General features: G+C 72.1%; 51 protein-coding genes (2 of these 51 cut by a window edge). 23 read left to right on the top strand and 28 right to left on the bottom strand.

From position 1 onward, the window contains the following. The 4 genes from AC3CCI_RS01830 to AC3CCI_RS01815 form a co-directional block, all read right to left on the bottom strand. Positions 1-616, bottom strand: partial view of a DEAD/DEAH box helicase gene (locus AC3CCI_RS01830; protein ID WP_488627930.1) — the 5' portion only. It extends 1,946 nt beyond the left edge of the window; the window shows 616 of its 2,562 coding nt (coding positions 1-616); its start codon is at positions 614-616; its stop codon lies off the left edge, out of view. Next, on the bottom strand, positions 597-1,565 hold the full coding sequence (locus AC3CCI_RS01825; RefSeq protein ID WP_488627929.1) for a HamA C-terminal domain-containing protein: 969 nt from the start codon (positions 1,563-1,565) through the stop codon (positions 597-599). Before AC3CCI_RS01825 ends, AC3CCI_RS01830 begins: the two co-directional genes overlap by 20 nt. 74 nt (positions 1,566-1,639) lie before the next feature. After that, positions 1,640-4,177 carry an ATP-dependent DNA ligase gene (locus AC3CCI_RS01820; protein ID WP_488627928.1) on the bottom strand — a complete coding sequence of 846 codons (2,538 nt, stop codon included), beginning with the start codon at positions 4,175-4,177 and terminating at the stop codon, positions 1,640-1,642. Between the two features lie 164 nt (positions 4,178-4,341). Further along, complete coding sequence (locus tag AC3CCI_RS01815; RefSeq protein WP_056262685.1) at positions 4,342-5,229, bottom strand: SDR family oxidoreductase; 888 nt, start codon at positions 5,227-5,229, stop codon at positions 4,342-4,344. Between the two features lie 91 nt (positions 5,230-5,320). On the opposite strand from AC3CCI_RS01815, the gene ku reads away from it, so the two are divergent. Further along, positions 5,321-6,349: a non-homologous end joining protein Ku gene (ku, locus tag AC3CCI_RS01810; protein ID WP_488627927.1), complete on the top strand. Its 1,029-nt coding sequence runs from the start codon at positions 5,321-5,323 to the stop codon at positions 6,347-6,349. Between the two features lie 74 nt (positions 6,350-6,423). Here ku and AC3CCI_RS01805 read toward each other — a convergent pair whose 3' ends face one another. The 3 genes from AC3CCI_RS01805 to AC3CCI_RS01795 are packed head-to-tail and all read right to left on the bottom strand — an operon-like array spanning position 6,424 to position 11,011. Next, the gene (locus AC3CCI_RS01805; RefSeq protein WP_488627926.1) at positions 6,424-6,702 is read right to left on the bottom strand and encodes a DUF7218 family protein; all 279 of its coding nucleotides are present in this window, start codon (positions 6,700-6,702) and stop codon (positions 6,424-6,426) included. A gap of 41 nt (positions 6,703-6,743) precedes the next feature. Then, positions 6,744-9,140, bottom strand: a complete 2,397-nt coding sequence (locus AC3CCI_RS01800; protein WP_488627925.1) for a phosphoketolase family protein — start codon at positions 9,138-9,140, stop codon at positions 6,744-6,746. Beyond that, the gene (locus AC3CCI_RS01795; protein WP_488628645.1) at positions 9,140-11,011 is read right to left on the bottom strand and encodes a glycoside hydrolase family 15 protein; all 1,872 of its coding nucleotides are present in this window, start codon (positions 11,009-11,011) and stop codon (positions 9,140-9,142) included. The genes AC3CCI_RS01800 and AC3CCI_RS01795 overlap by 1 nt, the downstream gene beginning before the upstream one ends. A gap of 188 nt (positions 11,012-11,199) precedes the next feature. On the opposite strand from AC3CCI_RS01795, the gene AC3CCI_RS01790 reads away from it, so the two are divergent. Continuing rightward, positions 11,200-12,072 carry an SMP-30/gluconolactonase/LRE family protein gene (locus AC3CCI_RS01790; protein WP_488627924.1) on the top strand — a complete coding sequence of 291 codons (873 nt, stop codon included), beginning with the start codon at positions 11,200-11,202 and terminating at the stop codon, positions 12,070-12,072. Between the two features lie 113 nt (positions 12,073-12,185). On the opposite strand, the gene AC3CCI_RS01785 is transcribed toward AC3CCI_RS01790, so the two are convergent. Then, on the bottom strand, positions 12,186-13,367 hold the full coding sequence (locus tag AC3CCI_RS01785; RefSeq protein WP_488627923.1) for an NAD(P)/FAD-dependent oxidoreductase: 1,182 nt from the start codon (positions 13,365-13,367) through the stop codon (positions 12,186-12,188). Positions 13,368-13,452: 85 nt separating this feature from the next. Beyond that, entirely contained in the window at positions 13,453-13,992 is a 540-nt protein-coding gene (locus tag AC3CCI_RS01780; RefSeq protein ID WP_488627922.1) for a Dps family protein, read from the bottom strand. Positions 13,993-14,264: 272 nt separating this feature from the next. Between AC3CCI_RS01780 and AC3CCI_RS01775 the strand changes: the two genes are divergently transcribed. Continuing rightward, a complete protein-coding gene (locus AC3CCI_RS01775; protein WP_354593350.1) occupies positions 14,265-14,639 on the top strand; it encodes a hypothetical protein in 375 nt (124 codons plus the stop codon). A 41-nt stretch (positions 14,640-14,680) separates the two neighbouring features. Further along, positions 14,681-15,424 carry an esterase/lipase family protein gene (locus tag AC3CCI_RS01770; protein WP_488627921.1) on the top strand — a complete coding sequence of 248 codons (744 nt, stop codon included), beginning with the start codon at positions 14,681-14,683 and terminating at the stop codon, positions 15,422-15,424. Here the strand turns inward: AC3CCI_RS01770 and AC3CCI_RS01765 are convergent. Both AC3CCI_RS01765 and AC3CCI_RS01760 read right to left on the bottom strand, forming a co-directional pair. After that, positions 15,421-16,353 (bottom strand): alpha/beta fold hydrolase, encoded by a 933-nt coding sequence (locus tag AC3CCI_RS01765; RefSeq protein ID WP_488627920.1) that lies wholly within the window; start codon positions 16,351-16,353, stop codon positions 15,421-15,423. The two genes, AC3CCI_RS01770 and AC3CCI_RS01765, sit on opposite strands and share 4 nt — an antisense overlap. A 33-nt stretch (positions 16,354-16,386) precedes the next feature. Beyond that, positions 16,387-17,460 carry an FUSC family protein gene (locus tag AC3CCI_RS01760; RefSeq protein ID WP_488627919.1) on the bottom strand — a complete coding sequence of 358 codons (1,074 nt, stop codon included), beginning with the start codon at positions 17,458-17,460 and terminating at the stop codon, positions 16,387-16,389. Positions 17,461-17,578: 118 nt separating this feature from the next. Between AC3CCI_RS01760 and AC3CCI_RS01755 the strand changes: the two genes are divergently transcribed. The 3 genes from AC3CCI_RS01755 (at position 17,579) to AC3CCI_RS01745 (ending at position 22,863) form a co-directional block, all read left to right on the top strand. Then, a complete protein-coding gene (locus tag AC3CCI_RS01755; protein ID WP_354593346.1) occupies positions 17,579-18,775 on the top strand; it encodes a phosphotransferase family protein in 1,197 nt (398 codons plus the stop codon). Between the two features lie 101 nt (positions 18,776-18,876). Next, on the top strand, positions 18,877-20,349 hold the full coding sequence (locus AC3CCI_RS01750) for an FAD-dependent oxidoreductase (RefSeq protein WP_354593345.1): 1,473 nt from the start codon (positions 18,877-18,879) through the stop codon (positions 20,347-20,349). 381 nt (positions 20,350-20,730) lie between these two features. After that, on the top strand, positions 20,731-22,863 hold the full coding sequence (locus AC3CCI_RS01745; protein WP_488627918.1) for a DEAD/DEAH box helicase: 2,133 nt from the start codon (positions 20,731-20,733) through the stop codon (positions 22,861-22,863). A gap of 73 nt (positions 22,864-22,936) precedes the next feature. Here the strand turns inward: AC3CCI_RS01745 and AC3CCI_RS01740 are convergent, their stop codons facing one another. Further along, a complete protein-coding gene (locus tag AC3CCI_RS01740) occupies positions 22,937-23,890 on the bottom strand; it encodes a type IV toxin-antitoxin system AbiEi family antitoxin (RefSeq protein WP_488627917.1) in 954 nt (317 codons plus the stop codon). Between the two features lie 153 nt (positions 23,891-24,043). On the opposite strand from AC3CCI_RS01740, the gene AC3CCI_RS01735 reads away from it, so the two are divergent. After that, positions 24,044-24,439: a VOC family protein gene (locus AC3CCI_RS01735; protein WP_056262725.1), complete on the top strand. Its 396-nt coding sequence runs from the start codon at positions 24,044-24,046 to the stop codon at positions 24,437-24,439. Positions 24,440-24,717: 278 nt separating this feature from the next. On the opposite strand, the gene AC3CCI_RS01730 is transcribed toward AC3CCI_RS01735, so the two are convergent. Next, entirely contained in the window at positions 24,718-25,764 is a 1,047-nt protein-coding gene (locus AC3CCI_RS01730) for an NAD-dependent epimerase/dehydratase family protein (protein WP_488627916.1), read from the bottom strand. Between the two features lie 23 nt (positions 25,765-25,787). Further along, the gene (locus AC3CCI_RS01725; RefSeq protein ID WP_354593341.1) at positions 25,788-26,060 is read right to left on the bottom strand and encodes a mycoredoxin; all 273 of its coding nucleotides are present in this window, start codon (positions 26,058-26,060) and stop codon (positions 25,788-25,790) included. A gap of 83 nt (positions 26,061-26,143) precedes the next feature. Between AC3CCI_RS01725 and AC3CCI_RS01720 the strand changes: the two genes are divergently transcribed. Then, positions 26,144-27,901, top strand: a complete 1,758-nt coding sequence (locus AC3CCI_RS01720; protein ID WP_488627915.1) for a pyruvate dehydrogenase — start codon at positions 26,144-26,146, stop codon at positions 27,899-27,901. Between the two features lie 93 nt (positions 27,902-27,994). Here the strand turns inward: AC3CCI_RS01720 and AC3CCI_RS01715 are convergent, their stop codons facing one another. After that, the gene (locus AC3CCI_RS01715; protein WP_488627914.1) at positions 27,995-29,386 is read right to left on the bottom strand and encodes a maltokinase N-terminal cap-like domain-containing protein; all 1,392 of its coding nucleotides are present in this window, start codon (positions 29,384-29,386) and stop codon (positions 27,995-27,997) included. A gap of 75 nt (positions 29,387-29,461) precedes the next feature. On the opposite strand from AC3CCI_RS01715, the gene AC3CCI_RS01710 reads away from it, so the two are divergent. Further along, positions 29,462-31,099 (top strand): CYTH and CHAD domain-containing protein, encoded by a 1,638-nt coding sequence (locus tag AC3CCI_RS01710; protein WP_488627913.1) that lies wholly within the window; start codon positions 29,462-29,464, stop codon positions 31,097-31,099. Between the two features lie 79 nt (positions 31,100-31,178). Here AC3CCI_RS01710 and AC3CCI_RS01705 read toward each other — a convergent pair whose 3' ends face one another. The 5 genes from AC3CCI_RS01705 to AC3CCI_RS01685 form a co-directional block, all read right to left on the bottom strand. Further along, complete coding sequence (locus tag AC3CCI_RS01705; RefSeq protein WP_488627912.1) at positions 31,179-31,718, bottom strand: DUF1697 domain-containing protein; 540 nt, start codon at positions 31,716-31,718, stop codon at positions 31,179-31,181. A gap of 5 nt (positions 31,719-31,723) precedes the next feature. Then, positions 31,724-33,832, bottom strand: a complete 2,109-nt coding sequence (locus AC3CCI_RS01700; protein WP_488627911.1) for a S9 family peptidase — start codon at positions 33,830-33,832, stop codon at positions 31,724-31,726. 20 nt (positions 33,833-33,852) lie between these two features. Next, a complete protein-coding gene (locus AC3CCI_RS01695; protein WP_488627910.1) occupies positions 33,853-34,143 on the bottom strand; it encodes a hypothetical protein in 291 nt (96 codons plus the stop codon). Positions 34,144-34,219: 76 nt separating this feature from the next. After that, positions 34,220-34,750, bottom strand: coding sequence for a hypothetical protein (locus AC3CCI_RS01690; protein ID WP_488627909.1), 531 nt, complete (start codon positions 34,748-34,750; stop codon positions 34,220-34,222). Between the two features lie 54 nt (positions 34,751-34,804). Then, entirely contained in the window at positions 34,805-35,158 is a 354-nt protein-coding gene (locus tag AC3CCI_RS01685; protein WP_354593333.1) for a hypothetical protein, read from the bottom strand. A 52-nt stretch (positions 35,159-35,210) separates the two neighbouring features. Here AC3CCI_RS01685 and AC3CCI_RS01680 point away from each other — a divergent pair, with 52 nt between their 5' ends. Both AC3CCI_RS01680 and AC3CCI_RS01675 read left to right on the top strand, forming a co-directional pair. Next, positions 35,211-35,708, top strand: coding sequence for an 8-oxo-dGTP diphosphatase (locus AC3CCI_RS01680; RefSeq protein WP_488627908.1), 498 nt, complete (start codon positions 35,211-35,213; stop codon positions 35,706-35,708). Between the two features lie 130 nt (positions 35,709-35,838). Continuing rightward, positions 35,839-36,138 carry a hypothetical protein gene (locus tag AC3CCI_RS01675; protein WP_488627907.1) on the top strand — a complete coding sequence of 100 codons (300 nt, stop codon included), beginning with the start codon at positions 35,839-35,841 and terminating at the stop codon, positions 36,136-36,138. A gap of 18 nt (positions 36,139-36,156) precedes the next feature. Here the strand turns inward: AC3CCI_RS01675 and AC3CCI_RS01670 are convergent, their stop codons facing one another. Continuing rightward, positions 36,157-37,602: an ABC transporter permease gene (locus AC3CCI_RS01670; protein ID WP_488627906.1), complete on the bottom strand. Its 1,446-nt coding sequence runs from the start codon at positions 37,600-37,602 to the stop codon at positions 36,157-36,159. Beyond that, positions 37,599-39,347: a cation:proton antiporter gene (locus AC3CCI_RS01665; protein ID WP_354593329.1), complete on the bottom strand. Its 1,749-nt coding sequence runs from the start codon at positions 39,345-39,347 to the stop codon at positions 37,599-37,601. Before AC3CCI_RS01665 ends, AC3CCI_RS01670 begins: the two co-directional genes overlap by 4 nt. 144 nt (positions 39,348-39,491) lie before the next feature. On the opposite strand from AC3CCI_RS01665, the gene AC3CCI_RS01660 reads away from it, so the two are divergent. From AC3CCI_RS01660 to AC3CCI_RS01645, 4 genes are all read left to right on the top strand, one after another. After that, entirely contained in the window at positions 39,492-41,051 is a 1,560-nt protein-coding gene (locus AC3CCI_RS01660) for a carboxylesterase/lipase family protein (protein WP_488627905.1), read from the top strand. Between the two features lie 111 nt (positions 41,052-41,162). Then, complete coding sequence (locus AC3CCI_RS01655; protein ID WP_354593327.1) at positions 41,163-42,443, top strand: inorganic phosphate transporter; 1,281 nt, start codon at positions 41,163-41,165, stop codon at positions 42,441-42,443. Continuing rightward, positions 42,443-42,652 carry a hypothetical protein gene (locus AC3CCI_RS01650; protein WP_056262781.1) on the top strand — a complete coding sequence of 70 codons (210 nt, stop codon included), beginning with the start codon at positions 42,443-42,445 and terminating at the stop codon, positions 42,650-42,652. Before AC3CCI_RS01655 ends, AC3CCI_RS01650 begins: the two co-directional genes overlap by 1 nt. A 160-nt stretch (positions 42,653-42,812) precedes the next feature. Further along, positions 42,813-44,330, top strand: a complete 1,518-nt coding sequence (locus AC3CCI_RS01645; RefSeq protein WP_354593326.1) for an aspartate ammonia-lyase — start codon at positions 42,813-42,815, stop codon at positions 44,328-44,330. 101 nt (positions 44,331-44,431) lie between these two features. Here AC3CCI_RS01645 and AC3CCI_RS01640 read toward each other — a convergent pair whose 3' ends face one another. Beyond that, positions 44,432-45,565 carry a YihY/virulence factor BrkB family protein gene (locus AC3CCI_RS01640; RefSeq protein WP_488627904.1) on the bottom strand — a complete coding sequence of 378 codons (1,134 nt, stop codon included), beginning with the start codon at positions 45,563-45,565 and terminating at the stop codon, positions 44,432-44,434. A gap of 176 nt (positions 45,566-45,741) precedes the next feature. Here AC3CCI_RS01640 and AC3CCI_RS01635 point away from each other — a divergent pair, with 176 nt between their 5' ends. Next, a complete protein-coding gene (locus AC3CCI_RS01635; RefSeq protein ID WP_488627903.1) occupies positions 45,742-47,124 on the top strand; it encodes a PrsW family intramembrane metalloprotease in 1,383 nt (460 codons plus the stop codon). A 13-nt stretch (positions 47,125-47,137) separates the two neighbouring features. Here the strand turns inward: AC3CCI_RS01635 and AC3CCI_RS01630 are convergent, their stop codons facing one another. Further along, a complete protein-coding gene (locus AC3CCI_RS01630; RefSeq protein WP_354593323.1) occupies positions 47,138-48,481 on the bottom strand; it encodes an MFS transporter in 1,344 nt (447 codons plus the stop codon). Between the two features lie 228 nt (positions 48,482-48,709). On the opposite strand from AC3CCI_RS01630, the gene AC3CCI_RS01625 reads away from it, so the two are divergent. From AC3CCI_RS01625 to AC3CCI_RS01615, 3 genes are all read left to right on the top strand, one after another. Continuing rightward, positions 48,710-49,084 (top strand): FKBP-type peptidyl-prolyl cis-trans isomerase, encoded by a 375-nt coding sequence (locus tag AC3CCI_RS01625; RefSeq protein ID WP_354593322.1) that lies wholly within the window; start codon positions 48,710-48,712, stop codon positions 49,082-49,084. Further along, a complete protein-coding gene (locus AC3CCI_RS01620; protein ID WP_488627902.1) occupies positions 49,084-49,917 on the top strand; it encodes an aldo/keto reductase in 834 nt (277 codons plus the stop codon). Before AC3CCI_RS01625 ends, AC3CCI_RS01620 begins: the two co-directional genes overlap by 1 nt. A gap of 116 nt (positions 49,918-50,033) precedes the next feature. Next, a complete protein-coding gene (locus tag AC3CCI_RS01615) occupies positions 50,034-52,355 on the top strand; it encodes a HelD family protein (RefSeq protein WP_354595591.1) in 2,322 nt (773 codons plus the stop codon). 126 nt (positions 52,356-52,481) lie between these two features. Here the strand turns inward: AC3CCI_RS01615 and AC3CCI_RS01610 are convergent, their stop codons facing one another. The 3 genes from AC3CCI_RS01610 to AC3CCI_RS01600 form a co-directional block, all read right to left on the bottom strand. After that, positions 52,482-53,111 (bottom strand): hypothetical protein, encoded by a 630-nt coding sequence (locus AC3CCI_RS01610; RefSeq protein WP_488627901.1) that lies wholly within the window; start codon positions 53,109-53,111, stop codon positions 52,482-52,484. Then, positions 53,108-53,401 (bottom strand): protealysin inhibitor emfourin, encoded by a 294-nt coding sequence (locus tag AC3CCI_RS01605; RefSeq protein WP_488627900.1) that lies wholly within the window; start codon positions 53,399-53,401, stop codon positions 53,108-53,110. Before AC3CCI_RS01605 ends, AC3CCI_RS01610 begins: the two co-directional genes overlap by 4 nt. Before the next feature lie 81 nt (positions 53,402-53,482). Then, a complete protein-coding gene (locus tag AC3CCI_RS01600) occupies positions 53,483-54,520 on the bottom strand; it encodes a M4 family metallopeptidase (RefSeq protein WP_488627899.1) in 1,038 nt (345 codons plus the stop codon). A 162-nt stretch (positions 54,521-54,682) separates the two neighbouring features. Between AC3CCI_RS01600 and AC3CCI_RS01595 the strand changes: the two genes are divergently transcribed. Then, complete coding sequence (locus AC3CCI_RS01595) at positions 54,683-55,222, top strand: adenine phosphoribosyltransferase (RefSeq protein WP_354595588.1); 540 nt, start codon at positions 54,683-54,685, stop codon at positions 55,220-55,222. Between the two features lie 16 nt (positions 55,223-55,238). Here AC3CCI_RS01595 and AC3CCI_RS01590 read toward each other — a convergent pair whose 3' ends face one another. Next, positions 55,239-55,973 (bottom strand): M50 family metallopeptidase, encoded by a 735-nt coding sequence (locus AC3CCI_RS01590; RefSeq protein WP_354595587.1) that lies wholly within the window; start codon positions 55,971-55,973, stop codon positions 55,239-55,241. A 146-nt stretch (positions 55,974-56,119) separates the two neighbouring features. Here AC3CCI_RS01590 and AC3CCI_RS01585 point away from each other — a divergent pair, with 146 nt between their 5' ends. Both AC3CCI_RS01585 and rpsO read left to right on the top strand, forming a co-directional pair. Then, entirely contained in the window at positions 56,120-56,575 is a 456-nt protein-coding gene (locus tag AC3CCI_RS01585) for a VanZ family protein (RefSeq protein ID WP_488627898.1), read from the top strand. A gap of 93 nt (positions 56,576-56,668) precedes the next feature. Continuing rightward, a protein-coding gene (gene rpsO / locus AC3CCI_RS01580; RefSeq protein WP_056262814.1) for a 30S ribosomal protein S15 crosses the window boundary here: on the top strand, positions 56,669-56,730 show its beginning. 208 nt of this gene lie beyond the right edge of the window; only the first 62 of its 270 coding nucleotides appear in the window; the start codon lies at positions 56,669-56,671; its stop codon lies off the right edge, out of view.

Raw genomic sequence — 56,730 nt, 5'->3', positions numbered from 1 at the left:
CTTCCACGAGTGCCCTGGTGGGAACAATGTAAACCCCCAGGAAGGCTCGGCCTGCATCGTGACTTAGGAGGCGCTCGCGAAACCACTGACGGACGATCCTCGATTTCCCTGCGGAGGTTGGCGCGCTAACGGATAGCCATGCTGCGTTGCTTGCCGAAGCCCAGAATGACGTCTGAAATTCATTCGCCTCAAACGAGCTGCCATCGAACTGGTCGATTGTGAGGGCTAGTCTCTTTCGGATCACATCAAGAACAAGTGGACCCTCGCGATGCAGATAATTGTTTGGTCCAAGCAACTGACGACTTATGGCAAGCCGAAGGGCCAATCTGTTCCCGCTACGTTCTAGGAGAATAGCCGCGGCATCAGCCATCGATGGGTTACTGGAAGCATCCATCAAGGCGCTGATAGCGACACGAAGAACGGTGTCTTGACTTGCTTCTGTCTTTTCGCTGGTGAGTCCGCTAGCGCAGAAAAGTAGGTAGGGCCAGTCTGGTTCGAACGATGACGCTGGCGTCAGACCTGCTAGAGCTTGCGCAACGGACCTCACACGGACGTTGCGTATCTCACGAACAAAGCGTTCAGATAGAAGGAGCGAATCAAGCAGGGACAGTAGCACGTTGGACTCCTATCGCCTTAAGCATCTCCGCGCGGAAGTCAGCAACGTCGGGGAATGGAATGCAGAAGAACTCCGTGCTGAAACTACTGAGTGCTGCGGCATGTGTTTCACTTTTCACGTCTTCTCGCCACTCTGCCACTTCTATTTCTATCGCTTTCTTTACGTCGTCCTCGGCAGCCTGCAGGTTAGGGTAGTTCGACTGATCGAAGCCAATGAGTATGGCTGCGCGGACCTCAACATCGGTTGATTTAGGCGACTCGTCGTCGAAGTAATGAAAGAGTTTCTTGGCAAGGAGTCTTCCTCCGACGTCGAGATTGTCTCGAATGAGCAAAACGTCTCTCGACTGGTGGCTTGACAAGGAAGCTGCCAGTAGAGGTTTTACGCTATCAAGGGCCTCGCGAATGGCCGATCGGCGATTCTTGTACAACTTTGCTTCACCCCAGTACAGCGCGAGCCTGCCGCCTTCGAGGCCGATGGCGTGAACGCCATCGGCCCCATGAATGTGCATTCTCTCGTTGGTCTTCAGGCTCATTTTGCAAAGAATCTGAGGTACACCAAGCCACGATTCCATCAGCGCGTAGAGAAGTAATTCTCCGCCCTCGCCGGTCTTGACAAGGTCGGTGAAGGCCTCTCGAGCTTCGGTATTGAGCCTGTTCAGGGCCCGAATCCGTTGCTCCGGAGGCTGGTTTTGAGCCAAACGGATACGGCTGCGCGGAATGCAGTACGACGTGATGTCTTGAGCCAAGTTTCGCGCCAACTTGCCAACCATGGGCATGCCGGAAGCGTCGTGGGCTAGAAAATGGCACCTTACCGTAGTTCTTGTGTCCTCGATATGGACAACAGAGTGTTCTACTAGAAGTTTAGGTAAGCGGCTGTTGGCACGACGGGACTGCTTACTCAGAGCTCGAACGAACCAACGGTCAATACCAGCATCTAGCAGTTCACGCACAAAGGATGACTTCAATACCTTGTCCCCGACCTTGCCTCATAGTTTGAGGGTAAGTCGACAATAGAGGTTATTCCTCACCCCTCGCGGACGACGTCGCCCGGCGACTTGTCGGGGCGCCACCCGCGCCAGCTCGGCTGCCGCAGCCGGCCGGTCGCGGTCCACTCGGCGATCGACACCTCGCCCACCCGCGACGGGGTGACCCAGTGCGCGTCGCGCGCGTCGACCGCGGGCACGCCGACCAGCGGGCTGGTCTTCCGCTCGGCCGCTCGCAACGACGGCAGCAGCTCGTCGAGCTCGCGGTCGGTGAACCCCGTGCCGACCCGGCCCACGTAGCGCAGCCCGTCGTCGCCGGGCACGCCCATCAGCAGCGAGCCGACGCCGTCCGCCCGTCGACCGGCCCCGGGGCGCCAGCCGGCGATCACGACCTCCTGCGTCTGGTGGTGCTTCATCTTGATCCAGGCCCGCGACCGTCGGCCGGCGCTGTAGGTCGCGTCGCGGCGCTTGGCGACCACGCCCTCGAGCCGGAGGCGCTTCGAGGTCGCGACCGCCGCCTCCAGGTCGCCGTCGAACGCCGGGGGCACGTCGATCGCGCCGCCGCTCTCGATGATCCGCTCGAGCACCTCGCGCCGGTCGTCGTACCCGTCCTTCACGAGCGAGCGCCCCTCGGCCCGCATGACGTCGAAGAGCAACAGCTTGACGGGTGCACCCTTGGTGGCCCGGGCCACGTCGCGCGGCCGCGTCAGCCCCATGCGGGTCTGCAGCAACCCGAAGTCGGGGCGACCCTTCTCGTCGACGGCCACGATCTCGCCGTCGAGCACCGCGCCTCCGTCGCCGTCGACCCGCTGGGCCAGCACCTGCAGCTCGGGGTAGGCCGGCGTCAGGTCGTTGCCGTTGCGGCTGGTCAACGTGACCGCGCCGTCGTGGACGACCGCCACCGCGCGGATGCCGTCCCACTTCATCTCGAACGCCCACCCGCCCTCGGCGACGTCGTGCGCGTCGCCCGTCGTCGCCAGCATCGGGGCGACCGGGTCGGGTGCGGGCATCTCCTCCTTCGTGCCACGAGCCGAGGAGGCGCGGCCCGCCTTCCCGGGGGAGCCGTCGGCCGTGCGCGACGTGCGTGAGGACTTGCCGACGTCCGACCTCCCGGCGTGCGCACTCGCGTGGCCGCCACCGTCACCCGACTCGTCCTTCATGCGGTGGATGAGCCAGTTCGACTCGGCCCGTCCGCCGCCGTGCCCGGTGTGGATCAGCGCCACACGTCGCGTGCCCCGCTGCTCGCCGTGCAGCACGACGATGACCTCCTTGCCGTCGCGCCACTTCTCGAGGTCGTACTCGCCCGAGTCCCAGATCGTGACCTCGCCGGCGCCGTACTCGCCCTTCGCGATGGTGCCCTCGAAGGTGCCGTACTCGAGCGGGTGGTCCTCGGTCTGCACGGCGAGGTGGTTGGTGCCGGGATCGTCGGGCTCGCCCTTGGGCAGCGCCCAGCTGACGAGGACGCCGTCGTGCTCGAGCCGGAAGTCCCAGTGCAACGAGCTCGCGTGGTGCTCCTGGATGACGAAGCTCGTGCCGTCGGTCGAGGCGGGTGCGCCGGCCGGCACCGGTTCGGCGGTCTTCGAGGCGTCCCGCTTCGACCGGTAGACCTCGAGGCGGTCCCGGGTCTTCTCGGACGGGTCGTGGTCCGCGGCCTCCGTGTTGCGGAAGTCCTCGCCCAGTTCCCCCGGCGGCACCGGCACGTGCGCGGAGACGTCGGCCAGGGGGTCGCCACGCCGCTTCAGACGCGAGAGCACGTCGGTGTACTCGAGCTGCACGAGCGTCTTCGAGGCGAGCTCGCGCCAGGTGCGCGGCATCGCCACGGTCGGCCGGGTCCGCCCCCGCAGCGAGTACGGCGCGACCGTCGTCTTGGCGCCGTTGTTCTGCGACCAGTCGAGCAGCACCTTGCCCCGGCGGTCGGCCTTGCCCATCGTGCTGAGGACGAGCTCGGGGTGGTCGGCCTCCATCGCACGGGCCAGTTCGTGGGCGACCTCGCCGACCTGGGCGCTCGTCTGCCGCCCGTCGAGCCGCGCGTAGAGGTGGACGCCCTTGCTGCCGCTCGTGACGGGCATCAGCTCGAGCCCCATGCCCTCGACGATCGGGCGCAGCAGCGTCGCCACGGCCACGCACTCGGCGAGGCCGACGCCCTCACCCGGGTCGAGGTCGAGCACCAGCCGGTCGGGGTTGCGTTGCGCCCCCTTCGGGCCGAACCGCCACTGCGGGACGTGCACCTCGAGGGCGGCGACCTGCGCCAGCCAGGTGAGCGTCGCCAGGTCGTTGACCATCGGGTAGACGTTCGCGTGGTCCTTGTGCTCGATGGTGTGCCGGGCGACCCAGTCGGGTGCCGAGTCGGGCAGGTTCTTCTCGAAGAACACCTGGCCGTCGACGCCGTCGACCCAGCGCTTGCGGGTGGCCGGGCGGCCCTCGACGTGCGGCAGCATCCATTCGGCGACGGCGGCGTAGTAGCCCAGCACGTCGGCCTTGGTCGTGCCCGTATCGGGGTAGAGCACCTTGTCGAGGTTCGTCAGCTGCAGCCGGTGCCCGCCCACCTCGACGGTCTCGCCGCGTCCCTTGCCCGCCATCGCGCGCCTCCCTGCCTCGTGTGCTTCTCGTTCTACCCGGGTCTCGTCCTCGCCGGGTCTCGTCACCGCCTCTCGGCCACGGGGACGACCGCGGCCCGCCGCCCCGCGCGAGCCGGACGACGGGCCGGGGTGTCGTCAGGACGACCGAGCCGAGGAGGCGCGGGTCAGACCGCGGGCATCGCTCCGGCGATCGTGATGGTCGCGCCCGAGGTGTAGCTCGACTCGGGGCTCACGAGGTGCACGTAGGCCGCGGCCAGTTCGGCGGGTTGACCGGGACGACCGAACGGCGCCTGGCCGCCGAACTCCGACACCGTCTCGGCGTCGTCGGAGCCGGGCTGCAGGGGAGTCCACACCGGGCCGGGCGAGACCTGGTTGACGCGGATGCCCTTGGGCGCGAGCTGCTGGGCGAGACCCGAGGTGAAGACGCCGATCGCACCCTTGGTGAGGGCGTAGTCGATCTTGTCGGGGCTGGGCTGCGTGCCCTGCACCGACCCGGTCGTCACGATCGACGAACCGGGCTCGAGGTGGGGGATGGCGGCCTGGGTCAGCCAGAAGAGCGAGTAGACGTTGGTCTTGATCGTCGAGTCGATGTCCTCGGTGGTGAGCGTGAGGATGTCGTCGTTGCTCTTCATGCGGCCGGCGACCATGACGAGGGTGTCGAGTCCGCCGAACTCGTCGACGGCCTTCTGCACCAGGTCGTGGCAGTACTGCTCGTCCGAGATGTCGCCGGGGACGAGGACGGCCTTGCGACCCTCGCCCTCGAGCAGGTCGCGCACCTCTTCGGCGTCCTTCTGCTCGCTGGGAAGGTAGCTGAGCACGAGGTCCGCGCCCTCGCGGCTGAGCGCGATCGCGGCGGCACGGCCGATGCCCGAGTCCGCCCCGGTGACGACGCCGCGGAAGCCGGTGAGGCGCTCCTTGCCGACGTAGCTGGTCTCGCCGTGGTCCGGCTTCGGGTCCATCTTCCACGCCTCGCCGGGCAACGACTGCTCCTGCTTCGGGAACGGCGGTGCGGGGTAGAGGTCGACCGGGTTCTTCTTGTCGTATTGGCTCATGCGTCCACGGTGCCCGCACCGCGCCTCCCGCGGTCGGGGCCTGTACCCCGCGAACGGTCATTCGGAGCGCACGCGGAGAAAGATGAGTGTCATGCGATCGATCTGGAAGGGCGCGATCACGTTCGGGCTCGTCAACGTGCCCGTCAAGCTGTACAGCGCCACCGAGGACCACGACGTGTCGCTGCACCAGGTGCACGACGCGGACGGCGGGCGCATCCGCTACCAACGGAAGTGCGAGATCTGCGGCAAGGTCGTCGACTACGAGCACATCGACAAGGCCTACGACGACGGCGACCGCACCGTGGTCATCACGGGCGACGACCTGAAGTCGCTGCCCGAGGAGCGCTCGCGCGAGATCGACGTGCTCGAGTTCGTGCCGAGCGACCAGATCGATCCGATCATGCTCGACCGCAGCTACTTCCTCGAGCCGGACGGCACCTCGCCGAAGGCTTACGTGCTGCTGCGCCGCACCCTCGAGGAGACGGACCGCACGGCGATCGTGCACTTCTCGCTGAGGCAGAAGACCCGGCTCGCCGCCCTGCGCGTGCGGGGCGACGTGCTCATGCTGCAGACGCTGTTGTGGGACGACGAGGTGCGCGAGGCGAGGTTCCCCGCCCTCGAGAAGAAGACCCGCATCACGGACAAGGAGCTCGACATGTCGTCGTCGCTCGTCGACTCGCTGAGCGACGACTTCGAGCCGGCCGACTTCAGCGACGACTACCAGGAGGAGCTGCGGCAGCTCATCGACGCCAAGCTGGAGGAGGGCGAGTCAATCGACACGGACGCCACCTTCGGTGAGAAGCCGGACGACGACGACGGTGAGGGCGGCGAGGTCATCGACCTGATGGATGCGCTGCGTCAGTCGGTCGAGAAGAACCGGTCGGGCGGGCACCGCAAGCCGGCGAAGAAGCCGGCCGCGTCGGGGACGGGCTCTTCCACTGGTGCGAAGGAGCCGGCCGCGAAGAAGCCTGCCGCGAAGAAGCGTGCGGCGAAGAAGCCTGCGGCGAAGTCGTCGACCACGACGTCGTCTCGTTCAGGAGGCGCGGGGACCGCCGCGAAGGAGGAGCCCGCGTCGTCCGCTCGGAAGAAGAGGGCGGCCCCCGAGAAGAAGGCCAGTTGACGGCTCGACGGACGAGTCGCCGCCCGGTCGTCGCCTGAGGCGCGGATACCCACGGCGGACGGCGACCCACACGGTCAGTGCTCGCGGAGCGCCTCGACCAGGTCGGCCTTCTTCAGGTCGGAGTAGCCCGTCAGGCCGAGTTCCTTCGCTCTCGCCTTGAGGTCGTCGACGGTCCAGTCGTCGTACGACCCGGCCTTGCCCCCCTTGGCCGCGACCTTCTTCTCGCTGTTGCCCTTCTGGGCGGCGGCGTTCGAGATGCGCGCTGCCTTCTCTTTGGAGGCGCCCTCGTCGCGGAGCGCCTCGTACATGTCGGGGTTCTTCAGCTGCGGGGGAGTGTCGTCCTTCGGCGTCATGCGCCCGACCGTACGCCCGCGACGGCGACCTGTCGCACGCCTCAGGCCCCGAACTGCCAGCCGGTGACGTCCGGGTGGTCCTCGCCGTGCTCGTAGGCGTACGCCCGGGCGGCCTCGCGTCGCGACTCGACGTCGGCGACCAGCTCGGGGTTCTCGTCGGCCAGCCCGGGCACCCGGTGCAGCACGTCGAGCACCAGGCGGTACCGGTCGATGTCGTTGAGCATGGCCATGTCGAAGGGCGTCGTGGTCGTGCCCTTCTCCTGGAACCCTCGCACGTGCAGGTTGTCGTGGTTCGTGCGCCGGTAGGTCAGTTGGTGCACGAGCGACGGGTAGCCGTGGAAGTCGAAGACGACCGGCTTCGAGGTGGTGAAGAGCGCGTCGAAGTCGTCGCTCGTGAGGCCGTGCGAGTGCTCGGTGACGTCCTGCAGGCGCATCAGGTCGACGACGTTGACCACCCGGGTGGTCAGCGACGGCAGCATCTGGCGCAACAGGTCGGCCGCCGCGACCGTCTCGAGGGTCGGCACGTCGCCGGCGCAGGCCAGCACGACGTCGGGGTCGACGCCGTCGACGGGCGTGCCCTCGGTGCCGGCCCACTCCCAGATGCCGGCGCCGCGCCGGACGTGCTCCTCGGCTTCGGCCAGGGACAGCCAGGCCGGTGACTCCTGCTTGCCGGCGACGATGACGTTGACGGTGTCGGTCGTGCGGAAGGCGTGGTCCGCCACCGCGAGCAGCGTGTTGGCGTCGGGCGCGAGGTAGATGCGCACGAGGTGCGCCTGCTTGTTGACGACGACGTCGAGGAACCCGGGGTCTTGATGGGAGAACCCGTTGTGGTCCTGTCGCCAGACGTGCGACGAGAGCAGATAGGTGAACGACGAGATGGGCGCGCGCCACTCGATCTCGTCGGCGCTCTCGAGCCACTTGGCGTGCTGGTTGAACATCGAGTCGACGATGTGCACGAACGCCTCGTAGGTGTTGAGCAGGCCGTGGCGCCCGGTCAGCAGGTACCCCTCCATCAGGCCCTGCAGGAGGTGTTCGCTGAGGACCTCCATGACGCGACCGCTGCGGGCGACGTGTTCGTCCTCGGGCCAGATGTCGGCCGACCAGACCCGTTCGGTCACGTCGAACACGCCGTCGAGCCGGTTCGACACCGTCTCGTCCGGCCCGAAGAGCCGGAAGGTCGACGGGTTGTCGCGCACGATCTCGGCGAGCCACCGGCCGAGCACGCGGGTGGCCTCGGCCTGCGTGCGCCGGTCGTCCGACGTCTCGACCGCGTGCGCCCGGTAGTCGCTCAGGGACAGGTCGCGTCGGACCAGGCCGCCGTTCGACGCCGGGATCGCGCTCATCCGCTTCGCGCCCCGTGGCCGCAGTCCGTCGAGCCACGCCACGGGTCGACCCGTCTCGTCGAAGAGTTCGTCGGCCCGGTAGGAGCGCATCCAGTCGTTCAGCTGCGTGCGGTGGGCGTCGTCGTCGCGGACGCCGCTGAGCGGCACCTGGTGGGCCCGCCAGGTGCCTTCGATGCGCTCGCCGTCGACGACCTTCGGGCCGGTCCAGCCCTTCGGGGTGCGGAGCACGATCATCGGCCAGCGTGGCCGCTCGGTGCCGTCGCCGGTCCGGGCCGCTCGCTGCAGCTCGTCGATGCGCGCGAACGCGTGGTCGAGGGTCGTCGCCATGCGCTCGTGCACGCGCATCGGGTCTTCGCCGTCGAAGCCTCCCGCCACCACCAGCGGGTCGTAGCCGTAGCCCCGCATGAGGTCGAGCAGCTCGGACTCGGGGATGCGCGAGAGCACCGTCGGGTTGGCGATCTTGTACCCGTTGAGGTTCAGGATGGGCAGGACGGCTCCGTCGTGCCGGGCGTCGAGCAGCTTGTTCGCGTGCCAACTCGTCGCCAGCGGACCGGTCTCGGCCTCACCGTCGCCGATGACGCACACTGCGACCAGGTCGGGGTCGTCGAGCACGGCGCCGTAGGCGTGGCTCAGCGAGTAACCGAGTTCTCCGCCCTCGTTGATCGAGCCCGGGGTCTCGGGAGCGGCGTGCGAGGGGATGCCTCCGGGGAACGAGAACTGCTTGAACAGCTTCTGCATCCCCGCGGCGTCCTGCGACACCTCGGGGAACAGCTCGCTGTAGGTGCCCTCGAGATAGGTGTTGGCGACCATGGCCGGCCCGCCGTGCCCCGGGCCGCAGACGTACAGCAGGTCACGGTCGTCGCGGCGGATCACCCGGTTCAGGTGGGCGTAGACGAAACTCAACGCGGGCGACGTGCCCCAGTGGCCGAGGAGGCGCGGCTTGACGTCGTCGCGTGCCACCGGTCGCGAGAGCAGCGGGTTCTCCATCAGGTAGATCTGCCCGACGGTCAGGTAGTTCGCGGCCCGCCACCAGGCGTCGACGAGGGAGAGGTCGTCGGTCGTCACCGGCGTGGGCGGCGTCGCGTCGCGGTTCATCACTGACCCTCCAGGTCGTCGGTCGTGCCTTCGCGGCCCATCTCGTCGATGGTGATCGCCGCGTTGACGAGCGCGAGGTGGCTGAGGCCCTGAGGCAGGTTGCCGAGGAACTGTCCGTCGTCGGCGCTGATCATCTCGGTCAGCAGGCCGACGTCGTTCGGCTGCCGGACGAGCTCGTCCATCAGCTCGACCGCCTCGTCCTGTCGGCCCACGCAGGCCAGTGCGCTGGCGAGCCAGAAGGCGCAGGCCACGAACGTGCCTTCCTCCTGGTCGACCTCGCTGTAGCGGAACACGAGAGGGCCGGCGCTGAGTTCGCGCCGGATGGCGTCGATGGTTCTCGACATGCGCTCGCCGCGGTCGAAGCCGCTCGGGGCGTGCAACAGCACCGAGGCGTCGAGCTTCTCGCTGCCCGGGTACATGACGTACGAGCCGATCTCGTCGTTCCACCCGTGTTCGGCGACCCAGTCGACGATCAGGTCGCGGTTCTTCTTCCAGAACACGACGTCGTCGGGGTCGGGGTGCATCTGGCCGACCTCGGTGAGGTGCAGGGCGGCGTCGATGGCCTGCCAGCAGCCCATCTTGCTGCTGACGTAGTGCTGCTCGTCGCCGAGCTCCCACATGCCCGAGTCCTTCTCCTGCCAGCGACGGCAGGCGTCGTCGGCGAAGCCGGCCAGCAGGTCGCCGGTCGACTCGTCGAGGATGTTGCCGTCGGCGGCGTACTGGCTCATGATCGCCAGGATGTCGGCGTAGGTGCCGAGCTGCAGCTGCTCGCCCGCCGGGTTGCCCTTGTAGACCGGGCCGATGCCCCGCCAGCCCTCGGAGCCCGTCTCGTGCGTGCCGTCCGGCACCGTCCCGTCGAGGTTCAAGAAGATGTGCATCGTGCGGCCGTTGGCCTTCAGTGCCGACAGCAGCCACGACACGGCCGCCTGAGTCTCTTCGCGCAGGCCGAAGCGGACCAGCGCGTTGACCGTGTAGGCCAGGTCGCGGACCCAGGCGAAGCGGTAGTCCCAGTTCTTGTCGCCCGTGAAGTTCTCGGGCAGGGCGGCGGTCGCCGCCGCGGCGATCGCGCCCGTGGGGCTGAAGATCAGCAGCTTGAGTGCCAGGGCGCTGCGCTGCACGGCGTCGGACCACGGGCCGTCCCAGTTGAACTCGTCCGACCAGGTCTGCCAGTTGCGCACCGTGCGGTCGATGCCCTGGTCGACCACGTGCGGGTCGGGCAGGTGCAGCGGCTCGTCCTCGACGCCGCACAGGCAGATCAGCGAGCGCGACCCCTCGTGCGTCGTGAACTCGCCCCAGAACCGGTGCGGCCCACCGTGCGACTCGCCGTCGCCCGGCTCGATCGAGTCGAGTCGGCCGTGGTCGAAGCCGACGAGCGCGAGGTTGATGTCGGCGGCGCGCAGCACGGGGCCGTGCAGGGTCTCGACCCGGCGGATCGGGTGCGTGCCGAAGGTGTTGCCGGGGATCACGGCCCAGCGCATGTCGACCGAGCCCGTGACGCCCTCGACGCGTCGGGCGAGTTCGGCCCAGGGGAGGCGCCCGGCGATGCCCGTGACCAGGGCGTCGGTGATCTGCACCACGCCCGAGGAGGTGCGGAACCGCGTGACGAGGACGTTCGTGTTCTCGACGTACTCGCGCTGCACCTCGAAGTCGTCGTCGACGGGGCGCAGTTCGATGCGCCCGCCCTTGCCCGCGTCGACGATGCCCGAGAAGACGGGGTCGCTGTCCATGTCGGGCATGGGCAGCCAGTCGATCTGGCCGTCGCGGGCGATGAGGGCCACCGTGCGTCCGTCGCCGATGGCGCCGTACGACCGCAGCGGCACGTACCCGTCGTCGCGCGGGTCGGGCCGGTGCCACTCACCGGCGGCGCCGATCGTCGCGCCGTGGTGGTCGGCCTGGGTGTCGTCTGGGGTCTCGAGGGTGTCCGTCACCCGTCCTACGGTGGCCCGTCGCGCCTCCCGGTGTCCGTCCCTCGCAGTGTTCTGTGTGGCGGGGGAGGTCGCCGTACCCCTGTGGGCGAGGCGTGGAGCCGGTGGACATGCCGGGCGCGTAGACCAGTGCGATGTCCCTACCGACCGGAACCACGTCCGAACCCCGACTCTTCCTCGACGCCAGGGCCACGCTCGGCGAGAGCCCCGTCTGGGACGTCGACGCCCACGAGCTCGTCTGGACCGACATCACGAACGGCCTGCTGCACCGCACCTCGGCCGACGGCACGCGCGACACGACGGTCCTCGTCGACCCGCCCCTGCCGAGCTTCCAGCGACGCCGCGGCGGGGGCCTGATCGCGGCCCTCGACGACACGGTCGTCGTCATGCGCGACGACGGCACCGATCAGCGGACGATCGCCACGGTCGACCACGCCGACGACCGGCTGCGGCTGAACGAGGGCAAGTGCGACCCGTTCGGCGCCTTCGTCGTCGGGGCCACCGACCCCGAGGGCAGCCCGGTCGCCGGCCTCTACCGCGTCGCACCCGACGGCACGCTCACGCAGCTGCGTGACGACTTCGCGACGACGAACGGCTTCGAGTGGAACGACGACGGCAGTGAGATCTACCTGGCCGACACCGGTGACGACACGATCTACCGGGCGTCGTGGGACGCCGAGGGGACCCTGGGCGAGCTCGTCCCGTTCTCGTCGCAGGGCGCCCACGACGGCCTGGCCCGCGACGAGCGCGGCGAGTTCTGGGGGGCCATCTACGGTGAGGGGACGGTCGTGCACCTCGACGCCGAGGGCGGCCTCGTCGACGAGATCGCCTTCCCCGTGCCGAACCTCACCGGCATCGGGTTCGGCGGCGACGACCTGCGGACGCTGTTCGTCCTGTCGGCCCGTGAGGGGCTGAGCGACGAGCAGCTCGAGGAGTTCCCGCTCAGCGGCGGCATCTTCGCCCTCGAGCTCGACCGGGCCGCCCGACCGCCGTTCCTGTTCGGGTGAGGTGACGCCGTCCGGGGCCCACACCCCGGACGACGTCGGCCGACGGCAGACAGGACGACGCCCGCCCGATCTCGTGATCGGACGGGCGTCGTCGCGTCGGTGGCGGAAGGGCCTCAGATGCGCCCGGCCAGCTCGTCACGCGGCACGGCGCCGGCGGCGATGACCTCCCGGGCGGCGTCCCGGGCCTCCTCGACGTTCCAGAGCAGCACGCCCTCGACCGTCCCGCCGTCGCCGAGGTAGTAGGCGACCGCGCGGTCGCCGTCCTTCTCGTCGACGACCGTCTCGAGCGACGCGTCGAGCGTGCCGACGGCCTCGTACGAGATGTCGAACACCTTCGAGTAGTAGTACGGCGTGTGGTCGTAGACCTCGTCGGCGCCGGTCATGTTGCGACCGACGACGGGGCCCTGCGACTTGGCGTTGTCGACGTGCTCGACGCGGCGGCGGCCGAGGATCGCGTCCGGGTACGACGCGACGTCGCCGGCGGCGAACACGTTCGGGTCGCTCGTCCGCAGGTGCTCGTCGACGACGATGCCGTCGTCGGTCGCCAGGCCCGAGTCGGCGGCGAGGTGGTCGTCCACCGAGATGCCGAGGCCGACGACGACCGCGTCGGCGTCCAGGGTCGACCCGTCGTCGAGCCGGAGGTGCACGCCGGCGTCGTCGGCCGTGCCGCCCTCGACGCGACGTCCGCGGGCCAGCTCGACCCGCGCCTCCTCGAAGGCCTTCTCGAACGTCGACGCGATCGACGGCGGGAAGACCGAACCGCCGAGCACGTCGTCGGGGAAGACCAGGGTCACGCGGGTGTCGTTCTGCACGAGCGCCGCGGCGAGCTCGGTGCCGATGTAGCTCCCGCCCACGACGGCGACGTGGCGGCCCGAGCCCGAGAGCGACCGCAGCCGCCGGTAGTCCTCGGCCGTGCGGAAGTACACGACGCGCTCGTCGTCGGGCAGGTCGAGGGCCGTGGGGCTGCCGCCGGTGGCGAGGAGCAGGGCTCCGTAGCCGATGACGTCGCCGTCGCTCGTGGTGACCGTGCGCGCCTCGCGGTCGATCGACTCGACGAGGGTGCGCAGGCGGAGCTCGGCACCCGAGTCGGACACCGTGCCGAGGTCGTTGTCGGCCTCGGTGTACTCGGGGTCGGTCCAGAGCTTCTTCGACAGCGCGGGGCGCGTGTACGGCGCGTCGACGTCGGCACTGACGATCAGCACGGACGCGTCGGGGGTGGTCTCGTGGATCGCCTTCGCGGCGGCGTCGGCGGTCATGCCGCCGCCCACGATGACGTGGTCGAACGATTCGGTCATGGGGTCGTCCCTTCGACGAAAGAGGGCACCGCCCGGGAGGCGCGGATCGCGCGGCCTCGGACGGTGCCCTGCTGAGGTGGTGGGGTCAGTTGGCGACGGCGCCGACGCGGTCGAGGCCCTCGGCCATCGCGTCCTCGTCACGCTGACGCGTGGCGTCCTGGCGGGCGTCCTGCTCGGGGTGGCGGTTCTCGGCACCGGTCATCCAGGCCAGCTGCTCGAGGCGCTCGAGGATGCTGTGCAGGATGTCGGCCGTCGTGGGGTCCTCGTCGTCGACGTCGTCGTGGACGGTGCGCATCGTGCCCGTGACGGCGTACATGCGGTCGACGATCAGGTCGACGACGGCGTTCGTCTCGACCGGGCCCGCGGGGAACTCGGGCAGGCTGGTCTCGCGGGTGACGGTCGAGGTGCGGCCGTCGGGCACGAGGTAGACCGCGCGCATGCGCTCGGCGACCTCGTCCGAGAAGCCGCGGGCGGCGTCGACGATCTCGTCGAGCTGCAGGTGCAGGTCGCGGAAGTTCGAGCCGAGCAGGTTCCAGTGCGCCTGCTTGCCCTGGACGTGCAGTTCGATGAGGTCGACGAGGACCTTCTGCATGTTGTCGCGGAGTTGGTCGGTTCCCTGGAACATGTTGTCTCCCGTTCGTCGTGGGTGTCGTGCGGAGTCGTCGCACCGGAGGGTGCGTCGTGGACGGTAGACCGCGGGCCCGGGCGGCGGCTCAGCCTTCGGGGGACAGGTGGGCCCGAGACGCGTCGTGACGGCCGCCGACCGCCGTGACCGACTCGTGATCGGCGGGCCTGGAGCCCGGACCGTACCGGATGGTATGTTCGCCTGCATCGGCATCGCTGCCGACGCCCGGCCGCGGGTACCCGATCCGTGGCCATGCTCTGAGGGGGGCTGACATGGCACGAGCGGTACCCGGACGCGCCGACCGTCGAGGTTTCGACGCGGCGGAGATCACCCGGCTGCGGCGCGAGATCGAGAGCGCCTGGGGGGCGTTCGACGACATCGAGCAGATGGACTTCGCGCACCGCGTCCGCGTCGTCCACGGGCTCGCCGACACCCTGCCCGACGCGGCCAGCGCGGCGGCTCGAGCGGGCCTCGGCGACCTGGCCACGGCGCTGCTCGACGACGCCGCGGCCTTCCCGCCGCCGTGGGCGTCGATCTGCGGCCGGTGGGACCTCACCCTCGAGATGGCGAGGGCCGCGGTCGAGTCGATCGCCTGGCCCGAGGGCGAGCCCTGGGGCGAGGTGCCCCTCGTCGGCACGGCGGCCTGACGTCGCGGTCGCCGTCGACCCGGTCCGCCTAGCCTGACGGGATGGGTTCCACACCGTCGCGTGGGCGCGGCAGGCGCCGGGTCGGCCTCTGGCGGTTCGTCCGGACGCTCGTGTTCGACTACCGCTACGTCTGGTGGGTCCACCTCGTGACCCGGTCCGGTCGGGTCGTCCCGCGGCGCTACCGCGACGGTGACCGTGAGCCGGTGCTGCTGCTGCCGGGCGTCTACGAGACCTGGCGGTTCCTGCGCCCGGTGGCCGACCGTCTGAACGACCTGGGCCACCCGGTGGTCGTCGTGCCGGGCATGGGCCACAACCGTCGGCCGATCGCCGCCACGGCCGAGGTCGCCCAGCGCATCCTCGACGCGCACGACCTGCGCGACGTCGTCGTCCTCGCGCACAGCAAGGGTGGTCTGGTCGGCAAGACGATGATGGTCTCGACCGACCGCGAGGGCCGCATCGCCCGGATGGTCGCCGTGAACAGCCCCTTCTCGGGCACGCGGTGGTCGACGGTCCTGCCGAACAAGGCGCTCCGGGTCTTCTCGCCGCGCGACGCCGACCTGCTCAGGCTCGCCGGGCAGCGCGACGCGAACCGCACGATCACGACGATGGCGTCGCCCTTCGACGCCCACGTCACCGAGGGCAGCGTGCTGCCCGGGGCGGTCAACCTCGAGTTCCCGGTCGACGGGCACTTCCGGCCGCTCGGCCACCCGCGGTGCGTCGCGATGATCGTCCGCGAGGTCGAGGGCGGGGCGGGGTCCCGACCGCGTGGCGACGGCGGCCGCTAGCCCTCGACCCAGCCCAACGCCCGCAGGGTCTCGTGGGGCCGCTCGACGTGGGCGAAGTGGCCGCAGTCGTCGAGCAGCGTCGTGCGGGCGTGGCGCACCACCGTCGAGAGGAGGTCGAGGTCTGAGGGGCGTGCGAACACGTCGCCGGTCCCGCCCACGGCCGACACGTCGCAGTCGATGCCGCGCCAGCGCGTCGCGTCGTAGTCGCGTCCCGAGCGTGACGCGGCGAGGAATCCCCGGGGTCGCAACTCGGCGACGAACGCCTCGAGCACCGATCGGGGGACGCGCTCGACGTGGCGGAACACCGGCGCGGAGAGCGCGCGCAGCAGACCGATGCGGGCGGCCCCGCGCAGCAGCGTCACGGAGGCGCGGGGCAACAGTCCGAAACCCGCCCGCAGCAGGGTGAAGGCCGGCAACGCGACGAGACCGCGCACCGGGTGCGAGACGGCGTCGATCGCCGAGAACGAGGTGGCCGACACGACCGAGACGCTCAGGACGAGGTCGGGGCGGGTCGCGGCGAGGTGCAGGGCGATGAACGCACCCATCGAGTGGCCCACCAGGTCGAACTCGGTGACCCCGAGCGCCTCGGCGACCTCGACCACGACGGCGGCGGCGGACTCGACGTCGAGGCCGGGGTCGGGCTCGGGTGAGTCCCCCCAGCCGGGCAGGTCGATCAGCACGGGCCGCGAGACGAGGGCGTCGACCTCGCGGGCGGCCTGGAGCAGGGGAGTCCACGTGGTCCACGACCCGGCCGCCCCGTGCAGCATCACGGTGGCCCGGCGTCGCGCGGACGGGTCGGTCGCCGACGCGGCGTGGTGCACGATCGTCCGGCCGTGGGCGGTCTCGACCGTCTCACGGGCGAGCCCGAGGAGGGCCGGTTCGGTGACGAGGTCGAACGGGGCGTAGCCGTCGACGGTCGGTGCGACCACCCCTGTCGCCCGGCCCCGTCGCATCGTCGGATGCTACCCGATGATCTCTTCGCGCACGCGTCTCAGGTCTTCGAGCAGGGAGCCGACCAGCACCCAGTTGTCCGGGTCGGGACGCAGCACGCTGACCGGCGAGGTCAGGGCCGGACCGTCGACGACGCCCGCGCCGGCGTGCCCACCGGGGGCGTCGGTGGCCGAGGAGGCGCGCCCGGCCGGATGCGCCTCCTCGGTCGTCCGCGCCAGCAGGCGCACGTCGTGGGCCGCCCGCCGCAGGTCTTCGGCGATGCGCTGCACCACGGGGTCGTCGGCCAGCCCGGCGTCGTAGTTGTCGTGCACCGACCGGACCATGCCGACCACGCGGTTGACGAGCACCGTCAGTCGGCCGAGCAGGGCCGCGTCGGCCTCGAGCACGCTGCGGTTGCGGCTGGCCCGGGGGTTGAGCTGCAGGCTCTCCTCGCCGGCCGTGATCGCGTCGACCGCCCGGGCCTGGGCGACCCGCAGCTCGCGCGCCCTCGTCAGGCCCGTCGCCAGGCGTGCCTGCTCGACCGGTTCGTCGAGGACGGCGGCGGTCTCGTCGAGCACCGACGCGATGTCGCGGGCGAGGCGCCCCACTGCGAGGTGGGCGGGGGCCAGGGCCACCGGAGGGACGACGAGGGCGTTGATCGCGAGGGCGATCGCGGCGCCGATGACGGTCTCGAGCACCCGGTCGAGGGCGTAGTCGGGGGTCTGCGCACCGATGGCCAGCACGAGCATGGCCGAGATCGGCACCTGGTTCGCCGAGCTCGGCGTCAGCCGGAACGCCCACGCCACGAGCAGGCTCACCACGACGATCGCGAGCACGATCCAGGTCGCGTCGCCGAACACCTGGCCGGCGGCGTAGGCGATGAGGACGCCGGCGATCACGCCGACGCTGCGTTCCAGGCCGCGGACGAACGACTGGTTGACGCTCGGCAGCACCACCAGCAGCGCGGCGATCGCCGCGAAGATCGGCAACGGCTGCTGCAACAGGGCCACCGAGGCGAACCAGGCCGCCATCACGGCGACGCTGGTCTTCACCACCTGCAACAGGGGCGTGCGCTTCGTCTGCCGGATGCGCGAGACGATCTTCACGACACCCAGGGTAGACGGGGAGGCGCGGCGTGCGGGACGCCCCGCCCCAGGTCACGAATCGGTCACCCCGCCCGCGCCTCCCCGCCGATCACGCCGGGTGCTGGTTGACTGCGTCCCCGTGTGGCCCAACTCCGCCGAGGTGCTCCCCGCCGCGTTCGCGGGCACGGGGCTGACCGTCGTCGCCTTCCGACCCCACTCGGTCGAGCCCTCGGGCGCCGGCTTCCTCTACGGCTACGAGGTCGACACGGTCGACCCGTCGGGTGCGACCTCGACCGTGCTCACCTTCATCGACACCGACGCGCGCGCCGTCGACGGCTCGTCGGTCCTCACCCGCGACCCCGGCACCGGGCAGCCGCTCGCCGTCTGGGCGTACCCGGCCGACCCGATGCTGCCGGCGCTCGCCGGGGCCACCTACCCCGACCGCGTGGTCGACTCCCTGGCGGCCCTCGGCGTCGTCGTCGGCGAACCCCGGCTGAGCGTGGCGGCGTACCGGCCCGGCAAGCGCGCGGTGATCCGGCTCGACGCGGCCGAGACGACGGTGTTCCTCAAGGTCGTCCGGCCCGACCGCGTGGGGCCGATCGTCGCCCTGCACGAGGCCTTCCGGGCCCAGGGGCTGCCGGTGCCCGCCGTGCTCGCCTCGCGGGCCGACGGCCTGCTCGTGCTCGAGCGCGTCCCCGGCGTGCCGGCCGGTCAGCGCGTCGTCGAGCTCGCCGACGACTCCCGGTTCGTCGAACAGATGGTCGACCTCGGCACGCGCATCGCCCGGGTCGAGGTGACCGGGCGGGCCCAGTCCGACGCGCTCGACCACGGGGCCTGGCACCGCGCGACGCTGCGGGCCGCGCTGCCCGACCGGGCGCCCGAGATCGACGGCCTCTACGACGAGATCGACCGTCGCCGCGCCTCCTCGGCCTCGGACGCCCTGAACGTCATCCACGGCGACCTGCACCTCGAGCAGCTCTTCGTGCACCCGTCCGAGCCGTGGCGCGTGACCGGGCTGCTCGACGTCGACACGGCGGGGCTCGGGCACCCGGCCCGCGACGCGGCGGCCCTGGTCGCGCACCTGGTCGTGACCGGGCAGTGGCACCGGGGCAACGGCGACGAGGCCGAAGCCCGGGCCTGCGAACGCCTCGCCGACGACGTGACGCGCACCTGGGTCGAGCGCATGCCCGGCCTGGCCGACCGCCTCGCGCCCGGCGTCGCGTCGCAGCTGCTCGCCCACGCGGGCGGTCAGGCCACGCTCGGCACGGACACGGGCCGCCGCAAGGCCGTCCAGCTGATCGGCGCCGCCGCCGGCACCCTCGCCCGCCCGGCCTGACCCCCGCGCCGCGCCCTCTCCCGGCGCGCCCTCACCCGGCGCGCGGCGGCCGACCGGCCTACCGTGGCGCGCAGCACCCACCCGCGCACCCGGAGGCCCCCATGCCGTCACCCTGGCTCGACGCCGCGCCCGACGTCACGACCGACACGGTCGACCCCGAGACCGTCTACGACGACGTCATCGTCGGGGGCGGCCTGACCGGCCTGGTCACCGCCCTGCTGTTCGCCCGGCGCGGCCACCGCGTCGCCGTCCTGGAGGCGCGCTCGGTGGGCAGCGTCGCGAGCGGCAGCGGCACGGCGTCGATGTCGTTGCTGCAGGGCAAGCAGCTCCAACGCATCCGCACGAACACGTACCAGGCCGTCGTCGACGCCTACGTCGCGGGCAACCGGGCCGGGTTCGACTGGATGGTCGACTACCTCGACGAGGCCGGGGTCGAGGTCGAGCGACGCGACGCGTTCAGCTACTCGACGACCCGGGGCGGCATCGCCACGGTCGACGACGAGTACCTCGTGGCCCGCCGGGCCGGCCTGCCCGTCGTCAAGGAGTTCGGGCTCGACCTGCCGTTCGGCACGACGGGCGGCCTGCGGCTGCCCGACCAGGCGCAGTTCGACCCGATGCAGGCCGTCGCCGCCCTCGTGGCCGACGTCCGCGCGCTCGGCGGCATCGTCGTCGAGGGCGTGCGGGTCACGGGCGTGGACGCGTCGGACCCGACGGTGACCCACAGCGACGGGCCGGACGTCCGTGGCCGCCGGGTGCACGTCACGACCGGCAGCCCGGTGCTCGACCGCGGCCTGTACTTCGCGAAGCTGCGCAGTGAACGCTCGTACGGCCTGGCCTTCGACGGCGCCGACGACCTGCCGGACGGCATGTACCAGGCCGTCGACGGCCCCGCCCGGTCGTTCTCGGCGGTGGGTGACCGCCTCGTGACCGGGGGCAACCGGCACGCGGTGGGTCGCGCCTCCTCGACCACGGCCCTGGTCGACGACCTCGTCGACTGGAGCACGCGGCACTGGCCCGGCGCGCGCCTCACGCACTCGTGGAGCGGCCAGGACTACGGCACGCCGCACCACGTGCCGTTCGTGGGCTGGCTGCCCCGCGGCCGCGGCCGCATCTACCTGGCGACCGGCTACGAGCACTGGGGCCTGACCAACGCCGTGCAGGCGGCGATGACGCTCGTGTCGGACGTCCTCGGCGACCCGCAGCCCTGGATGACCACGCTGCACCGGCGCGTCACGACGCCGATCGCGATCGCGTCCGGCATCGGCATCAACGCGGCCGACGCCTGGTGGGCGGCCAAGGGGTGGGCCGGGGCCATGACGCGCCGTCTCGTCTCGGTGGCGCCCGCCGAGGGGCAGGGCGAGGTCGGCCGGTCCGGAGGTTTCGCCCCCGTGGCCCGTTCGACCGTCGACGGCGAGGTCTGCACCGTGTCGGCCGTCTGCCCCCACCTCGTCGGCATCGTCACGTGGAACGACGCGGAACGGTCGTGGGACTGCCCGCTGCACGGCTCGCGCTTCGCGGCCGACGGCACCGTGCTCGAGGGGCCCGCGAAGCACGGTCTGCGCCGCCGCGGCTGACCCGCCGCGGCGTGGCCGACGTCTCGACCCGCGAAACACCGGGAGGCGCTGGTGGCGTACCGGCGTGAGGTACGCGTAAACTGTCCCCAGCTTCACCGCCCGGGTGTTCTCCGGTCCGCGCCTCCTCCGGTGCGAGTCGACACCTCGGCGTGACGGGGCTTCGGGGCACGCCGTCGTCGGACTGCCCGCCACGAAGGCCGCCCGTCGCGAGGCAGGTACAGCTGTACACCGCGCGGCACCCCGCCCCGCACGCACCCGGCGCGACCGTCTCGGTCGCCGTCCGTCCCGGGTCGCCGAGCCTCTCGGCGTCCTGCGCAGCACCCGCCGCCGACACGGCGGCACAGCACCGTCGACGCCTCGCGTCGACCACGAGGAGGAGCCTTGGCTCGACCAGGCCAGCGTCAATCGGGTGGCACCCGCACCGCCCAGCGTCCGAACCGTCGCCGCGAGGTCGACAACGACGGGCTCATCCCCGTCCTGGCCCGCGCGGTGCGCGAGGTCGAGGCCGCGGCCCAGCGCGGCCAGGTGAAGCCCTCGAGCCGCACGAAGTTCCAGGTGATCGCCCTGCTCATGCGCGAGGAGCGCACCCGGGTCCGGGGCGACAAGGCCATCAGCGAGTCCGAGCGCGCCGAGCAGATGAAGCGCCTCGACGGCGTCGCCCAGATCCTCGCCAAGACGGCGGCCCGCGACACCTCGCTCATCACCCTGCTGGGTGAGGCGGCGACGGTCAGCGAGGCCGCGAAGACGCTCAAGCGCGACATGCAGATGTCCGCCGGCCTCGAGCTCGAGCCCGAGCAGCAGATCATCGTCACCGAGGCCGCCCCCGTGGCCCCGGTCTCCGAGCGCCAGGTCGTGCCTCAGTCCGTCATCTCGCGCCAGCTCGCGAACCCGTTCCTGCCGCCCGACTTCGCGCTCGCCGAGGTCGCCCGCGAGGCGCACCCGCGTCGGCTGGCCAACTGGGAGCTCTTCGGCCCCCTCTTCAAGTCGTTCGAGTACGGCGCGGGCGGCGGTTCGGCCTGCATGCCGCTGCCCGAGCCGACCACGGTCGACGCCCCGGCCGGGGCCACCCTGATGCACCACCAGGCCCAACTGGTCGAGTCCGCCCGTCAGGGCCACCGCACGTACCTGCTCGCCGACGAGCCCGGCCTCGGCAAGACCGCCCAGGCGCTGCTGGCCGCGCAGGCAGCCTCCGCGTATCCGCTGCTCGTCGTCGTGCCGAACGTCGTCAAGACGAACTGGGCCCGCGAGGTCCAGCTGTGGACGCCGACGCGGTCGGCGACCGTGATCCACGGCGACGGCGAGAAGCTCGACGCGTTCGCCGACGTCGTCATCGTCAACTACGAGGTCCTCGACCGCCACGTCGGCTGGCTCGGCGATCTCGGCTTCAAGGGCATGATCGTCGACGAGGCCCACTTCATCAAGAACAAAGAGAGCCAGCGGTCGCGCCACGTGCTGCAGCTGGCCCAGCGCATCCGCTCTCGCACCGCGCACCCGCTGCTCATGGCGCTCACCGGCACGCCGCTGATCAACGACATCGAGGACTTCCGCGCCATCTGGGAGTTCCTGGGCTGGATCGGTGACAAGAAGCCGGCCGCCGAGCTGATGGAGCGCCTGGAGGAGGTCGGCCTGACGCCGGCCGACCCCGGCTTCTTCTCGTCGGCGCGTGAGATCGTCATCGACCTCGGCATCGTCCGCCGGAAGAAGGTCGACGTCGCCTCCGACATCCCCGCCCGACGCATCGCCGACCTGCCGGTCGAGCTCGACGACGAGGTGGGGCGGTCGATCCGCGACGCCGAGCGCGAGCTCGCCCGCCGCATGGTGCAGAAGTACCGCACCGCCCTCACCACCCGCACCTCGGGGGTCCGCGTCGAGGGCATCGACCACGACCTCGTCCGTCAGGTCGCGAAGTGGGAGCTCGAGGACGCCAGCGCGTCGAGCACCGGCGAGAACGTCTTCAGCATGGTGCGCCGCATCGGTCAGGCCAAGGCCGGACTCGCCGCCGACTACACGGCGCAGCTCGCCCGCAACGTCGGCAAGGTCGTGTTCTTCGCCAAGCACATCGACGTCATGGACGTCGCCGAGTCCACCTTCGCCAAGCGCGGCATCAAGTACTCGTCGATCCGTGGCGACCAGACCCCGGCCGTCCGCCAACGTCAGATCGACGCGTTCGTGAACGACCCCGAGGTCGAGGTCGTCGTGTGCTCGCTGACCGCCGCCGGCGTGGGCCTCAACCTGCAGGTCGCCTCGAACGTCGTGCTGGCCGAGCTGTCGTGGACCGACGCCGAACAGACGCAGGCCATCGACCGCGTGCACCGCATCGGCCAGGCCGAACCCGTCACGGCGTGGCGGGTCATCGCGGCGCAGACGATCGACACCAAGATCGCCGAGCTGATCGACAGCAAGGCCGGCCTCGCCGCGCGTGCCCTCGACGGCGACGACTCCGAGGTCGTCGACTCGGTGGACGTGCAGCTCTCGGCCCTGGTCGCCCTGCTCACCGAGGCGCTCGAAGCCTGACCCGGCTGCACCACGCCGCCCCGCCACGCACCACCGACCCACAACGCACCGCGTTTCGTGCACGGCACCGCGACTAGTCACGGTGCCGTGCACGATTCGCGGTGTGGACGCGTGGGACGCCCGCTCGCTCGAGCCGCGTGACGATCCGCTGCGGACGCGCGAGATCGCGCCAGATGGTGCGCGTCACCCGCTTCACGTAGGGCAGAGCCCTCAGCCGGTCTTCACGGACCTTCTCGAGGACCACGATCTCGTCCGCCGTCAGCCCGTGCCGCATCTCGCGATCGAGGTACTTCACGAATCCGTCGAACTCGTCGTACACGCCGTACGCCTCCCACCCGAAATCGGTGAAGCCGATGAGCCCTTCGTCGTCGACGTGCCGTTCCTGCAGACGGGGTGCCGGGAACCCGAGACCGTCGAGGGCGACCCGGTAGACGGATTCGCCGGCGGAGCCCGCCAGCGGGCTGGCGAACTCGGCGACCCAGGAGGCGCGGGTCGACCCCCGGACACGATCGCGTCCCAGCAGGCACGCCTGGTACTCGGCCAGTGTGCACAGTCGACGTCGCAGGCAGTGGTCGAGGACGGCCACGGCCTGGCTCCGCGTGCCGGTCAGGGCGACGTCCACGGCGGTGCGGGCCGGCGTGGTCACGACGAGACCGCGATGACGGGTGATCTGCTCGGCGGGCAATCGTGCCGCATGCCTCGTCACGTGTGCGCCGGTGTGTGTCCGCGCGCGCGCCGGGTCGGTCGTCGAGACGCGGGCCAGCGGTGGGCCGAGCACGGGCATGCCCCACACCGCGGCGGCCGAGGTGTGGGACACGACGACCTCGTGACGCATCCGTCCGACTGCGGCCACCGTCCGGAGGGCGTGGCGCTCCTCTCGACGCAGCCCGCGCCAGGTCGTCGACTCGACGTAGCGTCCCGGCGCGACTCGCACGAGTTCGCCGCGTGGGGGGGCACGGCGTTCGGCCGGATCGTCGAACCGTGATCGGATGAGGAGGGAACGGAGGTCTCGTTCGTCGGTGGTCACGCGTCGATCGTCCCGGGCGATCGAGGACTCCGTCATCGAGTCGCGCCGCCCTGTGGACGCATCCGGGGGACGGCCGGGCGGGGGACGAGAGGCCCCTCCCAGGAGGCGCGAGTTCGGTGGTCGGAGAACGCCCGACCACCGAAGGAGCACCCCATGCCCGAACTCTCCGGCTACGCCCACGTCGCCATCACCGTCTCCGACCTCGACGCGAGCCTCGCCTTCTACGAGAAGCTGCTCGGCGCCGGCCCGGTCGGCCGCATCGAGCTCGACGGCCTCGACCGCCGCATCTTCTCGGTCGGCAACGGGCAGATCCTCGGGGTGACCGCCTACACCGACGGTTCGTCGGCGGCCTTCGACCCGACCGTGCCCGGGCTCGACCACATCGGCCTCGCCGTCAGCGACCGCGACGGCGTCGTCGCCTGGCAGCAGCACGCGACGTCGGTCGGCATCGAGTCCGACCTGCAGGACGTCGACTTCGGCCACGCGCTGATGATCAAGGACCCCGACGGCAACCAGATCGAGTTCTTCGCCCCGCCCGCTCAGAGCTGATCCGGGCCGCCTGCCGGGATCGCACCGCGTTTCGTGCATCGCACCGCGACTAGACGCGGTGTGCTGCACGGAACGCGGCGCCGAGATGTGGGGCCTTCTGGCCGGGCCGGGCCGGGCCGGACGGGGCTGCCTGCCGGCATCGCGCCGTGTTTCGTGCATCGCACCGCGACTAGATGGGGTGGGTTGCACGAAACGCGGTGCAGTGCGGGGTGCGGGGTGCAGCGGGGGCGTGCGGGGTGCGGCGGGCGGGGTGCGGCGCGCGGGTGCCGCGCGCGTCCTCAGCGGCGGCGGCGGCGGGCGGCGGCGACGAGGTCGCGTTCGTCGGCAGGCTCGAGCCCCGCGCCGTGGGGGCCGGCCGGGCCGGGGCGCGAGAGTTCCCACGCGAGGACGTCACGGAGCGTCTCGTCGAGCGGGCGCGGCACGAGCCCAGCGGCGCGACCCGCGCCTCCTGACCGGGCTCCGAAGCCCGCGTGCGTCGCGACCGGCACCCAGAGCGGCAGCGACCGCGGTCCTGCCCAGGGGTTCACGCCGTGGGCGTCGAGCCAGGCCTCGTCGACGGTGACCACCTCGCCGGTGTGACCGGCGACCCGGCGGGCCGTGGCGAGGTGGTCGGCCAGCGACCGTCGTTCGCCCACCGCGTCGACGGTCCCCGAGAGGCCGCGTTCGACGGCCAGGACGATCCAGGCGGCGAGGTCGCGCACGTCCACGGGCTGCACGTCGAGACCCGGGACGTCCGGTACGAGCACCGGGTCAGCCTCGCTCGACGCGGCGGCCCGGGCGAAGCGCAGGGGCCACCAGCCCGTCCGACCGGTGTGGTCGCCCGGCCCGCCGAGGAGGCCGGCCCGGACGATCAGCGACCGGTCGGAACCGAACGCGTCGACGACGGCCCGCTCACCGGCGACCTTGGACCCGCCGTAGTCCGACTCGTCGGCGTCGACCAGCGCCGCGGGCTCGTCCGCCCCGGTGGTGGCGGTGTCGGCGTAGACGCTGACGCTCGAGACGAAGACGAAGGAGGCGCTGACGGGCTCGAGCACCGTCGCGGCGTCGCGGACGTGCGACGCGTCGCGACCGAGGTCGACGACGGCGTCCCAGCGCTGTCCGCCCTCGACCACGGGGTCGTAGGCCCCGGTGGTGCTCCGGTCGGCCCGCACCAAGCGCGCACCCTCGGGGACCGTGCCGGACGACCCGCGGGCGAGACAGACGACCTCGTGGCCCCTCGAGAGGGCCGCGGCGACGATCTCGCCGCCGAGCCAGGCCGTGCCGCCCAGCACGAGGAGGCGTGACGGCCGCAGGGCCGACCCGGCGGCGGGGACCGCTGAGCCCACGTCGGTCGAGCCCACGTCGGCGGTCAGGCGCCGAGCTTCGCCTGCACGTCGGCGAGCGACGGGTTCGTGGCCGTCGAGCCGTCGGGGTAGATGATCGTCGGCACGGTCTGGTTGCCGTCGTTGACGCTCTGCACGATCTCGGCCGTGCCGGGCACCTCTTCGATGTTGATCTCGGTGAAGCCGATGCCCTGCTTGCCGAGCTGCTGCTTGAGTCGGGCGCAGTAACCGCACCACGACGTGCTGAACATGGTGATGGTGCCGGCCTCGGGGACGTACGTGCTCGCGATGTCGCTCATGCGTCCAGGTTAAGCCCGGTCGGCGGTGAGCGCCGGGGGAGTTGGCTGGGAGGCGCTCCAGCACGCTCCACGAAGGGAACACCATGGCAGACACGGTCGCCGACCAGATCATCGCCCAGCTCGTCACCGCCGGGGTCCGGCGCATCTACGGCATCGTCGGCGACAGCCTCAACCCGATCGTCGACGCGGTCCGTCGCACGGGCGGCTCGGCGAAGGGCGGGATCGACTGGATCCACGTCCGCAACGAGGAGGCCGCGGCGTTCATGGCCTCGGGCGACGCCCAGATGAGCGGCGAGCTCGCCGTCTGCGCCGGGTCGTGCGGCCCGGGCAACCTGCACCTGATCAACGGCCTGTACGACGCGAACCGCAGTCGGGCCAAGGTGCTGGCGATCGCCAGCCACATCCCGAGCGCGATGATCGGCTCGGACTACTTCCAAGAGACCCACCCCGACCGGCTGTTCGTCGAGTGCTCGGGCTACAGCGAGATGATCTCGACGGCCGAGCAGTCGCCGATGGTCGTCGCGAGCGCGATCCGGCACACGCTGGCCGGCGAGGGCGTCAGCGTCGTCACGCTTCCCGGCGACATCGCCGAGCTCGACGCCGGCGGCAAGGTGCCCGCGTACGTGGCCGTCCGGCCGCCCGAGCTCGTGCCCGACCGGCACGACGTCCAGGCCCTGGCCGACGCGATCAACCGGGCCGACACCGTCGCGTTCTTCGTCGGCGAGGGCGGGCGCGGCTCGCACGACGAGATCATCGCGCTGGCCGACCTCGTCGGCGCCCCGATCGGGCACAGCCTGCGGGGCAAGGACGTCATCCAGTACGACAACCCGTTCGACGTCGGCATGACCGGCCTGCTCGGCTACGGCGCCGCGCACGCCGGCATCCACGACGCCGACCTGCTGGTGCTGCTCGGCACCGACTTCCCCTACCCGCAGTTCCTGCCCGACGCCTCGAAGGTGACCATCGCGCAGGTCGACGTCGACGCCGCCGTGATCGGCCGTCGCGCCGACGTGCAGGTGCCCGTGCACGGCGCGATCGCCCCGACCATCCGTGCGCTCATGCCGCTCGTGACCCGCAAGAAGAACCGGAGGTTCCTCGACAAGACGCTCAAGAAGCACGAGAAGCTCATGACCGGTGCGGTCGGGGCGTACACGAAGAACGTCGAGAAGATGCGGCCGATCCACCCCGAGTTCGCGGCCTCGCTGCTCGACGAGGTCGCCGCCGACAACGCGATCTTCACCGCCGACACGGGCATGGGCAACGTCTGGGCCGCCCGCTACGTCACGCCGACCCCGCGTCGCCGCATCTTCGGGTCGTACCTGCACGGCTCGATGGCCAACGCGCTGCCCCACGCCCTGGGCGCCCAGATGGCCTTCCCCGACCGGCAGGTCGTCTCGATCTCGGGCGACGGCGGTCTCTCGATGCTGATGGGCGAGCTCGTCACGGCGCAGATGTACCAGCTGCCGGTCAAGATCGTCGTCTTCAACAACTCGACGCTCGGGCTCGTCAAGCTCGAGATGCTCGTCGACGGGTTCCCCGACTTCGGCGTCGACGTGCCGTACACGGACTACGCGGCCGTCGCCCGGGCCATCGGCATCCACGCGGTCCACGTCGACGACCCCCGCGACCTCCGTGCGGCCTACGAGGCGGCCTTCGAGCACGACGGCCCGGCGCTCGTCGACATCGCGACCGACCCCAAGGCGCTCTCGTTGCCGCCGACGATCACGGGCGCCCAGGTCAAGGGCTTCTCGCTCGCCATGTCGAAGATCGTCATGAACGGCGGGGCGGGCGAGGCCGTGGCGATGGCGCGCACCAACCTGCGGAACGTGCCGCGTCCCTGACCGTGCCGCCGCGCCTCCCGTGCCCTCGTCCGTCGAGGGCGCAGGAGGCGCGGGCACGACCTCGGGGACGCCTCGCGTCGGCCTCGGCGCGGCTCAGCCGGCAGCGGTCGTGCCGCCGACGGACGGCGCGCTGCCTGCCGCGGGTGCGCTGCGGGCCGCGAGCCGTGCCACCGCCGCGAGCGGGATGTCGATCCAGTCGGGTCGGTTGCGGCTCTCGTAGATGGCCTCGTAGACGGCCTTGTCGATCTCGAACGCGTCGAGCAGGGCCCGGGCGGCCCGGACGTCGACGCCGGACGACTCGACGTAGCCGTCGACGAACGCCCGGCGGGCGTCGTGGGCCCAGGCCCCCGCGTCGACGGGCGCGGCCTCTTGCGCGAGCGACCCGGCGACGTAGTCGAACGACCGGAGCATGCCCGCGATGTCGCGGATCGGCAGGTCGGGGCGTGAGCGCTCGGGCATGGGCCGCAGGGGCTCGCCCTCGAAGTCGATGAGCATCCAGCCGCGCTCGGGCGACAGCAGGGCCTGACCGAGGTGCAGGTCGCCGTGGATGCGCTGCAGGTCGGGCCAGTGCAGGTGCTCGGCCGCGTCGTAGACGGCGCCGATCGCGTCGGCGTGCTCGGCGATCCGGGGCACCTCGCGGGCGGCGGTCGTGATGCGGCGGCGCATGCTCGTCAGGGCGCCGGCGATCTCGTCGTCACCCGCGGGGACCGTGCCGAGGTCGGTGGCGAGCGTCGCGTGCACCTCGGCGACCGCGACGCCCAGGGCGTGGGCCTCGGCCGTGAAGTCGGTGCCGGCGGCCGCGGCGCCCAGGGCCACGACCCAGGCGTCCTCGAGACCGGGCAGGAACTCCTGCGAGAAGGCGAGGTGGCCGGTCGCCGTGCCGCCCTCGCGGCCGACGTCGGGCCAGGTCGCACGCAGCGAGCCGAACGACGAGGGCACATGCGTCGACCCGCCGCGGGTCAGCGCCGCCTGCGTGGTGACGTCGGGGTTGTCGCCGTGGTGCAGCACGCGGAAGACCTTGGCGATGACCTGGTCGACCGGTCCGCCCTCGACGTCGTACACGATCGAGGTGTTCGACTGCTCGCCCGAGAGCACGCGCGAGCGGCGCACCTGCCCGGGGTCGACGATGCGGGTGCCGTCCACGGTGACGTCGGCCCCCACGACGTGCGCCTCGGCGGACATCGAGCGCAGCAGTTCGCGCGCGTAGGCCGGGTCGTGCGGGCCGTCGTAGAGGTAGCGTCCGTCGGCCGAGCCGATGAAGGCGGCGTCGCCGCCCGGCAGGGGCGTCGCACGACTCACGACCGGCACCTGGTAGAGCACGGGGACGTCGGCCGCCTCGTCGATGATCAGCAGCGTCATCGCGAGGGCGTCGTCCACCTCGGCCTCGAACGAGGCGATCACCCGCAGGGCAGGCGTCCGTCCCTTCGTCGCGTACCAGCGCTGGCGCGCCATCCATCCGGCAAGACTCGGGGCCACGTCGCTCATGCGACGACCCTACGCCGGGGTGGCTGCCGAGGCTCGGGTGACGGCCCACCGGCTCGCCCGACTACAACGGAGGGCATGAGCCACGCCGACCCCCGCCGCACCGAACAGACCGAGATCGAGCGCAAGTACGACGTCGACGAGGGCGCCACGGTGCCCGAACTGTCCGGGGTCGGCGGCCCCGACCTCGCCGTCGCGACGGTCGAGCACGACGACGCGGTCGAGCTCGCGGCCACGTACTGGGACACCGTCGACCACACGTTGCTCGGGGCACGCACGACCCTCAGGAGGCGCGAGGGCGGTGACGACGCCGGCTGGCACCTCAAGCTGCCGCCGTCGGCCGGCGGCTCCGGGCGTCGCGAGGTGCACTGGCCCCTCGGCGAGCCGGACGAGGCCGTGCCGGACGCCCTGCGGCGACTGGTCGAGGCCCGGCTCCGCGGGCGACCCGTCCACCCCGTGCTGCGGCTCGGGACGACCCGCACGGTGACCCGGCTGCTCGACGACGCGTACCGGCCCCTGGCCGAGCTCGCCGACGACGTCGTCCGTGCCTCGAACCCCGACACGGCGTCGCTCCGCACCTGGCGGGAGTGGGAAGTCGAGCTCGCGCCGGGCGTCGACGGCGCCGAGGGCGAGCGGCTGCTCGACGCGGTCGCCGACCGGCTCGAGGCGGCCGGGGCGGCGGCCTCGTCGTCGAAGTCCAAGCTCGCCCGGGGCCTGGGGGCCGAGGCGACCCCCTCGGCCGCAGCCGTGCCCGCGGCTGCCGTGGAGGAGGGCTCGGCCGCGGCGTTCGTCACCGCGGCCGTGGCGGGGCTGCGCGACGAGCTGCTCGCGGTCGACGCCGCCGTGCGCGACGACGATCCCGGCGCGGTGCACCGGCTCCGGACGACCGCTCGTCGCCTGCGGGCCGTGCTGACGGTCTGGGACGGCGTCCTCGACCCGGGGCTCGCCACGACGGTCGCCGCGGGCGCGGGCCACGTCGGCCACGTGTCGCGGGCCGCACGGGACGCCGAGGTGACGAGGGGCCGGGTGGTGGCGCGCGCCTCCTCGGCTCCGTCGGGGTTCGTGGCCGCGCAGGCCACCGGCCGGCTCCAGGCCCGGCTCGGCGAGCGACTCGCCGAGGCCACGGGCGACGTGCGACGGATGCTCGACTCGCCCGCCTGGTTCGACCTGCTGGACGGCGTGGACGCCCTCGTGGCGGCTCCGGCCACGGGGCCGCACGCCGCGGACCCGGCGGCGGGGTTCTCGGCGACCCGGCTGAAAGCGGAGCGGAGGCGCGCGTCGAAGGCCGTCCGCGCGGCCCTCGAGGCCACGGCGGCGTCGGGGGGCGGGGGCACGGACGACGCGTCGACGGGCCTGCGTCCGACGGGCGGGTCGATCGTGGCGGGCGCGGGCGCGGGTGCGGGCGAGGACGGGCACGACGCGACGGCGACCCTGCGGCACGCGCGCACGGCGGTCCGGCGGCTGCGGCACGCCCTCGAGGTCGACCGTGCCCGCAGCGGGTCGGGTCGAGGTCGGGCACGCCGGGCCCGGGCCGTCCAGGACGCACTCGGCGAGCACGGGGACGCACTGGCCACCGTGCTGACCCTGCGCGAGGTGGCGGACGTCGCCCACCGGTCGGGCGAGGACACGTTCGGCTACGGCGTGCTGGCGACCCTCGAGGCCGATCGGGCCCGGGAGGCGCTGCGTCTGTTCGCGCGGGCGGCCCGGCGGCTCTGAGACGGCACGGGCGGGCCGTGCGGTGCCGAGGCCGACCGGGGCCGGTCCGTCGGTCGAACCCGACCTCCGGAAGGCGGGGTCAGCGGGCGCGGCGGGCGAGCAGGGCCTCGATCTTGCGCACCGTGGCGTCGTTGCGGGCGGTGACCGGGGTCGGCAGGGCGCGCCACCAGCCGGCGGGCACCCGCGAGGCGAGCACGCCCGACGGCAGCCACTGGTAGACGGCGTCGGGGGTGACGACGGCCTCCTCGTCGCCGAGGTCGACGTCGGGAGGCGCGATCCCCTCGAGCGCGCCGGGCACCTGGACGAACGCCACCGAGAGCAGCCTCGGGTCGCGACCGTCGCGACGCAACGGGTTCACGGTGGCCGACCGGGCGAACCGGTCGGCCTCGAGCAGCACGAGGTCGGCGTCGACGCCGGTCTCGCGCGCGATCGCCGACCGGAGCCCGGCAGCGGCGTCGGTCGCGAGCGGCCCCGGGGCGCCGAAGACCAGGTTGCCGCTGTTCAGCAGCGTCTCGGGTCGGTCGAAGCCGAGTGCGGCGGCCACGCGGCGCAGGTCGGCCATGGCGACCCGCTTGGCGGTGCCGACGTTGACGCCCCGCAGCAGGGCGACGTGGTCCACGACGGTCAGGCGCGCCCGAGCACGTCGAGCATCCACGCGATCTCGAAGGCCCGCTCACGCCACGACTCGTACCGACCGCTGACGCCGCCGTGCCCTGCCGACATCTCGGTCTTCAGCAGCACGGGCGCGCCCACCTCGCGGAGCCGCGCCACCCACTTCGCGGGTTCGACGTAGAGCACCCGGGTGTCGTTGATCGAGGTGACGGCGAGGATGCGCGGGTACGTCACGTCGTCGCGGACGTTCTCGTACGGGCTGTAGCCCCGCATGTACTCGTAGACCTCGGCGTCGTGCAGCGGGTCGCCCCACTCGTCCCACTCGATCACCGTGAGCGGCAGGTCGGGGTCGAGGATGCTCGTCAGCGCGTCGACGAACGGCACGGCCGCCACGATGCCGGCGAACCGGTCGGGCGCGACGTTCGCGACGGCACCCATCAGCAGGCCGCCCGCGCTGCCGCCCTCGGCCACCATCAGCTCGGGCGTCGTGCGGCCCTCGGCGATCAGGTGGTCGGCGACGGCGACGAAGTCGGTGAAGGTGTTCTTCTTCGTGAGGGTCTTGCCGTTCTCGTACCACGAGCGGCCGAGCTCGCCCCCGCCCCGGACGTGCGCGACGGCGAACACCACGCCGCGGTCGAGCAGCGACAGCCGGGCCACGCTGAAGCCCGGGTCGATGCTGTGCTCGTACGAGCCGTAGCCGTAGAGGTGCACCGGCGACGGACCCTCGGCGGGCACGGCGTCGCGGCGCCAGACGAGCGAGACGGGCACGCGGGTGCCGTCGGTGGCCGTGGCCCACTCGCGGGCCTGGTCGTAGTCGGCCGGGTCGTATCCGCCGAGGACGTTCTGGCGCTTGAGCAGGTGGCGCTCGCCCGTGCGGACGTCGAGGTCGTAGACGGTCGACGGCGTCACGAAGGACGTGTAGCCGAACCGGACGGTCGGCTGGTCGAACTCGGGGTTGCCGCCGACCCCGGCGGCGAAGAGCGGCTCGTCGAACCCGACCTCGGAGAACTCGCCGTAGCCGTCCGGGCCGAGCGGCACCACCGCGAAGCGCGGCAGCGCGTCGCGGCGGTACTCCACGACGAGGTGGCCGGCGAAGGCGTCGACCGACTCGAGCCGGACGGAGGCGCGGTGCGCGACGATCACGCGGCGGTCGGTCGTCGAGGTGGGGTCGTCGGCCGGCACGTCGACCAGCTCGAAGTTCTCGGCCCCGTCGTTGTGGACGATCAGGAGGCGATCGCTGCCCGCGACGACCGCGTGCTCGACGTCGTACTCGACGCCCTCGCGGCGCGGCCAGACGACCCGGAACTCCCCGGTCGGGTCGGCGGCGTCGAGCAGCCACGTCTCGCTCGTGATCTTCGAGCCGACGTCGACGACGAGGTACTGCCGGCTGCGGGTGAGCCCGACGCCGATCCAGTAGCGGTCGTCGGTCTCGGTGAACACCGCGACGTCGTCACCCGCCTGCCCGACCTCGTGGCGCCAGATGGTGTCCGGTCGCCACGACTCGTCGACGGTCGGGTAGAAGACGTAGCGGCCGGTGGCGTCGAACAGGGCGCCGGCCGCCGTGCCGGTCACGACGTCGTCGAGGTCGTCGCCCGTGGCCAGGTCGCGGATGCGCAGGGTGTAGCGCTCGTCGCCCTCGACGTCGACGGCGTAGGCCAGCAGCGTGCCGTCGGGCGAGACGTCGAAGCTGCCGATCGAGAAGAAGTCGTGGCCCTCGGCCTCGACGTTGCCGTCGAGCAGCACCTGCTCGCCGTCGGCGGCCTCGCCCGCCTCGATCGACGGGGGAGTCCAGTCGTCCGGACCCGAGATCGGCGCACGGCAGTGGATGCCGTACTGCCGTCCCTCGGCCGTGCGCGAGTAGTACCACCACGAGCCCTCACGGACGGGGACGCCCAGGTCGGTCTCTTGCACGCGGCCCTTGATCTCGTCGAACACGGTCTCTCGCAGGTCGGCGAGGTGCGCCGTCTCGGCCTCGGTGTGCGCGTTCTCGGCCTCGAGGTGGGCGACGACCTCGGGGTCGTCCTTCGCGCGCAGCCATTCGTAGTCGTCGACGAAGTCGTGACCGTGGTGTGACCGGGTGACGGGCTTCTGGGGGGCGCGGGGTGCGGGTGCGGAGGCCATCACCCGAGCCTAACGGCGGCTCAGATCGAGCGGTCGCTCGCGGTGATGCCGCCGAGGGGCGGCACGTCCGGGTACTCGTCCGAGGCGACGTGCACGTCGGCCGGGCCGGGCGCCTCGGCCTCGCGCGCCTCGTCGATCGCCTGCTCGGGGGTGCCGGCCTTCTCGGCGGCCGACTCGGAGTGCGTGCCGGGGACGGTGATCGTGGCGTCGACGTCGTGGCCGCCCGGGTCCGGTGCGTCGGTCTCCGCCGCGTCGGCCGCGTGGCCGTGCGGGGTGCTGTCGGGGGCCGGGGTCTCGTCGCGGTCGCTCATGTCGGGGACGCTACCCGCGCCTCCTCGGTGGCGTCCGTCGGCGAGGGGCGTCGACGATCGGCGAGGTCGGCGACGGTCAGTCGTCGACCGGCAGCACGGTCGTCGGCGCCGCCAACCCCTGCACCGTGGCACCGAGGTGCGCCTCGCCCGGTTCGAGGTCGGAGATCGACCGGCGGTCGGACCTCAGCCGTCGCACCGAGGCGTTCAGCCGGGCGTGCAGCTGCATGAGGTGCAGTCGGTACCGCTCGGGCGCGTCGTCGCTGTCGTCGAGGAAGGTGTTGCAGGCGAGGGTCATCTCGTTGAGCACCGGCAGCGCGCTCGACCGGGGGCGCAGGGCACGACGGGCCCGCCGGATCTCGCCCCGCAGGGCCGAGATCGAGTGCCGCGCCTGTTCGTAGACCGGGTCGAGGGCCCGGGGGTTCGGGCTGAGCCGTGGCGCGACCCGCCGCAGCACCCGACGGAAGTGGATCTCGGTGATCAGTTCGTTGAGGGCCGAGGCCTCACGCCGCCTCGACTCGATGAGACGCACGAGGAGGTTCGAGGCGAACGCCGCCCCGGCACCCACGAAGGCACCCACGGTCACCGTCACGACGTCCCACCAGCTCATGGGGCCACGCTACGGTGCACCACCGACACGCGCGACGGCGTCGGACCGTGGTGCTCAGCGGGAGGCGTCGTCGAGGCGCCCCATGAGCGACCAGACCGCGCGCGACAGCTCGGGGTGCCAGAGCGCGATGGTGCGCAGGTAGCCGAGCTCGTCGTCGAGCCCGAGGCCGGTCGCGGTGGGCACGCCGTCGACGCCGAGGGCGTCCGCCCGCAACGAGATGACGACCTGCTCGTCGACGGTGGGCAGACCGGGGATGACGTCCCACGGGTCCTCGCCGTTGCGGCAGCGCAGCTCGACGAGGGCGGACAGCTCGTCGTGGGCCTCGGCGCGCAACACCTCGAGGCTGCGGCCGGCGCCCCGGAACTCGGGCCCGGGGCGTCGCCTGCCGCCGGATCGTGCGTCGGACATGACGACGAGCCTACGCGCGACGTGCCACGTGCGAGGCCGGTAGCCTGCCGTCATGCCGGTCTACCGCGTCTGCGTCACCTACCTGATGCGCGAGCACGACGGGAGCGTGCAGGTGCTGCTCGGCCGCAAGAAGCGCGGACTCGGCACGGGCCGCTGGGTCGGGCTCGGCGGCAAGCTCGAACCGGGCGAAGGGGCCGCGGAGGCGGCGGTCCGTGAGATCGCGGAAGAGAGCGGCGTCGAGGTGGTCGCCTCCGACCTCGAGCGGCGGGGCGACCTGCTGTACCTCTTCCCCCACCGCGAGAGCTGGAGCCAGCGGTCGACCGTCTTCGTCACCACGACCTGGACGGGCGAGCCGGCCGAGAGCGACGAACTCGCGCCGCGCTGGTTCGGCCTCGACGAGCTGCCGCTCGACGAGATGTGGGACGACGCGTCGCACTGGTTGCCGGGCGTGCTCGCCGGGGGACGGGTCGCGCGCACGTTCGTGTTCGCGGCCGACCTCGCGACGGTGGCCTCCGAGGGCGTCCTTCCCGCCGAACACGCCGGTCACTGAGGGGCCGGCACCCGGACGGGTGCCCCTCGCAGAGGGGGGCGCGGCACGGTCCCGGCCCCGCCTAGGGTCGGACCCGAAGCGGACGCCGGGGGACACCCTCGTCCGTCCGACGGATCTCACGGGGAGCGACATGACCAGCTACGACGGCCTGACCCTGACCCCGACGCGCGGTCTCCCGCGCGCGGCCGTCGCCGCCCCGCGTCGCATGGCGCCCGTGTGGCTCCCGATGGCAGCCTGGGCCCTCGGCCTGGTCGCCGTCGTGGTCGGCGCCGCGTTCGGCGGCACCCTGCTCGTGCTCTCGAGCCTCGCCGTCATCGCGCTCGTCGCGGGCATGGCCGTCACGGCCGCCCGGTGGCGTCGGGTCGAGCGCCTCGCCGCGATCGAGCTGGCCGAGCGCCGCGCGTCGACGGCCGAGGCCCGGCTGGTCTGACGCCCGGCGGGAACCTCGTCAGCGGACGCTGCGCTCGTCTCGATCGAGGGACGGCGACGTGACCCGTCCGTCCGCCACGACGCGGACGGGCCGCGTCGAGAGCTCGTCGGCCTCGAGACCGCCGGGTGCCCCGAGGAACATGTCCCCCCGCTCGGCCGGGTCGCCCAGGTCGTCGCGTTCGTGCACCGGGATCGTGTTGATCGTGCCCGTGTCGGTCGCCACCAGCCCGTGCCGGGCGAGGACCTCGTCGCGCTCGCGGGTCAAGAACTCTCGGTTGGCGTTCTGCGCGTCGGCGAACATCGTGGTGCGGCCCGACACGATCCGGGCGATGCGACGGTTCTCCCACCAGCGCTTGCCCACGATCATCAGCACGACGCCCAGCGCGGCGTAGCAGAGCATCATCGTGACGCCGCGCTCGTAACCGGGGCCCACGCCGTACAACACGCGCTTGAGCATCTCGGTGATGCCGCTGCCGACCACCACGGCGTTCAGCCAGGCGAACGGCTGCGGCATGAACCAGGCCGGGTACGCGGCTCCGGACGACGGCATCGACAGGAAGACGAAGACGATCATCGCGGGCAGGGCCACGAACCGGCCCACGAAGTAGCTGATCCCGTTGACGGCCAGGCCGATCGCGATGATCCAGGCCCAGGCGATGAAGAAGAGGGGCACGAAGTGGCCGTCGACGGCGCCGATCACGGGCCCGGCGAGCACGTTCGTCACGAGCGAGATCACGCCGCCCCCGACGCCGATGACCGTCATGCGGGTGCGGTGGCGCAGCGGCGCACCCATCAGCCCGATGAACATCGCCACCATGTAGCCCCCGATGCACCACGAGAGCATCAGGTACATCGACACCGTGCCGTACTCGTCGTTCGGGGGCAGCGGAGCGAGGTCGGTGACGGTGGGCGTGACGCCCTCGGCCTCGAGCACCGGCGTGATCGTCGCGGGGATCAGGGCGGCGACCTGGTACTGGTGGGCGCTCGCCGTGTAGATCGTCGTGTCCGCGGGGTCGTAGGCGACGGCGACGTGGCCGGCGAGGACCGCCTGCTCGGCCTCGTCGGCCGACGCGTAGGCGCGGACGTCGATCACGCCGGGCCGTGCCTCGTCCAGGCTCGTCTGCAGCTCGGCGGCGGCCGAGGACGACCCGACGACGGCCACGGGGACGTCGTGCGGGTGGGGTGCGTGGAAGGCCGCGATGTAGCAGAGGCAGAAACCGACGATGAAGAACAGCGGCAGCCAGAGCTGCAGGCCGATCAGCTGCAGGGACGGGTGCAGGGTCGAGTACCAGCGGCGGTACCGTCCGAGCTCGGGTTTCGAGGGTCCGACCGCGCCGCCGGTCACCGTCTCGTCCGTCGTGGTCGCCACCGTGCCGTGTCCCTTCGTCGTCCGCGGGCCGTCCGTCTCGCCGCCGATGCCGCTCACGATACGCCGGGCGGCGGCCCGGCCCCGTGCGCGCGTCACGACCTCGTGCTCGTGAAGGCCGAGGTGTCCATGGCGAGCTCCTCGGCGTCGAGGCCGAGCAGCACGCGTCGCATCACCTCTTCGTCGACGTTGCCCGCGTCCCGCTCGCGCAGCACGACCTCGCGGCGCTTGGCGAGCAGCTCGCGGCGGATCGTCCCGAGGGCCTGGGGCGCCGCTCGGCGGCGGGCGCGCTGGGCGTCGGTCGCCCCCGAGGCGCCTCGTTCGTCGGCGTCGTCCAGGGCCGTGCGCTGCAGGGCGTCGTTCTGGCGCAGCAGCCGTGTCGTCGAGAGGGTCACGGCCCGTTCGGTCAGCTCGACCCCCCACCGTCGTTCCCACTCGCCGCGGCGTTCGGCCACGTAGGCCATCGTCTCGTCGGTGCTCGACGAGAAGACGGCCAGCTCGGCGGCCAGGTCGCGGTCGCGTTGGGTCTCGTCACGCACCCCCAGCACCCGGATGACGAACGGCAGGGTCAACCCCTGCAGCAACAAGGTGCCGACCGTGACGATGAACGCGATGAGGAACATCGTGTCGCGCGCGGGCACGGGGATGCTCGACTCGGTGACCGCCGGGATCGACACGGCGGCGGCCAGGGTGACCACGCCGCGCATGCCGGTCCACGAGATGACGGTCAGCTGTCGCCAGTCCATCCGGGGCTGCGGGTGGTACCGCACGGTCCGCAAGGCGGGCGCACGGCGGAGCCGACGCAGGGCCGGCACCCGCCGGAGCTTCCGCAGCACCGTCGACAAGAACAGGTACCGGCCCGCGCGGGCGGCATGGTACGTCCCGAAGACGAAGGCCGGTCGCACGAGCACGACCACCGCCAGGACGGCCAGCGCGACGCCCACGCTCTCGCCGAGGCCCCGCTCGCTCTCGCTGACGTCGAGCACGACGGCCCGGAGTTGCAGGCCGATCAGCGCGAACACGAAGCCCTCGAGCACCACGTCGGCGGCCGACCAGAACGGGCGCTCCTGCAACCGCGTCGCGTAGCCCGTGCGGGGCGAGTTGAAGCCGACGTAGAGGCCCGCGGCGACGACGGCCAGCACGCCGGAACCACTCAGCTCCTCGGCGGCGACGTAGGCGATGAAGGGCAACAGCAGGCCGATGACGTTCTCGACCACGGGGTCGTCGATGCGCACGCGCACCCGGTGCGCGACGAGACCCAGGGTCAGGCCGACGGCCACCCCCACGCCGATCGCGAGTCCGAAGATGCCGAGGTCGTCCCACAGGGTCAGGCTCGCCCCGCCCACGATGGCGAGGAAGACCTTGACGAGCGTCAGCGACGCCGCGTCGTTGATCAGGCTCTCGCCCGAGAGCACGGTCATGACCTTCCGCGGCAGGCCGAGCTTGCGGCCGATGGCGGCCGCCGACACGGCGTCGGGAGGCGCGACCACGGCCCCGACGAGCAGTGCGGCCGGCAGCGTCATGTCGGGGATCATCACGTAGGCGACCCCTCCGACGGCGAACGCCGTCACGACCACGGCGCCCACGCCGAGCCGGGCGATCTGCACGCGGCTCTCCCGGAAGTTCAGCAGCGACACGTCGAGGGCGGCCGAGTAGAGCAGCGGCGGCAGCACCACCGTCAGGATGACCTCGGAGTCGATCTCGATGTCGGGCACTCCGGGGACCAGCGACACCAGCAGGGCGATGCCCACCGTCAGCAGCGGAGCGGGCAGGCCCCTCCAGCGGGCGAAGGCGGTCACGACGAGCGACCCGGTCAAGATGATCAGCAGCTCGCCGAGTTCCATGTGAGCCGGGCTCCGTCCAGTCGTCGCGAGCAGCCGTACGGCGTGCACCGACTGCAAAGTTCGTCCCATCCTCCCAGGCGCCCCCTAGGAGAACGTCGGGTGAACGCGCGCGGCGGGTGGCCGGAGCCCCCGTAACATCGCCCCGTGACCGCACAGCCCCGGGTGACGGCCCCGGCCCCCGACCTCGTCCGCACCACCCGCTCCGGCGAGGTCCGCGGCGTGCGGGAGCGCGACGTGCTCGCCTGGCGCGGCATCCCGTTCGCGGCACCACCCGTGGGGCGCCTCCGGTTCCGGGCTCCCCAGCCGCCCGTGCCGTGGGCCGGGGTCCGCGACGCCAGTCGGTTCGGGCCGGCCGCGCCGCAGGACCGCGTGCAGTTCGTCGGCGTCGACGCGACGACCCCGCTGAGCGAGGACTGCCTGACGCTGAACGTGATCGCACCCGACGGCACGGCACCGGGTGACGGGCTGCCCGTGCTCGTCTTCGTCCACGGAGGCGCGTACAGCGTGGGTTCGTCGCGCGAGTTCCCGAGGCAGGGTGAGACGCTCGTCCGCGAGGGCGGCATCGTCTACGTCAGCCTCAACTACCGACTGGGCGCGTTCGGCTACCTCGACTTCAGCCACTGGGCGACCGACGACCGGCCGTTCGACTCGAACCTCGGCCTCCGCGACCAGGTGGCCGCCCTCGAGTGGGTCCACGACAACGTCGCCGCGTTCGGCGGCGATCCCGACCGCGTCACCCTGTCGGGCGAGAGCTCGGGCGGAAACGCCGTCACCACCCTGATGACGGTGCCCCGCGCTCGCGGGCTCTTCCGAGGGGTCGTCGCCCAGAGCGCCCCGCCCAACGCGATCTACCCTCCGGCCGTGACGCAGCGCTGGGCGGGGGAGTTCCTCGAGCTGCTGGCCCACGACCTCTCCGACGACGACCTCGAGGCCACGAGCGTCGACGACGCGGCCGACCTGTTGGCCGGGGCACCGACGACGGCGATCGTCCGGGCCGCCAGTCGACTCCAGCTGCGCACCCCCGACGAGGACCCCGGCACCATCTGCTTCAGCCCGGTCATCGACGGCGACTTCCTGCCGGAGCGCCCCCTCGACGCCTTCAAGGCGGGCCGGGCCCACCCGGTGCCCCTCGTCATCGGCACGAACGACCGCGAGGGCTCGGTGTTCACCGGGCGCCGCGACATCCTCGCCACGACGAAGCCGCGCATCCGGGCGATCTTCGCCGCGACCGAGAAGAAGGCGCGCAAGGCGATCAAGCGGCACTACCCCGGCCTGCCCGACCGGCCGGCCGCCCTCGACTTCGGCGGGGACTACGCGTTCTGGTTCCCGAGCGTGAAGGTCGCCGAGCGCCATGCCGTGCACCAGGACGTGCGCTTCTACCGTTTCGACGCGACGACGCGCATCCTGCGCACGGTCGGGGTGGACGCCTTCCACGGCCTCGAGCTCTGGGCGATCTACGACCGCATGGGGTCGGCGTTCGGCTGGGCGATGAGCCTGCTCGGCGGTCGGCGGGCGTTCCTCCGCACCGCCGCACGGACGCGGTCCCGTTGGCTCGAGTTCGTGCGCACGGGTGCCGTCGCCGACTGGCCGACCTACGACCCCCATCGTCGGCGCACGTTGATCATCGACGTGCGCGACCGGGTCGAGCACGACCCGCGGGGCGAGCGGCGGCGGGCCTGGCAGGACTTCGTGCCGCACGTCTGAGTCGCGCGCCCGGGGCGTCGACGGGACCGCGTCACCCGCCGTCCACCGGGATGTACCCCGCAGGACACCGTCGAGTTGACCCGCGTCCACCCACCTGTGACACTCGGGCCGGTGGACATCACACTCATCGTCGTCCTGGTCATCGCGTTGGCGCTCTTCTTCGACTTCACGAACGGGTTCCACGACACGGCCAACGCCATGGCGACCCCGATCGCGACCGGTGCGATGAAGCCCAAGGTCGCCGTGACGGTCGCCGCGGTCCTCAACCTCGTGGGGGCCTTCCTCAGCACCGAGGTGGCCAAGACCGTCTCCGGCGGCATCATCCGTGAAGGCGACGGCGGGGTGCAGATCACCCCCGAGATGATCTTCGCCGGGCTCATCGGCGCCGTCGTCTGGAACATGTTCACCTGGCTCCGCGGCCTGCCGTCGAGTTCGTCGCACGCCCTCTTCGGCGGCCTGATCGGGGCCGCCATCGTCGGTGCCGGCCTGGGGTCGGTCGACTTCGGCGTCGTGCTGTCGAAGGTCGTGCTGCCCGCCCTGCTCGCCCCGCTGATTGCCGGGGTGGTCGGCTACACGGCCACGCGACTGGCCTACACGATCACCCGTCGCCGCGACGACAAGAGCGAGCGCGGCGGGTTCCGCTACGGCCAGATCTTCACGTCGTCGCTGGTCGCCCTGGCCCACGGCACGAACGACGCGCAGAAGACCATGGGCGTCATCACGCTGACCCTCATCGCGGGCGGGTTGCTCACGCCCGACTCGGGCCCGCCGTTCTGGGTGGTCGTCGTCTGCGCCTTCGCCATCGCGCTGGGCACGTACACCGGCGGCTGGCGGATCATCCAGACCATGGGCGGCGGGCTGACCGAGGTCAAGCCCACGCAGGGCTTCTCGGCCGAGGCGTCGACCACCGCGACCGTGCTCGCCTCGAGCCACCTGGGCTTCGCCCTGTCGACCACGCAGGTGGCCAGCGGGTCCATCATCGGCGCGGGTCTCGGGCGTCGGGGGTCGAAGATCCAGTGGGGCACGGCGGGCAAGATCGTCGTCGCCTGGTTCATCACCCTGCCCGCGTCGGCCGCCGTCGGGGCCGTCGCCGCCCTGATCGCCACGCTCGGCGTCACCGGCCTCGTGATCGACGCGGCCGTCGGAGCGGTCGTCATCGCCGGCATCTTCGTCGTGTCGCGCCGCCGACCCCACGACCAGGGCTCGGCGATCGAGGTCGACGTGGCCGCCACCTCGGTGCTGTCCCGTCGTCGTGCCCGGCGTGCCGTCCGCAAGGGCCGAGTCGACACCCCGGCGTCCGGCGTCGAGGCCCCGTTCGTGCGCATGGACGACCCGCCCGAGCCCGTCGTCGCTCCCCGCGGCGTGACCACGACCGACGACGAGGTGCGCTGATGATCGACTGGTCCGCCTTCGTCGTGGTCGCGCTCGTCGCCCTCTTCTCGGCCGCGGCGCTCGTGTCGCTCTACTCCCTCGGCCTGCGCCTCCTGACCGTCGAGGGTCGCACGACGGCCCGGACCGCCGCCGGGTACGCGTGCTTCGTGGTCTGCGCCCTCGGCGTGCTCTACGGCATCTACCTCATCGTCCCGGGCTTCCACCGCTGACCCCGACGCCGGTGTCGTCTCGTCCCCAGGGCGCGGGCGTCCCCGACGACGGCAGCCGCGCCTCCTCGGAACCACCGGCCCCCGGCCCCGCCGGTAGGCTCGACGGAAGCGTCCGGTCGACGACGACCGGGCCCCGACTGACGACGGAGGCGCACCACACGTGACGACCCAGACAGCAGCACCGACCCGCACCGAGACCGATTCGCTGGGCAGCCGAGAGGTCCCCGCCGACGTCTACTGGGGCATCCACACCGCCCGGGCCCTCGAGAACTTCCCGATCTCGCAGCGACCCATCTCGGTCTACCCCGACCTCGTCACGGCCCTCGCGCTCGTCAAGCAGGCGGCGGCCCGCGCCAACGTCGAGATCGGCGTGCTCGACCCCGTCAAGGCCGGGGCGATCGAGCGGGCCTGCGAAGAGATCCGCGGCGGGGCGTTGCACGACCAGTTCGCCGTCGGGGTCATCCAGGGCGGCGCGGGCACGTCCACGAACATGAACAGCAACGAGGTCATCGCCAACCGGGCCCTCGAACTGCTCGGGCACGCCAAGGGCGAGTACCGACACCTGCACCCGATCGACGACGTCAACCGCAGCCAGAGCACCAACGACACCTACCCCACCTCGATCAAGATCGCGATGGTGCTCACCCTGCGCCGTCTGCTGGTCGAGCTCGACCTGCTCGCCGACTCGTTCGCGGCCAAGGGCGACGAGTTCCACGACGTGCTCAAGGTCGGACGGACGCAGCTGCAGGACGCCGTGCCGATGACGCTCGGGCAGGAGTTCACCGGCTTCGCGCACACCCTGGCCGAAGACGTGCAGCGACTGCGCGACGTCGTGCCGTTGCTCGGCGAGATCAACCTCGGGGCGACCGCGATCGGCACCGGCATCACCGCCGACCCGCTCTACGCCGACGCCGTCCGACGTCATCTCAGCACGCTCTCGGGCATGGACCTCGTCACGGCGCCCGACCTCATCGAGGCGACGAGCGACACCGGCGTCTTCATGACCCTGAGCGGCGCCCTGAAGCGCAGCGCCATCAAGCTGTCGAAGATCTGCAACGACCTGCGCCTGCTGTCGTCCGGCCCGCAGGCCGGCATCAGCGAGATCACGCTGCCGCCGCGCCAGGCCGGGTCGTCCATCATGCCGGGCAAGGTGAACCCGGTGATCCCCGAGGTCGTGAACCAGGTGGCGTTCTCGGTCGCCGGGGCCGACGTCACCGTGACGATGGCCGCCGAGGCGGGGCAGTTGCAACTGAACGCCTTCGAGCCGGTCATCACGCACTCGGTCATGCAGAGCCTGCAGTGGATGACCTACGCCTGCCAGACGCTGCGGGTCAACTGCGTCGACGGCATCGAGGCCAACCGTGCCCGGCTCACCCAGCAGGTCGAGACGAACGTCGGCAGCGTGACGGCGCTGACGCCCTACATCGGCTACACCGCGGCGGCGGCCATCGCCCACACCGCCCTGACCACGAACGCGGCCATCGCCCCGCTCGTGGTCGCGGCCGGCCTGATGACCGACGAGCAGGTGCGCAAGGTGCTCTCGCCCGCACGGCTCTCGGGCCTGGCACCCATCACCAGCGCGATCCCGGTCATCGACGTCGACGACCCCGCCGCGGCCGTGGCCCGGGCCGCCAACACCTCGGGTGCGCGCAACCCGGGCGACGAGACCGCCGGCTGAGGCGACCCCGCCGAGGAGGCGCGGTGCCCGTCGACCGGCACCGCGCCTCCTGCAGGTGCGAACGGCCCGTCGTCACGCACGGGCGGTGCCGTCGTGCCCGGCTACGACGTCGAGGGGGCGTGGCTCGTGGGATCGACCTGGTCGACCCGACCGGCCGCCGACGGCCGTTCGTCGGCCGGTCGGTCGCGGTCGGCCCGCAGGTGCACGAGCCGGAGGTCGTCGGGCTCGAGCACGCCCCCGTTCTCGCGCAGCGCCCGTTCGCGGATGCGCCGGCCGACCCGGACGTCCCAGGCCAGGTTGCGGGCGAGGATGTGGTTGCGGGCCGTGTCGCGCAACGGGAGGGGGATGACCTCTTCCGCCTGCACCCCGCGGCGCAGCTGGCGCAGGCGGAGGATCTCGCTGTCGAGTTCGCCCCCGATGACGAGGACGAAGTTGCTGATGTACGCGTAGAGCAGCACGACCACGACGCCGCCGACCCAGCCGTAGAACCGGTCGTAGTTCGAGACCGTCGCCACGTAGACCGCGAAGCCCAGGGTCGCGATCGCCCACCCGCCGAGGGCGACCATGGCACCGTACGACACCCAGCGCAGGCGGGGCGGTCGCACGTTGGGGGTGAAGAAGTAGAGCATCGCGACCGAGAGCACGGCCAGGGCGACGAGCACCGGCCACTTGCCCACGTTGTAGAGGTCGGTCCACGGGCGGCCGATGCCGAACCGGGCGGCGACGGCGTCGCTGAGGGTGGGCGTCACGAGCAGGATCACCGCGATCGCGGCGAACGACACCATCAGCACCACGGTGACGATCATCATGTGGCCGCGGAACTTCCAGATGCGGCGACCCTCCTCGACCTCGTAGGCCGTGTTCATCGCTCGCCCGAAGGCCGTCGTGTAGGCCGACAGCGACCACAGGGTGAGCCAGAGGCCGATGCCGAAGGCGACGCCGGGGTTCGAGAGGCTCAGCATCTGCTCGAGCGGCCAGCGCAGCGTCTCGATCGCGTCGGGGGTCAGGACGTACCGGGCCACCGCGAGGATCTCGTCCACGGCGTCACCGTCGTCGACGAAGAGGGCGACGCCCGAGACGAGGGCCAGGGCGCCCGGCACCAGGGCGAGCATCGAGAAGAAGGTGAGCGACCCCGCGGCGTCGATCGTGCGGTGCCGCAGGAAGTCGTGCCAGACCCGCATCACCACGTAGCGGAACAGCGACGGGTCCTCGGGAAGGGAACGCGTCGTGGGCATCCTGCGAGATTACCGGGCCGGGCGCGCCGGTGCGCCCGGCCCCGGCTGCCAGCCCGGCCCCGGCTGCCAGCCCGGCCCCGGCTGCCAGCCCGGCCCCGGCTGCCAGCCCGGCCCGGGCCGCCAGGCCTGCCCCGGCTGCCCGCGCCGACCCCGGGCCCAGCCCGTAGGGTCGGGGCATGAGCTCGTCCGAGTCCCGGGGCGTCGGGCACGACGCGTACGGACGCCCCCTGACGCCCTACGTCGTCCCCGCCGGCACCGCGGCCGGTCAGTCGACCGGCCTGGCCCGTCCGGTGCTCGGCCCGGCCGCGAACCCCGAACCGGTCTGGTACCCGGTGCAACCCGTGTTCGTGCAGCCCGCCCCCAGGCGGCGGGTCGCCAGCGCCGTCGCGCTCGCCGTGGGCTTCACCGTGATCGGCACGTTCGCCGTGGCCGTGGGCCTGTACTTCCTGATCTTCGTCCAGCCCGCGGTACTGCTCGCGGGCAGCCTGCTCGCCTTCGTCCCCCTGGCGATCGTGCTGGTCGGCATCTGGCTCGTCGACCGGTGGGAGCCCGAGCCCCGCGTGGCGCTGCTCTTCGCCTTCCTGTGGGGTGCCGCCGTGGCCGTCGGCACGGCCCTGATCGTGGACGTCGCCCTGACGACGGCGCGGGCGGCCCTCGGCGTCCGGTCGAGCGGACTCGAGGACGTGCTCGGGGCGGTCGTCCAGGCACCGCTGGTCGAGGAGGGGGCGAAGGGGTTCGGCGTCCTGCTCGTGCTGTGGATCTTCCGACGCCACTTCGACGGCCCGGTCGACGGCATCGTGTACGCGGCGACCGTCGCCGCGGGCTTCGCCTTCGTCGAGAACATCCAGTACTTCGCCCTGCAGGTCGGCGAGGACCTCGCGACCGGCAGCCAGGGCCTGGCGTACGTCTTCTTCGTGCGGGCCCTCATGTCGCCCTTCGCCCACGTCATGTACACCGCCTGCACGGGCTTCGCCCTCGGCCTCGCCGCGCGACGGACCGGCCCGTACGGCGCGATCGGCTGGTTCTTCGTCGGCCTCGTGCCCGCGGCGGGGCTGCACGCGCTCTGGAACGGCGCGCTCTTCGTGGTGGGTGACGGCTTCTTCGCCTACTACCTGCTGGTGCAGGTGCCGATCTTCGTGGCCATGGTGCTGCTCGTGGTGTTCCTCCGGCGCAACGAGCGGCGCGTGACGCACGACCGGCTCGCCGAGTACGCGGCCGTGGGCTGGTTCAGCGCCGACGAGGTCGGCATGCTGTCGTCCAGCGCCGGTCGACGCCGGGCGAGGTCGTGGGCGGCGTCCCGGGGCATCCGACCCGCGATGACGGTCTTCATCTCGAACGCGACGAGGCTGGCCTTCACCCGCCAGCGACTGGTCAAAGGGCGACGTGCCCTCGACGCGGCGGTGCAGCGTGACGAGGCCGAACTGCTCGACGCCCTGTCCGCGAGCCGCCTGGCATTGCAGGCACCGCCCGCGGCCTTCGTCGGCTACCCGCAGCACCCGGGCTGGCCGCCGCAGGTGCCGCCGCACCCGGGGTCCCCGCAGTCCGGGCCCGGCTGGTGACCCGCACCGCGACTCAGGGCGTCGGCGCCTCGGCGTCGTAGCGGCCGAACGCGGGCGTGAGCCGCGCGACGAGCGCGACGAGTGCCACGACGAGCAGTCCGCCGAGCAGGGGCGGCCAGAAGACGGCGATGCCCGCGACCAGGCCGACGAACAGGTCGCCCACCCGCGGGCCGCCGGTCACCACGACGATGAAGATGCCCTGCAGGCGCCCTCGCATGGCGTCGGGCGCGGCCGACTGCAAGATGGTCGAGCGGAAGATCGAACTGACGTTGTCGCTCGCGCCCGCCCCGGCGAGGGCGACGGCCGCCCCGCCGAGGGCCACCAGGTTCGCCTGGTCGAGCCCGGCCGTGACGCTGCCCCCGTGCGCCGGCGTGACGAGCAGCACGACGCCGAAGGCCGCGATGCACAGGCCGTACGCGGTGATGGCCCACCGCACGGCGACGCCCTGCCGGCGCACGTGGCCGAGGCGTCCCGAGAAGACGCTGCTGAGCAGGGCTCCCACCGCGAACGAGGCGGAGAGCACGCCGACCGTCACCGCGCCTCCTCCGATCACGAGGGTGCCGACCACCGGGTAGAGCACCCGGGGCATGCCGAAGGTCATCGCCACGACGTCCATCACGAAGGTCGTGCGGATGTTGGGCGACCGCTTCAAGAAGGCCAGGCCGAAGCGCAACGACTCGAGGCCGGGGCGCTGGGTCTCGCCCTCCGGCCGGATCGGCGGCAGCGTGACGATGCCGAGGAACGCCGTCGAGAACAGCACGACGTCGACGGTGTAGGTCAGCGGGAACCCCACGCTCGCGACCAGGACGCCGGCCAGGGCCGGCCCGACGGTCAGCATGAGCCCCATGCTGATGCCGCCGAGGGCCGAGGCGGCCGGCAGCAGTTCTCGGGGCAGGAGGCGCGGCACGATCGAGGCGCGGGAGGTCGCGATCATCGTGCCCGCGACGGCGTTCACCGTCGTGAGCAGGTACAGCAGCCACACCTCGTGCAGGCCGAGGTAGGCGTGCAGCGCGATGGCCGCGGTCGACAGCCAGGCGAACACCGCGGCCACGAGGGCGACCTTGCGTCGGTCGAACGCGTCGGCGAGCATGCCGCCGTAGAGCCCCGCGAGGATCATTGGCACGAGCGAGACGACGCCGACCAGGGCGACCGCGAAGGTCGAGCGGGTGATCTCGAAGATCTCGAGGCCGACGGCCACGAGCGTGAGCTGGGTGCCGATGCCGCTGATGGCGCTGCCCGCGAAGAGCCGGGCGAAGGCGGGGCTCGTGCGGAGCGGCGTCACGTCGACGACGAGGGGGCGGCGGACGGGCGCGACGGGGCGTGGCGACGAGGGGGGCGGGGGCGGGGTGGCGGTCAAGCTGCCATTCTTGCCGATCGTGCAGCATTCCGCGGACCCGGGGGGCGTCGCGGGCACCGTGCACCGCCGTCGGCCGATTTGGCGTCCCCGGGTGGTCGGAGTAGCGTCCATGTGTTCGCATCGATGATTCGGTCTCGGTGCGGACGTCGGGTCGGCTCCTCGAGCCTCGCAGGGAGGACGCGAGCAGCCGACCCGCCCCCTCGCCGCGTCGGTGGTTGGATGGTCGGCATGACCCACGACCCCCAGACCAAGCCCGAGATCGACGCCCCGACCGGCCCCGCCCCCACCGAGTTGACGATCACCGACGTGACCGTCGGCGACGGTGACGAGGCGCGGTCGAGCTCGACCGTCGACGTCCACTACCTCGGCGTCGAGTACGACTCCGGCGAAGAGTTCGATTCGTCGTGGAGCCGCGGCGAATCCGTCAACTTCCCGCTGCAGGCGCTCGTCCGCGGGTGGCAGGAGGGCATCCCCGGCATGAAGGTCGGCGGACGCCGTGAACTCGTCGTGCCGCCGCACCTGGCCTACGGCCCCGCCGGTGGCGGGCACCCGCTCTCGGGCAAGACCCTGATCTTCGTCATCGACCTGCTCGGCGTCAGCTGATGACGGTCGCCCCGTCGGTCGGCCTCAACGACGGCCGCACGCTGCCGCAACTCGGACTCGGCACCTACGGGCTGAACGGCGACGAGGGCACGACGCAGGTCGTCCAGGCGATCTCGTCGGGCTACCGTCTGCTCGACACGGCGCTGAACTACGGCAACGAGGCGGCCGTCGGGGCGGCGGTCCGCCAGAGCGACGTGCCCCGCGACGACCTCGTCGTCACGACGAAGCTGCCCGGTCGGCACCACGGCTACGACGAGACGCTGGCGAGCTTCGACGAGAGTCGGGCGAACCTCGGGCTCGACTTCGTCGACCTCTACCTGATCCACTGGCCGTTGCCTCGCATCGACAAGTTCGTCGACACCTTCAAGGCGTTCGTCCGCCTGCTAGAAGACGGTCTCGTGGGTTCGGTCGGCGTCTCGAACTTCACGGCCGAGCACCTGCAGCGCGTCGCCGACGAGACGGGCGTGGTGCCCGCCGTCAACCAGGTCGAGCTGCACCCGTACTTCCCGCAGGCCGAGCTGCGTGCCGTGCACGAGAGCATGGGCATCGTCACCGAGAGCTGGAGCCCGCTCGCCAAGCAGAGCGAACTGCTCCAGGAGGCGCGGGTCACCGAGATCGCGCGGGCCCACGGCAAGACTCCCACGCAGGTCGTCCTCCGCTGGCACGTCCAGCTCGGGGCCGTCCCCGTGCCGAAGTCGGCCGACCCCGGCCGCCAGCGAGAGAACCTCGACGTGTTCGACTTCGAGCTCACGCCGGACGAGGTCGAGTCGCTCAGCGGCCTCGAGCGCGGCCGCCTGTGGGACGGCGACCCGCTGACCCACGAGGAGTTCTGACCGGCTCGCCGACGCGACCCCCTGGAGGCGCGCCCGTCCCCCCGAGGACGGGCGCGCCTCCTGCGTCCCGGCACCTCGGACGGGGCCCGCTGTCGCTGGCCGGAAGCTAGACTGGCGTGCCGACTTTTCCCGAAGGGTACGAACACCTGTTGTCATCCGAGATCGACCGCGAACGCGCCTACGTGGGCACCCTGTACGAGCGCCTCGACGAGCTGAAGGCCGACGCCCGCGTCCGGCTCGAGCGCACGCGCCGCGAGACCGTGGGCGGCAACCACCAGAGCCGCAGCGAGCGTGACGCCTACGCGCGCCTCTACGAAGACACCATCGTCCAGCTCGGTTCGGTCGACGAGCGGCTGGCCTTCGGGCGGCTCGAGCTCGAGACGCCCGACCTGCTCGGTCAGACCGGCGACGTCGACCGTCCCGCCGAACCGGGCGAGGGGGGCCGCTACCGCTACATCGGCCGCATCGGCCTGCGCGACGAGGCTCACCACCCGATCCTGCTCGACTGGCGCGTCCCCGGCGCCAGCGCCTTCTACCAGGCGACCGCGGCCACGCCCATGGGGGCGAGGGCCCGGCGACACCTGACGCTCGAGGGACGCACCGTCACCCGCCTCGAGGACGAGGTGTTCGACCCCGACCTGCTCGACCGCGACGACGTCCAGCTGCAGGGCGAGGGCGCGCTCATGGCGGCCCTGACGGCCCAGCGCACCGGCCGCATGACCGACATCGTCGCCACCATCCAGGGCGAACAAGACCGCATCATCCGGTCGCAGCTCGACGGCGTGCTCGTCGTCCAGGGCGGTCCCGGCACGGGCAAGACGGCGGTGGCCCTGCACCGGGCCGCCTACCTGCTCTACTCGCACCGCGACCGGCTCAAGGGGTCGGGGGTCCTCGTCGTCGGGCCGTCGCGGTCGTTCCTGCGCTACATCGAACAGGTGCTGCCGTCGCTCGGCGAGAGCGGCGTCGTGCTGTCGAGCCTCGGCGGGCTCTACCCCGGCGTCGAGGCCCAGACCGACGACGCGCCGGAGGTCGCCGCGCTCAAGGGCTCGGCCGAGATGGCCGAGCTGATGCGTCGCGCCGTCCGGTCGCGGCAGATCCGCCCGAGCGAGCCGACGACGATCGACGTCAACGGCGAGCGGCTCGTCGTCCGGCCCGAGCTCGTCGGCGAGGCCATGCGCAAGGCCCAAGAGCGCGGCAAGCCCCACAACGTGGCCAGGGTCACCTTCAACAAGGCGGCCCTCTCGGCCCTGACGCGTCAGCTGGTCGACCAGATGCGCGAGCACGGGACGACGGTCGACGAGTCCGACGAGGCCGTCCTCCGAGAAGACATCCGGCAGTCGTACGACGTGCGCGTGCTGCTCAACACGGCCTGGCTCCCGCTCAGCGCCGAGAAGCTCGTCGAAGACCTCTACGCCCGGCCGAACTGGCTCGCCTCGATCACCCCGCGCTGGACGCCCGAGCAGCGCGCCCTGCTGCGGCGCGAACGCGGGGCGGGGTTCACGGTCTCCGACGTGCCGCTGCTCGACGAGGCCGCCGAGCTGCTCGGCGAGTTCCAGACCGGTGTCGACCCCGAACGCCTGGCCCGCAAGGCGCAGCGCAAGCGCGACATCGAGAACGCCGAGCGCGCCATCGAGAACATGGGCGTCGAGGGCATGGTCAGCGCCGAGCAGATCGCCGGCGGGTTCGCCGAACGGGCCGCGTCGATGACGACGGCCGAACGCGCCTCGGGCGACCGCACCTGGGCCTTCGGCCACGTCGTGGTCGACGAGGCGCAAGAACTGTCGCCGATGCAGTGGCGCCTCCTGTCCCGCCGCTGCCCCCTGCGGTCGTTCACGGTCGTCGGCGACATCGCCCAGGCCTCGAGCCCGGCTGCGGCGTCGTCGTGGGACCGCGCCCTCCAGGCGCTCCTCGGTCGACGTCGCGGAGGCGCGGCGCAGGGCACGTCGGCACCCTGGCGACTCGAAGAACTCACCGTCAACTACCGCACGCCGGCGCAGATCGTGGCCTACGCCGAGGGCGTCGCGACGGCGAGCGGGCTGCAGGTCACCCCGAGCCGGTCGGTCCGGGCGAGCGAGTGGCCGGTGCGCGAGGTGACCGGCGCCTCCTCGAAGGACGACTTCGTCCGTGCCACTGTCGAGGCCGTCCGAGCCGACCGGGCGATCGACTCCGACGGCACGCTGGCCGTCATCGCACCCGAGCAGGCCGTGACGGCCCTGGTCGAGGCCCTCTCGACCGAGTTCGTCGGGCTGGTGGCACCCGGGTCGGCGTCGTTGACGAAGCCGATCTCGGTGCTCAGCCCGGCAACGTCGAAGGGCCTCGAGTTCGACTCGGTCGTCGTGGTCGACCCGGAGCGAGTCCGTCAGGCGACCCGGCGCGGCAACGCCAGCCTCTACGTGGCGATGACCCGGCCCACCCAGCGACTCACGGTCGTCTCGTAGGCCGGGTCACGTTCGGTCGGCCGTGACCGGACCCGGTCCACGCCGGGGACGCGGTCGTGCGGCGACTGCTCGAGCCGCTGGTGCGAGGCGGCAGGCCGGACGCCGCCGGCCCTCGCCCCGGGCGACTCAGCGGTAGTCGGGTGGCCAGGCGAAGGCCGCCGGGGCGGTGACGGTCTCGCCGACCGGTGCCAGGACGAGGTCGATCCGCTCGAAGTCCCGCAGCGGGATGCCCGCCGGGTCGGCGGTGTAGGGGCTGCCCCCGACGAAGGTGTGCAGTTCGAGACCGTCGTCGTGCCCGAGCGACCCCACGCCCCGGCCGTCGAGGGCGACGTCCCATTCGGTGAAGAGCTGGCCGAGCACGAACGTCTCTCGGGTGGGGGACTCGACGTGGACGATGCCGCTCGTGTCGTGAGTGTGGATCTCTGCCGCGAACTTCGCGTCCGAGTCGTGACCGATGTCACCCGGCACCGTGACCGACCGGCCGTCGACCGTGATCGAGAGGTGCGTGTGCACGTGCATCGCGAGATCCCGACCCCAGACGTTCTCGAGGCCGGCGGCCGCCGCCCGCGCCTCGAGCTGGTCGGTGGCGGGGCGGTCCCACGGAGGCGCGGTGGCTGCCCCGCGGACGTTCTGGGGGTTGTCGCGCTGCACCACGGCCACGCCGACCCCGCCCGCCACGAGGACGACGAGTGCTAGCAGCCCCGCCACCACCTCGCCCGAGGGCCGCCGCCGAGGGCGTCGGGTGCGTTCGCTCACCGCTCGGCCTCGGCGTCGGAGGTCGTGCGGACGCGGTCGACCAGCTCGCGCCACGGGCCCGTGACCTGTTGTTCGGGCAGCTTGGCCTCGCGCGTCGGTCGGGTCTCGGCCGTGATCACCCAGACGAAGCGGTCGGGCTGCGGCGACTGAGCCGCCCGCGGGGCCTGCGACCAGGGCACCCGGTCGATCAGCACGAGCCACGACTCGGTGTCGGGCTCGGCGTCGACGTCGACCGACCAGCTGCGGGTGAGGCCGGCGAGACCCCCGGAGCGCGAGACGGTGACCTTCATGCGCGTGATGCTACCCCGGCGGCATCCGGGGCAGCGGGGTGTCACGCGGGCGGCGCCAGGCGGTGGGGTCACGCGGTGGGGTCAGGCGGCCGGGACGACCCCGACGCCCTCCCACCCGGCCGACGTCGCCCGGACCTCGTCGGAGCCAGCCCCGTACCGCGCCGTGGCCGCGGCGACGGTCGCCGCCGCGAACTGCGCGAAGGTGGCCTCGGGCGACAGCGTGCCGCCGGTCAGCGTGTCGTACCAGATCTGCCCGGCCCGCACCCACGCCTCGCCACCGAGCGCCTCGGCCACGAGGTAGAAGGCCCGGTTGGGGATGCCCGAGTTGAGGTGCACCCCACCGTTGTCGTCGGTCGTCTCGACGTAGTCGTCGAGGTGGGCGGGCTGGGGGTCCTTGCCGAGGACGTCGTCGTCGTAGGCCGTGCCCGGGGCCTTCATCGACCGGAGGGCGGCGCCCTGCACCTCGGGGGTGAACAGCCCCTCGCCGATCAGCCACGTCGCGCGGTCGACGGTCTGGCCGAACAGGTGCTGCTCGACGAGCGCGCCGAACACGTCGCTGACCGACTCGTTCAGCGCACCCGACTGACCCTGGTAGGTGAGGTTGGCGGTGTACTGCGTGACCCCGTGGGTGAGCTCGTGCCCGATGACGCTGACGGAGGCCGTGAACCGCCCGAAGACCTCGCCGTCACCGTCGCCGAACACCATGCGCTCGCCGTTCCAGAAGGCGTTGTCGTAGTCCTGCCCGTAGTGCACCGTTGCGTCGAGCGGCAGCCCGGCCCCGTCGATGGACGACCGCCCGTAGACCTCGCGGAACAGGGCGTAGGTGGCACCGAGGGCGTCGTACGCCTCGGTCGCCGCGACGTCGTCGGTGGCCGGTTCGCCCTCACCTCGCACCCGCACGCCGGGCAGCTCTTCGGTGCCCTGTGCGTCGAAGATCGTCCGCTCGAGCACGGCCTCGCCACCGAGCGCGCCCTGCACCACCGGGGGAGTCGCGTTGCGGTCGACGGCCTCCATCGCGAGCAGGCCGTTGCGCGCGGCCTGCGGCGCTCGGTGCAGGCGGGGCGAGTCGGCCTCGGCGAGGTGGGCGAGCAGGTACGGCGGGACGATGAACCGGGTCATGGCTGCACTCTCGCACGAGGGTCCGACATCGGTCCCGACTGTTCACACGATCGTGACGTACCGGTCGGTCGCCCGACGGCGACCCGGGACGCCGCCCGTCGACGACGCGGCATCCGTCGCCGAGGGGCGGCTGTCGACGTTGACCCGACTACCGTTGTCGGCATGACCGTCACCGACGCCTCCTCGTTCGTCGACAGCAAGATCGCCGTCGTCCCCGACTTCCCGAAGCCCGGCATCCTCTTCCGCGACGTCACCCCGCTGTTCTCCGACGCGGACGCGTTCGCCACCGTGACCACGGCCCTGTCCGAGCCGTTCGACGGCGGATTCGTCGCCGTGGCCGGCATCGAGGCGCGGGGCTTCGCCCTCGCGGGCGCCATCGCCATCGAGCAGGGCGTCGGCGTGCTCACGGTGCGCAAGGCCGGCAAGCTGCCCGGCGAGGTGCTCAGCGAGAGCTACGCCCTCGAGTACGGCGAGGCCACCCTCGAGCTGCGCCCGAACCAGATCCCCCAGGGGTCGAGCGTCCTGGTCGTGGACGACGTGCTGGCCACCGGCGGCACCGTCGAGGCGACGATCACCCTCCTCGAACGCGCCGGCTACGTCGTCGCGGGCGTCGCCGTGCTGCTCGAGCTCGACGGCCTCGACGGCCGCGCCCGCCTCGAGGGCCACGTCCCCGTGCATGCCCTCTCGTCCGCCCCCGCCTGACGGGTCGCCGGACGGCTCAGCCGAACGAGCGGGCGGCCTCGAGCGCCCCGGGGAAGAGCAGCCCGGCACCGCCCAGCAGGCACGCGAGGGCCACCAGCACGAACACCCCGACCCAGACGACGCCGGGCACGTGGGTGAGCCCGGCGAGCTGGTCGGCGTCCGAGGCCGTCGAGCGCGACCGCCGCCGGCTGCGCTGCAGCTCGAGCGACGCCCGCAGCGCCCCGAACCCCAGCACCGACGTCACGACGAGGCCGAACACGGCCTGCCAGGTCGGCGACGCGAAGAACGTCACGACGACCACGAGGGCGGCGCCGAGCAGCACCACCCAGAGCCCGAACCAGTTGCGGATCTGCACGAGCATCAGCGCCAGGAGCAGCAACAGCGCCCAGAGCAGACCCGCCGCGTAGCCCGCCGACAGCAGCCAGGCCGCACCCAGGGCCGCGACCGCCGGAGCCGTGTAACCGGCGAGCAGCGTGATGATCATGCCAGGCCCCGTGCGAGGTCCCTTCGACACCGTCAGTCCCGAGGTGTCCGAGTGCAGCCGGATGCCCGTCAGTCGCCGTCCGGTCAGCACGGCCGCGAGCCCGTGCCCGCCCTCGTGGACGACGGTCACGGCGTGTCGCACCGTGTGCCAGGTGCCGGGCAGCAGCACGAGCAGCAAGCCGGCGGCGACGCTCGCGAGCAGCCACGAGCCGGGCAGGGGAGCCGCGAGCTGGCTGATCCGGGCCCAGAGGTCGGTGAGTGCGTCCACGCGACGAGCCTAGGAGGCGCGGTGCGCGCGGTCGGACACCGCGCCTCCCCGGCTCGTCCGCCCCGCCCCCGGGGCTGATCGTCCTCCAGGTCGATCTTCGGGCGTTCCGGGCGTCTTCCCACGGACCCGTGCCGCACCATGGACGCATGCGTCGCGCCGTCCTCCTCCTGCTCACCCTCGTCTACCTCGCCGGGGTCGCGTGGATGACCCTGCGCCCGAGCGTCTACGACGCGAACACGGGCGCCCTGCTCTGGCGCGCCCTCGACCTCTTCGCCCGGCACGACGAGACCTCGTGGATCACCTTCGCGCGCGTCGAGGCGGCGGCGAACGTCGCGATGTTCGTGCCGATGGGCATGTTCCCCGCGCTGCTGCTGCCCAGGCGGTTCTGGTGGGTCGGCATCCTGGTGGGCGTCGCGGCGACGGTCGGCATCGAGACGTACCAGGCGACGTACCTGTCGGCGACGCGCTTCTCCGATCCCCAGGACCTCGTGATGAACACCCTCGGGGCCGCGATCGGCGCGGCGTTCGTCGGCCTCGTCCTGCCCCGACGGCGACGCGGTCGGAGCCGACCTCGACAGGGGTCGGCGTCGCCCGTCTGGTAGGCTCCTCAGGTTGCCGTCCGAACGGCCGCGGAGAAAGAGAGCTCGCACATCCGGTGACGAGCACCGCGCAACGAACTGAAAGGGGATCCCTCCATGGCACTCGCACCTGACGTCAAGACCCGGATCATCGAAGAATACGCGACCCACCCCGGCGA

This window comes from Frigoribacterium sp. CF331, assembly GCF_057787905.1.
This window is presented reverse-complemented; position numbering and strand designations above follow the sequence as displayed.

Bases quoted from the DNA above. Each gene is read 5' to 3' on its own strand.
- AC3CCI_RS01820 (WP_488627928.1), bottom strand. From the start codon at position 4,177: ATGGCGGGCAAGGGACGCGGCGAGACCGTCGAGGTGGGCGGGCACCGG.
- AC3CCI_RS01815 (WP_056262685.1), bottom strand. From the start codon at position 5,229: ATGAGCCAATACGACAAGAAGAACCCGGTCGACCTCTACCCCGCACCG.
- ku (WP_488627927.1), top strand. From the start codon at position 5,321: ATGCGATCGATCTGGAAGGGCGCGATCACGTTCGGGCTCGTCAACGTG.
- AC3CCI_RS01805 (WP_488627926.1), bottom strand. From the start codon at position 6,702: ATGACGCCGAAGGACGACACTCCCCCGCAGCTGAAGAACCCCGACATG.
- AC3CCI_RS01800 (WP_488627925.1), bottom strand. From the start codon at position 9,140: ATGAACCGCGACGCGACGCCGCCCACGCCGGTGACGACCGACGACCTC.
- AC3CCI_RS01790 (WP_488627924.1), top strand. From the start codon at position 11,200: ATGTCCCTACCGACCGGAACCACGTCCGAACCCCGACTCTTCCTCGAC.
- AC3CCI_RS01785 (WP_488627923.1), bottom strand. From the start codon at position 13,367: ATGACCGAATCGTTCGACCACGTCATCGTGGGCGGCGGCATGACCGCC.
- AC3CCI_RS01780 (WP_488627922.1), bottom strand. From the start codon at position 13,992: ATGTTCCAGGGAACCGACCAACTCCGCGACAACATGCAGAAGGTCCTC.
- AC3CCI_RS01775 (WP_354593350.1), top strand. From the start codon at position 14,265: ATGGCACGAGCGGTACCCGGACGCGCCGACCGTCGAGGTTTCGACGCG.
- AC3CCI_RS01770 (WP_488627921.1), top strand. From the start codon at position 14,681: ATGGGTTCCACACCGTCGCGTGGGCGCGGCAGGCGCCGGGTCGGCCTC.
- AC3CCI_RS01750 (WP_354593345.1), top strand. From the start codon at position 18,877: ATGCCGTCACCCTGGCTCGACGCCGCGCCCGACGTCACGACCGACACG.
- AC3CCI_RS01735 (WP_056262725.1), top strand. From the start codon at position 24,044: ATGCCCGAACTCTCCGGCTACGCCCACGTCGCCATCACCGTCTCCGAC.
- AC3CCI_RS01725 (WP_354593341.1), bottom strand. From the start codon at position 26,060: ATGAGCGACATCGCGAGCACGTACGTCCCCGAGGCCGGCACCATCACC.
- AC3CCI_RS01720 (WP_488627915.1), top strand. From the start codon at position 26,144: ATGGCAGACACGGTCGCCGACCAGATCATCGCCCAGCTCGTCACCGCC.
- AC3CCI_RS01715 (WP_488627914.1), bottom strand. From the start codon at position 29,386: ATGAGCGACGTGGCCCCGAGTCTTGCCGGATGGATGGCGCGCCAGCGC.
- AC3CCI_RS01710 (WP_488627913.1), top strand. From the start codon at position 29,462: ATGAGCCACGCCGACCCCCGCCGCACCGAACAGACCGAGATCGAGCGC.
- AC3CCI_RS01700 (WP_488627911.1), bottom strand. From the start codon at position 33,832: ATGGCCTCCGCACCCGCACCCCGCGCCCCCCAGAAGCCCGTCACCCGG.
- AC3CCI_RS01695 (WP_488627910.1), bottom strand. From the start codon at position 34,143: ATGAGCGACCGCGACGAGACCCCGGCCCCCGACAGCACCCCGCACGGC.
- AC3CCI_RS01690 (WP_488627909.1), bottom strand. From the start codon at position 34,750: ATGAGCTGGTGGGACGTCGTGACGGTGACCGTGGGTGCCTTCGTGGGT.
- AC3CCI_RS01685 (WP_354593333.1), bottom strand. From the start codon at position 35,158: ATGTCCGACGCACGATCCGGCGGCAGGCGACGCCCCGGGCCCGAGTTC.
- AC3CCI_RS01680 (WP_488627908.1), top strand. From the start codon at position 35,211: ATGCCGGTCTACCGCGTCTGCGTCACCTACCTGATGCGCGAGCACGAC.
- AC3CCI_RS01675 (WP_488627907.1), top strand. From the start codon at position 35,839: ATGACCAGCTACGACGGCCTGACCCTGACCCCGACGCGCGGTCTCCCG.
- AC3CCI_RS01665 (WP_354593329.1), bottom strand. From the start codon at position 39,347: ATGGAACTCGGCGAGCTGCTGATCATCTTGACCGGGTCGCTCGTCGTG.
- AC3CCI_RS01650 (WP_056262781.1), top strand. From the start codon at position 42,443: ATGATCGACTGGTCCGCCTTCGTCGTGGTCGCGCTCGTCGCCCTCTTC.
- AC3CCI_RS01640 (WP_488627904.1), bottom strand. From the start codon at position 45,565: ATGCCCACGACGCGTTCCCTTCCCGAGGACCCGTCGCTGTTCCGCTAC.
- AC3CCI_RS01635 (WP_488627903.1), top strand. From the start codon at position 45,742: ATGAGCTCGTCCGAGTCCCGGGGCGTCGGGCACGACGCGTACGGACGC.
- AC3CCI_RS01625 (WP_354593322.1), top strand. From the start codon at position 48,710: ATGACCCACGACCCCCAGACCAAGCCCGAGATCGACGCCCCGACCGGC.
- AC3CCI_RS01620 (WP_488627902.1), top strand. From the start codon at position 49,084: ATGACGGTCGCCCCGTCGGTCGGCCTCAACGACGGCCGCACGCTGCCG.
- AC3CCI_RS01605 (WP_488627900.1), bottom strand. From the start codon at position 53,401: ATGAAGGTCACCGTCTCGCGCTCCGGGGGTCTCGCCGGCCTCACCCGC.
- AC3CCI_RS01600 (WP_488627899.1), bottom strand. From the start codon at position 54,520: ATGACCCGGTTCATCGTCCCGCCGTACCTGCTCGCCCACCTCGCCGAG.
- AC3CCI_RS01595 (WP_354595588.1), top strand. From the start codon at position 54,683: ATGACCGTCACCGACGCCTCCTCGTTCGTCGACAGCAAGATCGCCGTC.
- AC3CCI_RS01585 (WP_488627898.1), top strand. From the start codon at position 56,120: ATGCGTCGCGCCGTCCTCCTCCTGCTCACCCTCGTCTACCTCGCCGGG.